This window comes from Guptibacillus hwajinpoensis (assembly GCF_001039475.1).
Classification (GTDB): Bacteria; Bacillota; Bacilli; order Bacillales; family Guptibacillaceae; genus Guptibacillus; species Guptibacillus hwajinpoensis.
In genome coordinates this window covers 1-57,671 of record NZ_LELK01000009.1, presented here as the reverse complement: position 1 = coordinate 57,671, position 57,671 = coordinate 1, and the positions used below count along the sequence as shown (strand labels likewise).

Here is a 57,671-nt window from a genome sequence, read left to right as displayed (position 1 = left end):
AAGTATGAAAGATCATTATAATTGGGGGTAAGACTGAAAGGGGATTTGCTTCGTGTTAACTAAAATCAAGCAGCATAAAACGGAATCCGCCGTTATTTTTCTAGCATTTATTCTGCCTTTTATAACCATGGTTGTGATTGGGGCATTCTCTATTTATTTATCGTACAATGGTTAATTGATACTGTAAGGAAAGGTGGACAAGCTATTATGGATATCGGTTCAATCCTTGTTTTTATGTCGACTTTGCTCTTTTTTGTGGTGTTTGGCTTATTTGGATTCTTTCTTTATATGATGAAAAGAAAAGAACGGCTAAATGAACAAAATGAGCAGGGAGAGCTAAAACGAGATGAGAAATAAGAATACACGTCTTCTTATCCTCTTACTTGTACTAAGTGCGGTGTGGGGAATTATTTACTGGGTATGGGCGTTTAATGGATAAGGTGCCTTTTCGTGACATCGAAAAGGCTTTTTCTAATGAGAATGAAGGCTAACTACAAAGGAGATCATTCAATGGGACATCATCATGAGCATAATCATTCCGTTAAAAATATTCGTACAGCCTTCTTTTTAAATTTCGGATTCACAATCATAGAAATTATTGGAGGATTATTGACGAACAGTATGGCGATTCTATCTGATGCGCTTCATGATCTTGGGGATTCTCTATCACTGGGGATTTCTTGGTATTTGCAGAAGAAATCGGATCGAAAAGGGGAAGATAACAATTTTACGTTTGGGTATAAACGCTTTTCTTTACTAGGGGCGCTGATCAATAGCATTATTCTAATAGTTGGATCGCTATTTATCCTAACCCAGGCGGTCCCGCGTCTACTGAATCCTCAACCAATTGAAGCAGGTGGAATGTTAATACTTGCTATTCTTGGTATTGCCGTGAATGGAATGGCGGTACTTAGGCTTCAAAGGGGAAAATCGATGAACGAAAAAGTTGTCACATGGCATCTACTAGAAGATGTCCTTGGATGGGTTGCAGTTCTCGTTGTGAGTATCGTATTACTGTTTAAAGATATACCAATTCTCGACCCCATTTTATCCATCATGATTACAGTGTACGTACTGTATAATGTAATTCGTAATCTAAAGAAAACACTCAGGATTTTTCTAGAAGCTGTACCAGATGATATTGATTTCAAAGAAGTGAAGACGAAGATAGCATCTCTTTCGGGTATCAGATCAACTCACCATACACACCTATGGTCACTCGATGGTGAACAAAATGCGCTAAGTACTCATATTGTTGTGGAGAACTCACTATCTAGAACAGAGGTTATTTCAATTAAACAACAAATCCAAGAATTTGTAGAAGAACTTAACTTACAACATTTAACCATACAAGTAGACTACGAAGATGAAACATGTTGCATGGATGATCAAGCTGAAAAGTAACTTCATGAGGAGGAAATATGGACTATATTAAAGACATTCGAGGTTTAGTTGGTAGTCGCCCTCTAATTTTACCTGGTGTTGCGATTCTTCTATTTGATGAAAATAATCAACAGCTTCTGCTGCAAATGCGAACCGATAATAAACTTTGGGGTCTAACCGGTGGTTTTATGGAGCCAGGAGAAGCATTTGAAGAAACGGCCATTCGAGAAACATATGAAGAGCTCGGAGTCTCAATAAATAACCTTTCATTCAAAGAAATTCTTTCAGGTGAGAAGCTCTACTATCAATACCCAAATGGCGATGAGGTATATAGTGTAATTGCTGTATACTCAGCGAATTGTGAGAATAGGGACTTTAATCTCGATGACGAAGAAGTTTCTAAAGTGCAGTTTTTTAATTTAGATGAGCTTCCTAAGAACATTAACCCTAATCATAAGACAGTATTACAGGCTTTAGGTTATTTACATCACGATTAGTAGGATTCATTTATTGACAGGAATTCTGAATTTGGATAATATACTACTAAGGTTATGTGTTTAAACTTTTGAACAGAATAGGAGCTTTCTGATATGAATCAGGAAAGTGGGCATCATGAAGCAATTCAACTTTTTCGTAAGAGTACACCTATCTTTCAAGCGCTCGGCGATACGTATCGACAGGATATTATTATGGTATTAAGCGAGCATGATAGCTTAAGTGTCAATGAAATTACAGAGCGGTCGACTTTGTCTCGTCCTGCAATTTCCCATCACTTAAAGATCTTACGAGAAGTTGGTTTGGTTTCTGTTGAGAAAAAAGGTACAACAAGGTTCTACTCTCTTCAATTAGAAGATGGTGTAACGACCTTAAAGAAACTGTTAGACAAAGTAGAAGAAACCTGCTTCTAGGTCTTGATCGTTACGAAAACAGTTCGTCGTATGCAAGACGAGAAATAGAGCAGGGCCTGAATCATTTTGGTTCAGGCTTTTATCGTTCAAGAAATGCTCATATCCATTCAGGGATTCATATGGTAACTTTTGTACTTTTAAGATATGGTAAATGGAGAACATTATTATTTATCCAGTGGAGGTTACTGTAATGAAGAAACGCTTACTATTACTAACCGGATTATTGAGTGTGCTTGTTATTATAGCAGCATGTGGAAAAGATGTGCCGGATGATCTTGATTGGCAGGTAGAAGATTTTACATACACTGATCATACAGGTAGCGAATTTGGGATGAGTGATTTGGAAGGAGACGTTTGGGTCGCGGACTTTATTTTCACCAACTGTGAAACGGTTTGTCCACCTATGACAGCGAATATGTCTCAGCTACAGGATAAGCTTAAGAACGAAGATGTCAATGTAGAGTTTGTCTCTTTTTCAGTTGATCCTGAACGCGATACACCAGAGGAATTAGTAACTTTCTCAGAAAAGTTCAATGCTGATCTTTCTAATTGGCATTTTCTAACTGGTTATAGTGGAGATGAAATTCAGGAGTTTGCTGATAACAGTTTTCAAACACTTGCATTACCCGATCCTAACTCGGATCAGTTTACACATGGGACATCTTTCTACCTTGTTAATAAAGATGGGGTTGTAGTAAAAAAATATTCTGGTGACACTAACGTTCCTTATGAAGAAATCGTTAACGATGTGAAAGCACTACAGTAGAGAGATCAGCCCTATAAGAAGGGCTGATTTTTCTGTTAAGTAGACTGAAAAGGAAAATCGTTAGATTCTCTGTTAAATTGACAAAAAAGAACAGGATTTCTATAATAATCTTTGGAAAGCGATAACAAAATGTTGGTTTATCCTACTAATATGGGGTTAGTTGCTCCAATGGCAGGGGATATTGCTATCGTAGAAAAAGGTAATGGCTCACTAGGAGCTTACCTGCTTTTTCGATGTGTCCTTATAGACCAGAGAGAAGGAGAGAAGATCATGGCAGAAAAGCGTCAAATTACAGTAGCGACCGGAGACGGAATTGGTCCAGAAATTATGGAAGCTACATTGCATATTTTAGAACAGGCCGGTGCTAAAATCGAGCCGGAATTTATCGATGTAGGGGAGAAAGTGTACCTAACAGGGAACTCCACGGGTATTCCTCAGGAAGCGTGGGATTCACTCCGTCGCACAAAAGTACTTTTGAAAGCACCCATTACAACACCACAAGGGGGCGGCTACAAGAGCTTGAACGTAACGATTCGTACTGCAATGGGTCTTTATGCAAACGTTCGTCCATGCGTATCCTATCATCCGGTTATTGAGAATAAACATCCAGATATGGATCTTGTCATTGTTCGAGAGAATGAGGAAGATCTTTATTCCGGAATTGAGCACCAGCAAACGCCTGACGTGGTTCAGAGTTTGAAACTTATTTCTCGCCCAGGATCTGAGCGTATTATTCGTCACGCTTTTGAGTATGCGAGACAGAACAATCGTAAGAAAGTATCATGTCTTGTTAAAGACAACATAATGAAATTAAGTGATGGCCTTTTCCACCAGGTCTTTAAAGAAATTGCTGCCGAATATCCTGACATTGAATCCAATAGTTATATCGTTGATATTGGAATGGCGAGAATTGCTGATTCTCCAGAAGAATTCGATGTAATCGTTACATTGAATTTGTATGGCGATATCGCGTCGGATATTGCAGCACAAATTGCAGGAAGTGTTGGGCTAGCTGGATCTGCTAATATTGGCGATGAAATTGCGATGTTTGAAGCGATTCACGGAAGTGCTCCTGATATAGCAGGTAAAGGAATTGCGAACCCATCAGGACTTTTACATGGTGCAATTATGATGCTTGTACATATTGGCCAGCCTGAAGCAGCAGAGAAAATTCATAATGCCTGGTTGAAAACAATTGAAGACGGTATGTTGACAGGTGATATGGCGAAGGGGAAAGAAGCTGTTGGAACGAAAGAGTTCGCTCATGCGGTCGTTGAGAGACTTGGACAATCCCCTTCAACTCTTGAACCAGTCACATATAGTAAGGAACCAATGGAGGAAGCTGAGAAAAATATTCGTCCGAATTACATTCCAGAGCGTGAACTTGATGGCACAGATGTGTTTCTATTCAACAACACGTTAACAATTGATGAAATCGCAGAGAAGCTAGAGCGAGCAGCAGGAAGCAATCATGAATTCGTCATGATGACGAACCGTGGTGTGAAAGTATATCCGAACGGTTTCTCAGAAACGTTTCTATCTGATCACTGGCGCTGTCGTTTCCAACCAGTTGAAGGTGTGAAAGAAACACAAACTGAGATTAGAGAATTATTAACACGTATCGAATCTGAAGATCTAGACTGGATAAAAATCGAGAATTTGTATCGTTTTGACGGTAAGATCGCCTACTCATTAGCACAAGGACAATAAAGCAGTTAGCACGCCAATTGTGGCGTGCTTTTTTTGTTGTTTTTTTATAACTCAGTCAGTCTAACAGGATAAATTGGGGAATCTTGCAAACACTACAAAAAGAATTTCAGATTGTGTGGTGAAAGGCTTTGTTTCGATGGTTTAAGAAAACTCAATCTCCAGATAAATTGAAAAACTTACCGGAATTAATCAAGAACTTGAAAGATTCTGGTGATTTTTTGCACTTTGAGAGTAAACAACATGGTAGTTCTTTCTTTCTTTATTATTTTAAAACGCTTGTTCATGAAACGCCTCTCAATGAACATATTTTGCGATATCTTTCTCGGGAGCCTTTAACTAGTCTAAAAGAGGTTAAAGATAAAATTCCAATTACAGGAATCATTATTACAGAAGATTTGAAAACCATATGTGAAAAAGTAATGACTGGCTATGTTATTGTTCGATTGCATGACAACTCAGTTGAATGTGCTTTAATACCTTGTCAGGTGAAGAAAGCACGCTCTGTTTCACAACCTGAAGTTGAATTTACTGTTGTAGGTTCAAAAGAGGCTTTTGTAGAATCCTTGGATACAAATATCCACCTCGTCAGAAAGCGATTGCCGGTACATGAGTTAAAAGCATTTGAATTAACGCTCGGTAAGCTAACAAATACCAAGGTTGTTGTGATGTATTTAGATGGCGTTGCGAACGAAGAAAATGTAAATACTGTAAAACAGCGTCTCAAAGATATCCACGTTGATCAAGTTGTGGATAGTTCTGTTATTATGCAGCTTATTTCAGATAATCGTAATTCTCCTTTTCCACAACTTGTCGATACCGAACGACCAGATCGAGTAGTATCCGTTCTATGCGAGGGGAAAGTCGTTATCCTATCAGATGGCTCTCCACAAGCTTTAATTGGTCCTACAACGCTTGTCGAATTCTTTTCTGCTTTTGAAGATTATTTTGTCAATTGGATTGTAGCGTCAACGTCAAGGCTGATTCGTCTTTTCGCTGTTCTCTTTTCTATTCTTGTTACGCCAATTTATGTTGCAACCTTAACTTACCATTATGAGCTCATTCCAAGCGATTTGCTTAGTACATTGGTCAGCTCAAGACAGCGAATTCCTCTCCCACCTATACTAGAAGCTATTTTTCTAGAGCTATCAATTGAATTATTAAGAGAAGCGGGAGCGCGTCTTCCTACAAAGGTAGGTCAAACCATTGGTATTGTTGGAGGTATTGTAATTGGGACGGCATCAGTAGAGGCGGGACTTACAAGTAACGTTCTTCTTATTATTGTGGCGCTTTCCGCATTAGCATCCTTTACAACTCCTGTTTATCGAATGAGTAATACAATACGACTTACACGATTCCCTTTTCTCATATTCGCTCATTTATGGGGTCTGCTTGGGATTACCATTTGTTTTAGCTTTCTTATTGTTCATTTACTTAAATTAAAATCGCTTGGTCGCCCGTTTCTTGAGCCAATCTATCCATTAAGAGTACAAGATCTAAAAGACGCGATTATAAGGTTACCCCTAAGTTTTCAGAGCACAAGGCCAATTCAGTTACAAACAGAAGATACAAGAAGGTTTAATAGAAGAACTCAGAAAGAGAAGAACGATTTCCATGAATAATGAGTGAAAGGAGATGCTCTACATTGTCAGGACCGGTTGTGAAAGATCAATATAAAGTATCTCCATTCTTAGTTTTTTATCTAGTTCACTCTGTTCAAGTAGGTGTCGGTGTAATGGGATTTCAGCGGATCAGCGCAAGTACAGCTGGAAATGATGCTTGGATCTCTGTTTTTGGAGCTGGTCTCAGTTTACATATTATCATTTTTCTCATATATAAAATTCTTAACAAAGAAAAAGGAGATATCATATCCCTACACAAGAACCTTTTTGGTAAGTGGATCGGGGGATTACTAAGCTGGATCGTCATCGTTTATTTTGTTGCAATGAGTATTACCGTGCTTAGAACGTATATCGAGGTTATTCAAGTGTGGATGTTTCCAGATTTAAACAAGTGGCTTTTTGGAGGAGTGTTTCTACTTCTAACTTATTATTGTTTGTCAGGTGGGTTTCGCGTAGTTGCAGGTATATCGTTCTTTGGCGTGGTTCTACCTTTTTATCTAGTTTTGACAATGCTTTTTCCAGTATTTTATGGCCATTTTCAAGACCTCCTTCCTATTTTCAACCACTCTGTTAAAGAAATATACGAAGGAGTAAAAGGAGCATCCCTTTCTTTTTTAGGATTTACTACGCTCTTTTTATACTATCCATTTATTAAAGAACCGGAAAAATCTCATCGCTGGGCACAGGGGGGGCATTTATTAACAACCATTATGTATACAGTTCTCATGATTGTAACGATTGCCTATTTTAGTACAGCTCAACTAGAAAAAACGATTTGGGCGACGTTAACTACTTGGAAAATTGCTGAGATGCCATTTGTGCAACGGTTTGAATACATTGGGATTGCTTCCTGGGCATTGGTTATTCTTCCTAATCTCTGTATTACCGTATGGGCAGGAGGAAGAGGGATAAGGAGGCTATTGAAGGTCAGTCAAAAGTCCGTAACCATCCCGTTGTTATTTCTCATTTTAGTATTGAGTAGTCTTTTTGCGAAACGTGAAAACATTGATCTATTAAACGAATACACAAGCAAGGTGGGTTTCTATTTTGTGTATATATATGTCCCTCTTCTATTTGTTATACAGTACGTCAAAAGTAAAGTGGTGAAAGCGAAATGAGGCGTTCATTCAATTTGTTTCTTATTATCCTTTTACTAACTGGATGTGTACAGCAGAGTATTCTTGATGATATCCAAATGGTTACCATAATCGGATATGATCTACCGGATGAAGATAAAGAAGATGGTCTTATCAAAGGAATAGCTGTAGCACCGCAATATCTTGCGGATGGGAAAATTGAAAATAATGTGTTTGTTGAGACCGCTAAGCTAAGTAAGGAAATAAGAAGTCAGTACAATTCTAAATCCCCAAAACCGATTGTAAGCGGAAAGCTTGAAGTCGCAATGTTCAGTCGAGAAATTGCCGAAACAGAGGGTGTCACTGGATTGGTTGATACACTACACAGAGATCCTTCTATTGGCTCAAGGGTGTTTCTTGGCATTGCAAATGGAGACACAGAAGAATTACTTAGTACAAATTACGGTAATGTGGACACGGGTACCTATTTTCAAGATATTCTAAAACACAATAGCAAGCATGGGATGTTACCAGAAACAAATCTTCATAGCTTTCTTTACTCGTATTACTCAGAAGGAAGTGATCCATTTCTTCCAATACTTGATCGAGATGGTGATAAGGTTAAAATCACAGGCATTGGATTATTAGATGGAGGTAAAATGGTTAGTGAATTAGATGCTGATAACTTATTTACATTTAAGATACTACAAGAAAAGTTTAGCAGTAACGATTCGTTTTCTGTAAACCTTGATCAAGATAAATATGCAGCGATTTACAATATTGCTTCAAAGCGAAAAATTGAGTATAACAGTCGTGAAGCGAACAAAATTAAAATAAGGGGGAGTATCTTAGGTGTCATCAAAGAGTACTCAGGTAAAGCTTTAACACCTGAGGCACTCAAAGAAATTGAGGAAACAATGGAAAAAGATATTGAAAAGCGAGGCACTAAGATGATTCAGTCTTTTCAGGAGTTGGGAATAGATCCTATAAGCCTTGGTAACGCGGTGCGCAGTAAAACCAGAGGCGAGTTTGACAGAAAAAAATGGATTGATGAATACAAGAATATGGACATTTCCTTTGATATGAATGTGAAAATAACAGAATCAGGTATTATTGAATAAATTAATGAAAGGCATCCATGTTGGATGCCTTTCAACATTATTTAATTTCAATATGATGTTCAAGCGTCTTTGTTAGTGAAACAAACTCTTCGACGACAACAGTTAATCGTTCTTTCGCCTTATCATCAATCATGTACCCTTTGTCATCGAAGCATGTTGGATCTGCGCAGAATTGATCGGGAAGAACTAGAGCGTAAAGTCCACGCATAACGGTTCTCATATTATTCAACGCATTAATTCCACCTTTTCCGCCGCCTCCAACAGATGCTAAGACAGTAGGTTTATGCTTAAAGTGACTACCACCTAAGAAATCAAGAGCATTCTTGAGAGCACCGCTCATCCCGTTATGGTATTCAGGTGAACAGATTACGAAAGCATCTGCCTTTGTAGCATGATTTACTAAGCGCTGCACTTCTGGATGGTTAAGATCTTCTTTTCTGCCTTTAAAAAGCGGAAGATCATGAAATCCAGCATCAAATGTCAGCACCTCAATTCCTTTTTCGTCTAATTGATCTGTAATCGTATTCGTTAAATTCCGAGTCATTGATTTCTCTCTAGGACTCCCATTCATTACTAGTACTTTCACAATGAAACTCCTCTCTAACCATTTATTATTTTGAATTAAGATTCTGATAATCTATTACTAGTATATGTGAAATCTGTACATACTAAATCGTCTGAAGGTACGAATATAATCTCATACTTTAGTCTTATGCTTCTTCACCAAACCAGTGCTCTTTAGTTGCTAGTAGTGCTGCTTGAGTTCGATCATGGACATCCAACTTGGAGAGTATACTACTTACATGCGTTTTAACGGTTTTTTCTGTTATATAAAGAGTAGAAGCAATTTCTTTATTGCTTTTGCCAAGAGTGATTTCTCTTAATACATCTCTCTCCCTCTTTGTAAGTGTTTCGAAACGAGGCTCCTTTTCATCCTTTTTAGTTTCTGTCATATGTGACATTAACTGATCAGTAGCCAGTGGATGAAGGTGTCTCTTGCCACTGTATGCGGCACGAATGGTATAAATAAGTTCGTCAGGGTCGATGTCTTTCAATTGATACCCTTCTGCACCTGCTCTTATAGCAGGGAGGACGTGATCTTGATCAGAAAAGCTAGTTAAAATAATGATTTTCATACCTGGGTATTTCTGTTTCAGTTGTTTAGTTGCTTCAATTCCGTCCATTTCTGGCATAATTAAATCCATTAAAACAACATCTGGTTGTAGCTGTTTTGCGAGTGTCACGGCTTCTAACCCAGTTGATGCTTCTCCAACGATTTCAATATCCGGTTGTGATTGCAAAAATAACCTTAATCCTTTTCGAACCAAAAGGTGGTCGTCTGCGAGAAGAAGTTTCATTCTCATCTTGTCTCCTCTTTATATTAGTCTGTGTTCGTAGACGTTGTTGGTATAAGTTTAAAAGTATTCTTTTTTGAAAAACCACTCTTAGCTGATTGGAGCGGAAGGAGGCTCACCGCCCGCCCCGCGGAAAGCGAGCATCCTGGAGCGGAAATACACCACAAAAGAGAGCCTTCTATTTATAATGGAAGAACAACTTTAATTTTCGTGCCTTTATTTACGTCACTCTTGATAGACAAACTGCCTCCAAGCACATCTGCTCGTTCTCTCATCCCTTTTAATCCAAGTGTGTAATCACCAAGCGTTCCATGGTTAAACCCTCGACCTTTGTCTTCAATAGTTAGTGATGCATTTTGATCATCAATATTTAGGAAGAGACTCACTTCTTTCACACGTGCGTGCTTTTGAACGTTGTTAAGAGATTCCTGTCCAATGCGAAAGAGTGCTTCTTCAATCGGTCCTGGTAGCATCTTCAGTCCAGTGATGTGACAGGTCGGCTTGAGATCTAGCCCCATTGCATATGTTTCCAGAGATGTCATGATTCCTGCTTCTATACCTACTGGACGAAGTTGCCAGATTAACGTTTTCATATCACGCATAGCTTCCTGGGACATTTGCTGAATATCCTTAAGGGCATCTCGCAAGATTGGATTGTTCTCCTGCAAGTCACGTGCTCCTCTTGCTGTCATTGAAAGAGAGAAAAGTTTTTGACTCACAGAGTCATGTAAATCTCTCGCTAATCTATTTCGTTCTTCTGAGATCATTAATTCCTGTCTCTTTTCGTTAATTCTAGAATGTTCAATAGCAAGAGCAGTGTGATCAGCGATGGCTTTTAACACGTCCCCATCGCTCTGATCAAAGTCTGTTTTCTTATCGCTTAAAGCAAAGAGAATACCTACATGGTTATTTCGGATAGACACATTTCTAGCAATAATAACCTGAGATTGTTTGAAGAAAGATAATTGATTTCTTTTTAAAAGTATAGGCTTCTCAAATTGAATAGCATCGATCAATTCTGTGAAATCCTCACTTCCAAACAACTGCTCAACTTTTTGTAAACGACCTTCTGAATAAAAAGAGTGAAGAAAGATCTGATTCTCTTCTTCCGTGCAATACCCCACAATCGGCCATTCAAAGGAAATAGCCGTTCGTTCTACTATACCGTTGATGATGTCCACACCTTGTTCGCGCTTCCACAATTCTCTTGTTAATGTTTCAAGCTTTGCATATTGCTCAGCTCGTTTCTGCTCGTTTTGAAACAACTTTGTACGCTTAATGGCTGTACCAATTTGGTATGCAACCGATTCAAGTAATGTTAATTCTTCTTCATTGAAGTTCTCTTTACCAGGAGATCCTACATTTAATAGTCCAAAAGTTTCGCCTGCTGCCGTTAATGGAACGGTTGCATGGTGAGTAAGGCCTTCTGTATCCCCGAGGTCGTTCTTTACTGCGTCTTCAAGTCGTTTGCATTCGATAATATTAAAAGCTTGATGTAATTTGCCATCCCAGTACTTATTTAAACACCAGCATGTACCCGTACACATCGGACTCTTATTGTTCATAGAAAGAGCTTGTGGTAGTCGGATGTCTGCGGTACAAGTGAAATCATACTTCCCGTCAGATAGAAAGATCCACCCGGTTTGAAGTCCTATTACATCTAGAAGTTCTTCAAGAACGGATTGGAGCATAGGCTGTAAATCGCTTGAACGGTTTAATGTTTCTGCGATGGTTTTTAAAGTCAATAACTCACGTTCATGTTGCTGATCGTCCACATACCATTCCCCCAATATTCAAACAAATCAACCGAATTCATTATACTATAAACACGGTTGTACTCTAAATGCCTATTAATACATGTAGAAATGAAGTGAATTTCATTTTGTTACTGGATAATGTATGTATTGTAAAAATTGTATCGATATGAATACGTTTTCAATTATTCTGTTATTCTAATCTTGTAACTGGGTACATCACTATTAATTCAAACTTTGAGGAGGAAGAGATGATGTACAGTAAAATCGTAGTGGCATATGATCGTTCGGAAGATAGTGAGAAGGCGCTTCAACAAGCTGTTAAGCTGGCAGAATTAAACCATGCTTCGATTCATTTGGTGCACGTCTCAAAGGAGTCAAATAAATTTACGACTCAGCCTGAAACTCGAATTCCTTATGGAACAGGAAGTATTGGTAATGAAGGTCATGCGGGTGTTCCGTCTCCTGTTCAAGAATCAGGAAGTGACGGTGTTCTCATTGAAAAGAGTAAGGGCGAAGCATTATTAAGAGAAGTGAAAGAAACTCTGTATCATATGGGTGTAAATGTTCAGTCAGAGGTGAGGGTGGGAGATCCAGCTAAAGAGATTGTTGACCATGCTGTAATGACAGAAGCTGATTTAATTGTAATTGGGAGTAGGGGTCTGAGTGGTATGAAAAAATGGATGCTGGGTAGTGTTAGTCAGAAAGTAGCGCAGCAGTCTCCTTGTCCTGTCTTAATTGTGAAATAGTATCAAAAGCCCGGTGTGTTAATACCCGGGCTTTTTTGATGCACAAATGCTTATATTACCAACAGAGTTTGACCGTTACTTCACTACAGTTATCCTCGTTTCCAGCTGTAAGGTCAATTCGAATCGCATCAGGAGTGAAAGCGGTATGAAAGGATGATGTCACGCCAGCACTCCTGATAAGCATTTCCAAATGCGAATGATCATTTTTCTGAGCTGCATCTTTTAACTCATGCGCAAAGTTAGTGTCTCTTTGAACTTTCTCAAGAAGTATCTGTGCTTCGTTCATGAGTTGACAAGAGGTATGGGCAGACCTTTGAAAGCGAGTTACTTCTACAGGTGGATAACGTAAAAACGGATAGACGTGAGGGTAAGGATAATAGGGAACCCAATTAAGCCTGTATTGTTCGTTATACATCTTTGATCCTCCCCAAAACATGATACTATTACCGTATGGATTTCGCTTTGAAAAGTGTATACAAAAGGATGATTTGAGAAATCCAATTCAAACAGGTTACAATAGTATGGAAGCCGTTTTTTGAAGGGGTAGGGCCATTTGAAGAAGTATATTATTTTTACCATTAGCTTAATTTGTTTTTATTTTATTGTTAATTTGCTTATGAGTGCTCTCGTAAATACAGCATTTCAGTCTGGATGGTTGGGAGCATGGAGCAAAGGACAACAGTTGACCGAAAGCTTAACCTTTGGTCTTCTATACAATCCTATTGATTTAATCAGTTTAGTAATCTCATTTGTTGTAAGTATATTTGTTACATCCAAAGTCAAAGTCTCTTAAACCATGTCTAATACATGGTTTTTTTATTTGGCTCTTTTCTAAAAGATTGTTGCTTTTGAAACAATTATTGAAAAAACCACACTTAGTGATTGGAGCGGAAGGAGGCTCACCGCCCGCCCCGTGGAAAGCGAGCATCCTGGAGCGGAAATTAACCCACTCATATTCAACAATGTATATGAAAAGAATCTTTCTAAAAGATTATTGCTTTTGAAATAATTATTGAAAAACCACACTTCTTATTGGAGCGGAAATCACCCCCCCCACTTAAAGCGAAAATGAAGAGCCTTTTGTTTAAACATTTTGATCTGGCAATCCTTTACTCATTAATTGAAAGAATAGTATGATAAGTTTGCGTGGAATATATGTAAAGGAGAATGGGATGAAAGATACTAAACGTAAGAAAATAGGTATGAAGCTTATACCTGTTCTACTTCTGTTCGGGGCGTTTCTTGTTTATCTTAATTGGAGTCAAAATAGTGAACCAACCTTTGAGATTAATAAGGAGTTCAACGAAGTACAAAGTGAAACTAAAGTATTCGAACAAATCTCGCAAGAACTTACTGGCTCATTTATGCCTATAGAATATCAACTTTTTCAAGATGTGGATCTAGAGAAAGTATTAGTGAAAGAAAGACGGACACTAGAAATAGAAAAGGTATGGATGCAGGATCATTACCTTCACATGATTTACAGTGTAGATTTGCTTCCAGAGGATCAGAACGAAAAGGATATACCACAACTTACTTTTAATGAACTTTCTCTGCATTCTAAAGAGAACTCTATCTCAATGAACGTTAACAAATTATCGAATAGGGGACCGAATACGATTCCGCAAAGTTATGTGTATAAGCACAAACTATACAGAGGAATTGCGATTAACATGGTAGACTCTGAAGAAGCATATGACGAATTTCAACAAGTATACGAATGGAACAACGTTGATTACATAACGCTAGTGAATCCTGAAATGGTTCGAGACTCTGGAAGAGGAGAGGCACTGGATTCTATTTCTTTCGACACATCGTTCAACCCACAATTTGATCAGACGCTTGAAGCATTCGAACTAAATAAGACAACGAATTTGGACAATGGCCTTCAAGTAAAGTGGAAGGATTTGGTGTTTAGAATGCATCATCTTAACCTTTCATTTCAGCTTGAGAAAACAGATGAAAACTTGCAAGGTATAACACTTGATACAGTTTCAAATGGAAAGGTGATGAGCGAAGGATATTATCCAGTAATGAAGAAGGACAATCATTACGAAGTGAGTTTACCTACATTCGAGAGTACTCCTGACACCTTTCAAGTTCAGGTGCGTGCATTAGATTTCATCGATCGTAATGAACCACTCTCCTATACAATTAATAGTGAAATGATTAACAGGGGACTTGCGTTGTCCAAAGGAGATAAGCTAGATGTGTTGGAAGAGCTAGGAACAAGAAATGGAATGACCGTATCATATGCTGGTTTATCCAATGCATTACCTGGCTATGAAGTAGATGAAGGACCGAGCGATGTGTTAGGCATAGGCATTCAACTTGAAGACATTCCCGGAGACCGGTTTCAGATGTGGTTTAACATGGTAACTGAAGAGATGCAGAACTTAAAGTACAATAAAACGGAGTCTCAATCAAATTCAGAAGGTTACTATAATGTAGGACCGCTTATTGAAATCAGCAATGAGAATGGGGAGCTAGCAGAATCATATGGCAGTTCATCTGAGACGATGCCAGATAAAGAGATTCAAGAATTCCATGTAAAGAAAGAATTCTTTAAGCGTTCGAGTGAAGTAACAGTGAAGCTGAGTCAGTTTCCTATTCATAAGAAAGTAAGTGGTAGCAAAATGACATTTAATCTTCGATAAGAGGAGGTGATTGTGTTCATGATTATAGAAGAAACAGAGAATTATCCATATGAACTTCTTCTTGAAGCAGATCCGTCTATTCATAAGATTAGAGAATATGTTCAAAAAGGAAAATGCTTTATAGCAGTCGATCAAGAAGTGGTGGGTGTCTATATCTTAGTGACACACACCTCTAATAAAGCAGAAATAATGAACATTGCTGTCAAAGAGGAGGAAAGAGGAAGGGGACTAGGAAAACAGCTTATTCAAGATGCTTTACAGCGTGCAAAAGAGATGGGTGTGACTTCAGTAGAAATCGGCACAGGTAATTCGAGCATAGCTCAACTTGCTTTATATCAAAAATGTGGCTTTAGAATATGCGGTATTGTCCAAGGTTTCTTTGACGATTATCCTGAGCCAATTGTGGAGGACGGCATTCGCTGCCGAGATATGATTCGTCTATCTTATCAAGTTAGCTAATGTGGAGGCTGCCGGTTTATACTCGGCAGTTTTTTTAGTCTAAATCAGCAATCTAAGAGAGTGATACAATAGAAGATAGAACTACTAAAGGAGTGGCTGAGGTGAACCCCGGTGAACTTACAAAAAAAAGCAGAATGCTAGAAACGATAATTGATAATGCTTACGAATGGCTAGTTGTCGTTAACAAAGATGGCATGATTGATTATATGAATAAAACATATTGTGAATTTCTTGAGGTTGATCGTGAAACGGTAGTAGGAAGACATGTGACAGATGTAATAGAGAATACCCGTATGCATATCGTTGCTAGAAGTGGAAACATGGAGCTTGCTGATTTACAGTACATTCGCGGCAATTATATGATTGCAAACCGAGTTCCCATTTACCAAGACGACGAAATAATAGGAGCAGTAGGGACTGTTATTTTTCGTGATACTGAACAATGGAAACAGATGAATACGCATATCAAGGTTCTTCTATCTGAATTAGAATATTATCGAAGTGGATCCTCAAAGGAAAATGGTGCTAGCTATTCACTTTATGACATTGTGGGAACCTCTGAGCCGATAAGAAGTCTTAAAGAAAAGGTAAAGCAAGTTGCGAGCGGAAACGTCTCCGTTCTTATTCGTGGAGAAAGCGGAACTGGCAAAGAGTTATTTGCCCATAGCATTCATCAGCTTAGTGAACGTAGCAATCGTCCATTTATCAAGGTGAATTGCGGGGCCATACCTGATCAGTTACTTGAGTCTGAGCTGTTTGGATATGAAGAAGGAGCTTTTACTGGAGCAAAAAAAGGTGGGAAACTCGGGAAGTTTGAGCTAGCGGATAAAGGTACGATATTTCTTGATGAAATTGGTGATATGCCAGCAAATATGCAGGTGAAACTCTTACGTGTATTACAGGATCGAGAGGTAGAGCGAGTCGGTAGCCTGCGAACTAAAAAAGTGGACGTAAGAATTATTGCTGCAACCAATCGTCCTTTAGAGGCAATGGTAGAAGAACGGAGATTCCGAGAAGATCTATTCTATCGCATCAATGTAATTCAATTATTTATTCCTGCATTAAGGGAGCGGGTGCAAGATGTGAAGCCATTAGCAGAATCATTCGTTAGAAAGATTTCTGCGAAGGCTGGCAAGCGTGTCATTGGTATTGAAGATAATGCAATGCAATTACTTCTTCAACACAATTGGCCAGGAAATGCCCGTGAACTTGAAAATGCTCTTGAAGCATCTGTTCATTTAACCCGAACAGAAACAGTTGATGTTGCTTCTCTTCCTGATTACTTAAAGGAGAACGAAGGACTTGTTACAGGTAATCGTAAGCTTAAGGATATAGTAGAAAAAGCAGAATGTGAAGCGATACGTAAAACCCTTATCCAATGTGAGAATGATAAACTTGCTGCTGCAAAAATTCTTGGTATTGGAAAAACAAGCTTATACGATAAAATCAATAAGTATGATTTGGTTTAGATTTTTCCAGAAAACCGGAATTCATTCCGTTTTTCTGGAATTTTTGTTTTTATAGGTTAATGAATTGAGAAGTTACTTGTGACTTTCGTATATATAATGCGTTTATTCCGGAAAATCGGAATTCGATAATGGTTTTTTTTATCGCAGGTTAAGTAAACGCTTACATTTTAGTGAACTTTCACTAATTGGCATGGAACTTGCATCATATGTAAGAGAAGACGAAAAGGAGTTGTGAATATGAAAAGACAATTTATGAATGGATATGATGCGGTAAAAGATATCGCAGACGGATCAACCATAATGGTTGGTGGATTTGGATTAGTTGGGATACCGGAACAAATGATTCTAGGCTTAGTTGAGTCAGGCGTTAAAGGACTAACAGTAATATCTAATAATTGTGGTGTGGATGATTGGGGACTTGGTCTTCTACTTAAAAATCATCAAATAACTAAAATGATTGGATCTTACGTTGGAGAAAATAAAGAGTTTGAGCGTCAGGTACTATCAGGCGAACTTGAGGTGGAATTAACGCCACAAGGAACCCTTGCTGAACGAATTCGTGCAGGTGGTGCGGGCATACCAGCATTTTATACGCCAGCAGGAGTTGGCACACCGGTGGCTGAGGGTAAAGAGACAAGAGTATTTGATGGAAAGGAATATGTGTTAGAAAAAGGGTTGAAAGCAGACTATAGCCTCATCAGAGCGCTGAAAGCAGATGAAATGGGGAACTTGATTTACAACAAAACGGCACGTAATTTTAATCCAATGATTGCTGCAGCTGGTAAGGTTACTTTAGTAGAAGTCGAGCAAATAGTACCGACTGGCATGATCGAACCAGACCAAATACATACGCCTGGTATTTATGTACAGGGACTACTTGAAGCAGTACAAGAAAAACGTATCGAACGAAGAACCGTTCGTGAGGGATAGGGGAGATATAGAATGAAAGGAATTAAAAGCAACGTAAGAGAACGAATCGCTAGAAGAGCTGAACAAGAAATTGAGAGCGGTTACTATGTCAATCTCGGTATTGGAATGCCCACTCTAGTAGCGAATTATATTTCTGAAGATAAAGTTGTGGTGCTTCAATCAGAGAATGGGTTACTTGGCATTGGTGAATATCCAGCTGAAGATGAAGTTGAACCTGATCTTATTAATGCAGGTAAAGAAACGGTAACAGCAATAAAAGGAGCTTCTTACTTTAATAGCGCCGAATCGTTCGGAATGATTCGCGGAGGGCATATTGACCTTGCCATCCTTGGAGGAATGGAAGTTTCTAGCCAAGGAGATCTCGCGAATTGGATGATCCCCGGTAAGATGATTAAAGGTATGGGGGGAGCGATGGATCTAGTACATGGAGCCCAAAAAATTACGGTGATTATGGATCACGTTAACAAGGATGGGGCTCCAAAGATTGTTAACGGGTGTTCGCTACCATTAACTGGAAAAGGCGTCGTTAATCGTATTATTACTGATCGTGCTGTGCTAGATGTAACAAATGAAGGCTTAGTTGTTAGAGAAATAGCAAATGGATTTACGTTAGAAGAGGTTAAGAATTCAACAGAACCAGACATAATTGTTTCAGCATCAATTCGCTATGATGCGTATTAATAAGGGGGAAAAGTCATGTTAAGTATGATTGGTTTAATTGGCGGACTACTACTTCTCATCTATCTCACGATGAAGGGTATGAATCTACTTGTAGCAGGACCGCTATGCGCAATTGTGGTAGCTTTACTAAGTGGATTACCACTTTTTCCACAGCTTGTAGAAGAGGGAATGCCGAACTATGTTGGTAACTATATGGGAGGATTTTCAGGATTTGTTGCAGCATGGTTTCCAATGTTCCTACTCGGTGCTATTTTTGGAAAGGTAATGGAGGATAGTGGTGCAGCTGACAGCGTTTCGAAATGGGTTGTGGAGAAGCTTGGATTAAAGCAAGCCGTTCTCGCGATCGTCCTTGCCTGTGCGATCTTAACTTACGGCGGTGTTAGTCTCTTTGTTGTTGCCTTTTCGGTATATCCAATGGCAGTGAGTTTATTTAAACAAGCAGATCTACCACGAAGGTTTATTCCAGCAACGCTTGCATTTGGTTCTGTTACGTTCACTATGACATCTGCAGGCTCACCTGAGATTCAAAACTGGATTCCGATCGAATATTTAAATACGAGTCCATATGCAGGTTGGGAAGTGAGCTTAATTGTTGCACTATTCATGGCTTTGTTCGGCTACTGGTGGCTGAAACGAATGATTACAAAAGCGGTTGCTAAAGGAGAACGGTTTGAAGGACGAAAGGAAGATCCAGAAATTGAAAATCGTCCACTGCCACATCCTTTGCTTGGTCTTGTACCACTTGTGATTGTCTTAATTATTTCATTTATTTTCCACGATGACTTAAAGCAATCTGCGCTTATTATCGCATTGCTAGGCGGTATACTATCGACGTATTTATTAAACCGGAAATACTTTGCGAACTTTGGCCGTGCTGTTTCGGATGGCACACTCGGTGCATTAATTGCAATTGGTAATACGGCTGCAGTTGTTGGCTTTGGTGGCGTTGCTAAAGCAGTTCCTGCATTTGAAACAGCTGTTAATTTCATGACAGGTATCCCAGGAAGCCCATTAATTGGAGGGGCAATTGCTGTAAGTGTGATTGCAGGATTAACAGGATCTGCATCAGGTGGTCAGGTCATTGCTTTACCAATTCTTGCACCTCATTATATTGATGCAGGTGTGAATGCAGAGGCATTGCATCGAACGATTGCGATTTCTTCTGGTGCACTCGACTCTCTACCTCATAATGGTTATGTAGTTACAACGATCCGAGCTATTTGTGGAGAAACGCATCAAGATGCATATGGAGCAGTAGGAGCATTAACCGTCATAGTTCCTCTAATAGGACTTGCTCTAGCTATTGTATTATTCAGTCTTGGACTCGGAATCTAATAGAATGGAGGTTGAAGAATTTTGTTAGTTGAGAATAAGGTAGTTGTGATTACTGGGGCAGCAAGTGGAATCGGTAAAGAGCTAGCCGCTGTTTTTGCGGAAAATGGGGCTCAGGTTATTCTAAGCGACTTAGATGAAGATAAAGTAAAGCAGGCTGCATACGAAATGAATGAAAAAGGTGCAGATACGATTGGTATCCGCTGTGATGTTACAAGCGAAAAAGAAGTGGAAGAGTTAGTCAATCAAACACTCAATCACTACAATCGAATCGACGTATTCATTAATAATGCAGGGCTTCAACATGTTTCAGAAATTGAATTTTTTCCAATAGAGAAATTCGAGCTGCTAACAAAGGTAATGCTGGTTGCTCCTTTCATAGCAACCAAACTAGTATTTCCAGTTATGAAAAAACAAAAGTTTGGTAGGATCATAAACATGGCATCAATCAACGGGCTTGTTGGCTTTTCTGGTAAAGCAGCTTACAACAGTGCGAAGCATGGTGTCATTGGATTAACAAAAGTAGCAGCACTAGAAGGAGCAGAGCATGGTATAACTGTGAATGCAGTATGCCCTGGATATGTTGATACGCCACTCGTACGTGGGCAACTTGAAGACCTTGCATCAACGAGAGATGTTCCACTTGAAAAGGTACTAGAAGAAGTGATTTATCCACTTGTACCACAAAAAAGGTTACTGTCAGTTCAAGAAATAGCAGATTATACGATGTTTTTAGCGAGTGATAAAGCTAAAGGTGTAACTGGTCAGGCAGTTGTAATTGATGGAGGGTATACAGCACAATAAACTTGTAAACGCTTTCCTTTTATTTGTAAAATAGAGAGGAATGGAGGGAGAAACATGAAAGATGTATTTATTCTAGAAGGTGCCAGAACACCATTTGGAACGTTCGGAGGCTCTCTAAAAGATGTTAGTCCAACTGATTTAGGTATTGTGGCAAGTAAGGAAGCTTTAAGAAAGAGTGGCGTCGAGGCTTCCGAGATTGACCTTTCTGTAATAGGAAATGTTATTCATTCTACTTCAAATGCATCGTATCTCGCTAGGCATATAGCGCTTGGAGCAGGTGTACCAATCGAAAGTCCAGCACTGACCGTTAATCGTCTATGTGGATCTGGTATGCAGTCAGTTATTTCGGCTGCTCAGTCCATTATGATGGATGAAGGGAAAACGGCACTTGCAGGTGGTGCTGACAACATGAGTTTATCTCCTTATGCTCTTAGAGGCAGTCGCTTTGGGGCGAAAACTGGAGCACCTAAAATCGACGATATGCTAATGGCAACTTTAACGGATGAATACACAGGGTTTGGAATGGGGATAACGGGAGAAAATCTAGCTGAGCAATATAGTATTTCTCGTGAGGATCAAGATCAATTTGCATTTGAGAGTCAGCAAAGAGCAGCGCGTGCAAGAGAGCAGGGTCTTTTTGCTGAGGAGATTGCATCAGTAGAAGTAACTAGCTCTAAAGGTGTGAACCACATTTTAGTAGATGAACATATTCGTGAAGGAACAACAGTAGAGAAGCTTGCCTCATTGAAACCTGCATTTCGGAAAAATGGTACAGTAACGGGTGGAAATGCAAGTGGTATTAACGATGGAGCAGCAGCCGTCGTGTTAGCAGGAGAAGACTATTTATCATCCAATAATCGTGCACCGCTAGCGCGAATCGTCTCATGGGGGATAGCTGGTGTAGATCCTTCTATAATGGGGATTGGACCGGTTCCTGCTATCAAGAAGGCATTGCATAATGCGAATCTCACTATTCAAGAAATGGACCTTATTGAAGTAAACGAAGCGTTTGCCGCCCAGTATTTAGCAGTAGAAAAAAGCGCTTGAACTGGATCGATCAAAAGTGAATGTGAATGGTGGTGCGATTGCGCTCGGGCACCCAGTAGGTGCAAGTGGCACAAGAGTACTATACACCTTAATTAAAGAATTAAAGCGACGAAATGGAAAGTATGGAGTAGCCTCACTTTGTATTGGTGGGGGACAAGGAATTGCCATTGTTGTTGAAGTAATGTAATTAGTCAGAAAACATTTGCAATTAATATAGGCTTTAGTATAATAGACTTATCAAGTATCGGAAAGGGGTTGTGCATTATGGTAAATTTCAATAATCGTTTATTGCTAATTGCATATTGTGCACAGTCCGATCGGGGTCATTATTAGAAGTGATTTTCTTCTGATTAACAAGTATAAAACCATGGACTGTGCACTCCTGTCCATGGTTTTATTACATTTCTAGCATGTTAATACATGCGAACTGTATTGAAAAGCCGGCTGTTTAGTACGGCTCTTTTTTATACAGTAAATGACTTATTAATCAGGAGGCATACAATTGAATTTACTTCATTTAGGTTGGAACTCATTTCTTGACGAGGCGTATCAAGAAATGAAAAAAGAAGGTCTTGAGCCGGCAAGAGTTAAACAAGAACATAGAGGTTCTTATGAGGTGTCATCAGAACAGATGACATACATGGCAGCGCTCTCTGGTAAATTTAGATTTGAATCAGATTCACGAGAGGATTTACCAGCAGTGGGAGACTGGGTTCTGATCGCACCACAGGAGAATCAGCGAGCAGTTATTCATTATGTACTACCTAGAAAAAGCAAGTTTTCACGAAAAGCAGCTGGTAATACAACAGAGGAACAAATTATAGCTACGAACATTGACACCGTCTTCCTTGTTAATGCATTGAATCAAGATTTTAATATTGGTCGAATTGAACGTTATCTTGTTATGGCGTGGGAGAGTGGAGCTAATCCCGTAATTGTTCTTAGTAAAGCAGATCTAGCTAAGAGCATAGAAGAGAAAGTTGAGGCACTAGAAGGGATTGCAATAGGTGTTCCAATACATGTAGTGAGTTCAGCTACAGATACGGGAATTAATGAACTTACATCATATCTATCGATTGGTACAACTACTGCTCTACTCGGTTCTTCTGGCGCAGGGAAATCGACGCTTATTAATAAATTGTACGGAACTGACGTTCAGACCGTTCAGGATATTAGAGAAGGAGATGGGAAAGGAAGACACACGACAACGAGTAGGGAGCTCATTGTACTTGAAAGTGGAGGTGTCTTAATTGATACTCCTGGAATGAGGGAACTACAGTTATGGGAAGCGAGTGATATGTCGCACAGCTTTCACGATATTGAAAGCCTAGCAGAAGGATGTCACTTCCGAGACTGCAAGCATAATGGAGAGCCTGGTTGCGCTGTTGAAGAAGCGATACAAGTTGGAGAACTCGAGCTGAGGCGCTTTCGTAACTACCAGAAATTCCAACGTGAACTCTCTTTTCTTGAAAGACAAACAAATAAGAAAGCCCAATTAGAAGAAAAGAAAAAATGGAAGAAGCTAGCAGGGGATCGTACAAGGCAGAATCGTCGATAGGCTTGTTAATTAGGGAAGGAGTCGATTTGATGACAGATGAACGCTCTGTATTAAATGAATATGCTTCTTTAACGGACTGGCTACAAGAAATAGCAATGAAGATGAGCGAGGAAGTCTTTTTTAGCTCAATTAAGCCTGGAAAATGGTCACCTGCTGAGATTATTTCTCATATCAGGGCATGGGATGACTATCTTTTGCAAGAAAGAATCTCATATCTTAGTAGTGGTGCATCGTTAACCGGACTTGCTTCGACAGTAGAGGAAGTAAACAGAAGTGCTGCAGCACATGCTCATTCCGGCTTTTCAAAAGATGAGATTATTAATGAAACAGTTAAAGAAAGACAGAAGGTCGTTGAGCACCTTAAACCATTGGGTAGAAAGCAATGGACTGATACGTTTTACATCGATAAATTCCCTCTATGCCTTACAAGCTATATTAAAGGTTTGATTGAGCATGATGAACATCATAAACTCCAAATTGAAGTATTTATGAGTGAACATGGTCTTTTGCTATCTCTCAACTAACGATCCATTGATTAAAGTACGATCGAAGTGTTGAAGGATGGATAATGTGAGCATTTCGAGGAAAGGCTATACGGTGGAGGTGAGAAGAATGGCTAAACATAAGGCAAACCCTACCACAAATAGCCTGGCTTCATCTCAGCCTGAAGGTCAGGGAACTGGGATTGAAATGGGATTACCAAAGGATTCGGCAAGAAAAAAGAAAAAGAAATAAACAATGAAGGCACCGTCTGACGGTGCCTTTTTCAATTCATTGAAATATTAGTAAATCTCTGCATATTGCATGATGTGCAATCGATTCAGCACTGCAATGAGACGACTGGTTCCTTCCAGTAGCGCCTCTTTTCTAACATAGGAAAGAGGTAATTTCATTCTGACAGCATGATCATGTCCATATATAAGTAATAAAATTTTGGCTTCTAAAAGAGAATCAAAAACTTCGTGCTGATTAAGGGCAGGTGTGAAATCAAACCAGATAGCAGTAGGATCATCTTGATCGAGTATCGTTATATGATCTTGGAGTGTACTAAGTTTGTGTAACACTTCTTGTTTGCGGTTAATTAGTTCTCTACTCACTTTTTCGAAATGATCATTCATTTCGTCCGAGTTCAAAATATTTTCTACTAATTCAAGAAGAATAGGTGGAGGATTCAAACTTAACTGTATTTGAAGGTCATGTACACGTTCTATGACATTTTCTGGCCCTAATATCCAGCCGATACTTATACCTGGTGAGATCCCAGTCATATGACCGATTTGAAGAACCATTTTGCGATCTTGGCCAAGTTCATAATAAGATCTTAGTTTCTCTCTCGAAGGTTGCATGAAAAATTGTGCATCATGTAGTTCCAGTATAGGGATGTTCCATTTCTCACACTGAGACAGGAGTTTTTTTCTTTTCTGAATGGTAGATGTCGTATAGGTTGAATGATCGTAAAGAGAACTTGTAACAACTAGCTGTATGTTTTCTTTCTCAATGAGCTGGTTAGTAAGAGGTCGTTCCGATGAAAACCAGTTTATTTTAATTCCTGAAGCAAGCAACATGTTAAGGTTAGAATAATTGACAGGTTCTTCAACTGCGATTGTATCTCCTGGATTGAGAAAGCATTTGACCGCAATAAGTAAAGCGTGCTCAAGACTTGAAGTAATCACCATATTATCAGGTGTTACTTCCCCATCCAGTAAGTAGCAAAGTGATTGAGCTACCCTTGAAGCAATAGGAGGGTAACTCTCGGATCGAGTTGCAAATGGGATTAAATCAGATGCTGTTCTCGCCAAGCATAAATCAGGTGCTACTGATCCTGAAAGGAAATTAATAAATGATGGTTCATTCATATAATTTGTTACTTTACTAAAAATAGAAGAATCCTCTACTAGATGATGATTTCTAAGTTTACTCCAGGTGATGGAGTGATCGGGAAGAAGGTCTGCTGCCTCTTTGCTAACGCGAGTTCCACTCCCTTGTTTAGAAGTTATCAGACCATTGGCACGAAGTTCTGCGTATGCGGTCGTCACTGTACTACGATTTACGCCGAGCTTTAGTGCAAGATCACGTTCAGTAGGTAGCGATGTACCGATTTGTAGGGAACCATTTATAATAGAAGTTTCATAGTAATCAACGATTTGTTTGTACAACGGTTTGTTGCTTTCTAGATTCAGTATAAATCTCGCCATTGTCCATCACCTCACTCCCTATTATAGACAAATATTTTGAAAATTGTATAAATTATTTTAAAAAAAACGCGCTCGCTTTTCTTTTGAAAATACAGGTTTTAAGCCATTTGGAGGTTGTTTTTGTAGAATTAACCAAATTGGATGGGTTATTTTAATCGAATTGGATGGTTACAGAAACTTTTCTGAAATTTACAATAAGTTTAATCATTCAGAATATTGTCGTTTATGAAGACTGGGTGAAACTGTGGAATACTACGGTAGAGTGACATGACCTCCCTGTTATAGAGCTCGCAATCCCGCAGTTAGCACACCATTTTCATATTCGACAGTGAAAGGTCAACTTGTAATTGACCCGAATGGTACAAACAAATAGGGGGTAACACAATGAAGAACAAGTTTTCACTACTGCTTTCAGTCATCTTGTTGTTAAGCCTTTTCCTTGCTGCGTGTTCAGGTAACTCGAGCACATCAAGTAACACAAACAGTGAAGGAGAAGCGTCAAGCGGATCAGATGGGGATAGTTCAGAGGAGTCAGTAGAGCAGATTTTAAATTTAACGGATTCACAAGATATTCCGACTATGGATACAACTCAGGCGACAGATCAGGTAGCATTTAACGTTATTAACCAAGTATTTGAAGGACTTTACAGACTAGATAAAGATAATAAGCCAGTACTTGGTATGGCAGCTGAAGAGCCAGAAGTAGAAGAAAAAGACGGTGAAACAGTTTACACGTTTAAACTTCGCGATGATGCTAACTGGTCAGATGGAACGCCAGTTACTGCAGAAGACTTCGTCTATTCTTGGCATAAGATTATTCACCCAGATACAATGGGCGGTTACGCTTCTATGATGGGTGCTGCTGGAATCAAGAACGGAAATGAAATCGTTACTGAAGGAGATCCACTTTACGGTAAAGTGGAAGAGCTAGGCGTTAAAGCCGTTGACGATAAGACGTTAGAAATCGTTGTCACTCAACAAGTTCCTTATTTCTTTGATCTTCTTACATTTGCTTCTTTCTATCCACAACCTCAGAAATTTGCTGAAGAGCAAGGTGAGAACTACGCTCTAGAAACTGACACTATGCTTTACAACGGTCCATTTACACTAGCTGAATGGAACCATGGTGAAGGTTGGAAACTAGCAAAGAACGATGGCTATTGGGATGCTGATACTGTTCAGCTTAAAGAAGCGAACTACAAAATTGTTAAAGACGAAGCAACACGTGTGAATCTTTATGAAACTGGAAAGATTGACCGCGCTGGTCTTAGTGCAGACTTCGTTGATCAGTTTAAAGACAGAGATGATTTCTCTACCGTTCTTGATACATCTATTTTCTTCCTACGTTTAAACCAAAAGAACGAAGCATTAGCGAATAATGATATTCGTAAAGCATTGTTCCTTGCTTATGACCGTGAAGGGCTTGTAAATGTATTGCTTAACAATGGATCAGTAGCTGCTCGCTACCTTGTTCCTAAAGATTTCCTAACATATGAAGGAGAAGATTTCCGCGCAGCATCTCCAGAAGGATATCTAGCTGATAAAACAGCAGAGGATGCTACTGAATATTGGAATAAAGGTCTTGAAGCGCTTGGTACTGACAGTGTAGAACTTGAATTCCTTACAACTGATAGTGACCTTGCTTCAAAAATCGCAGAATATGCGAAAGACCAATTTGAATCTAAGCTTGATGGGCTTAAAGTTACAATCAATAAGCAACCGTGGAAGCAATTCCTAGAGCTTGAGGATGCTGGGGACTTCGATATCTCAACTGGTGGTTGGGGACCAGACTATCCAGATCCGATGACATATGTATACATGTTTGAAACTGGTGGAGCATACAACCGTATGGACTACTCAAACGAAAAGTATGATCAGTTAGTTACTGATGCTAAAACTGAATCAGATGAGCAGAAGCGTTGGGAAATGATGCAAGAAGCAGAGCGTCTTCTAATTGAAGAAGATACTGCGATCGTTCCTACTTATCAGGCAGGAAGAGCCATTCTTATGCAGGACTACGTGAAGAACTATTACGTTCATAAGTTTGGAGCTGATTCTTCTCTTAAATGGGTAACCATTGAGAAGTAATTTGAGAAAAGCGTGAACCACTCGGTTCACGCTTTTTTTCTATAAGCTATGTCAATGAACAGTGTTGATTTTGGCTCATTTACGCCCTTGGGTGACCTTTAAGCAGAACTGAAAGGCGAGTGAAACTGAGGTTTCACTCAAATGAGCCAAAAATCGAGAAATCAACAATATGAGCTAACAAGCCTTTCTATTCATATCAAATAAACTAGAAATTTGGGAGTTTACGATAGTTTGTTTGCTGTTCGTAGACATAAGCGAGTTTAATGAGTTGTGGTTCACTCAATCCTTTTCCAGTAAACGTAATGCCAAATGGTTTGTTATTTGAGGTAGTACCCGCTGGGACGGTTAGTGAAGGATATCCTGCTTTGGCAGGTAGAGTTGAACCATAGCAGCCAGCAAATAGTAAAGCATCCAAACGCTCAGATTCCATGATGTGATCAAGACCTTTTTCTTTTGCGTATTTCAAATCGAAAAGCCTGCTTTCTAAATAGTTCGGATGTGTTAATTGCCCACTCGTTTGATTTGCTTCTATTAATAAAGACTGACCGTAACGCAAGGCTGTATCTTTATTAGAATCGTTATAAGCAATGATTGATTCAAGTGATGTCATTGTCGAGTGTGTTTCTTTAGCAAGGTAGCTATTGATGCCGGATTTGAATTCATGAAGCAGGACCTGGTAGTCATTCTCGAGATCTTCCTGACGTGCGCATATTTCTTCAATCTCCACAATAGTACATCCAGCTTTTTGAAGTTCATCAAGGGCTCGATTCATTTGCTTTTGTTCTTCTGGGTGCATAGCATTATAATAGTCATTCTTAACGACTCCTACCCTAAATTCTTCAAATAAAGTTTGGAGAAGGTATGGGGTGTAATTGTGGTAAGAAGGAACATGGTGGGTAGATGGATCCTCTACATCACCCCCGGAAATAACACCTAGAATAATAGCAGCATCTGTAACGTTGCGAGTAATAGGGCCCGCTATATCCTGTGACTGTGATATGGGAATGATCCCTTTTCTGCTCACCGTTCCAATCGTAGGTTTTAATCCAACGACAGCATTTGAACTTGCCGGACTTAGAATGGATCCGTTCGTTTCAGTACCGATTGCAGCTGTAGCGAAGTGGCATGCAACTGCTACAGCAGAGCCAGAACTTGATCCTCCTACGTCTAGAGTGCCTGGTCCATAAGGATTTAGTACCTGACCTCCCCTTGAACTATAACCATTTGGCATTGAGTCACTCATGAAATTCGCCCATTCTGTCATGTTCGTTTTACCGAGGATTACTGCTCCAGCCTCACGAAGCTTCTTTACGAGAGAAGCGTCTTCTTTACCATAGGAGTTGCTTAGGGCAATAGAGCCAGCACTTGTGTGCATATTATCTCCAGTATTGATGTTGTCTTTTAATAGTATTGGTATGCCATGAAGAAGACTTCTTGATCCGATTTGTTTTCGTTCACGATCAAGGCCTTCTGCAATAAATAGAGCATCTGGATTTACTTCTAGTACAGCATTAAGTTCAGAATTGTGTTTTAAGATTTGCTCAAGGTAGAACCGAACAAGCTGGTGGGTTGTTAGCTCCCCTTTAAACATGGCGTGTTGCAGATCTATGATTGTCGATTGTTCTAGCCACTCTATTGCTAACATAATCGAAACCTCCTATACCAATTTTCTAACTAATTCTACAAAATATGTCATTTCTCCTTTGTTGCGAATTAACATATCTTCTATTCTAAAGCCAAGGCTTTTTCTAAAAGATTGCTGCTTTTGAAACAAATATTGAAAAATACCAGACTTAGTGATTAGAGCATCCTGGAGCGGAAATAATCGCAATAGCAAAAATGTCTACGATATGAGCTAAAGTCAATTAATGAGAGGTGCCGGTGTTAATAGAAGAATATAAATAAAAAAAGCCAGAATCATAAAGATGATTTTGGCTTTTAATTGATGACTATATAGTTCTGGCTTGCCTAACAAACCAAGGTTTTAATTTCACAAAGAAGGCAATAAAGATTCCTGCTACAATTGCACCTTTAACTAGGTTGAATGGTGTGATACCAGTTAATACAAGTGCCTGTCGGGCTGAAGCTGACATTTCTTCAAATCCCATAAACCAAGTGTAGGCAGGAAGAATAATCAAATAGTTCAACAATCCCATCATTGTTGCCATAAGAATCGTTCCGAATGTAAGTCCCAGTGTTAAACCTTTCTGGGTTTGGTTAAACTTACGGAAAATTAGAGCTGTTGGTACGATGAAGAATACACCTGCGATGAAGTTAGCAAGCTGACCGATAGGGACGCCTGTGAAACTTCCTTGAATACCGAAGTGGATAAAATTCTTAATCGCTTCTACAAGAATTCCTGCTACTGGACCATACAAGATGGCCACAAAGAGTGCTGGTATTTCACTGAAGTCAATTTGAAGAAAAACAGGAAACCCAGGTAGTGGAAAATCGAGTAGCATCAGTAAGTATGAAATACTACTGAACATAGCAACTACAATCATGCGTTGCGTTTTAGACACACTTTTCATTTTGACATTGCTCCCTTTTTTTCGAACCACCGAAAAAGGAGATGTGGCCCCAGTGCACACAAAAAACCATGAGTATGGGGCTCATGGTTACGGCATGGGGAAATAAGCAAGCACTTTCCAGAAAAATGAAAGCAACTTACTACTCCACCATCTTCTCCCATCCAGACTATACTGTCGGCTCTGGAATCACACCAGATCCTGCCCAAAAAACAGGCTCGCGGGCTTGAGGAATTGCATATCCTTCACCGCCGGTCGGGAATTACACCCTGCCCCGAAGATAGTTCGCTATAATGTTTACAAGTTCATTATACAGCGGTGGAAGAGATATCTCAATAAAAACATCTTGAAATCAAGCTATTTTATGATAACGCTTTCTTATTGGTGAATAAAAAACCTTCTGCTCTTTGAGCAGAAGGTTTTTAGGTAAAGCGCTTACCCTATCCTAAATGAGTAGCAAAACTCCCTCTGATGGAAGGTTCACTTATTTCTTTTCTGCAAGCCACGTTGCGACTAACTCTGCTTCTTTACCCTCAATTAAACCTGCTGGCATTCCGCCACCTTTTCCATTCTTGATAATATCAAGAATTTCATCTTTGGAGTAAGTGCCACCAACTGCTTCAAGTGCAGGTCCTGCACCACCACCAAGGTTTTCTCCGTGGCATGAAGCACAATTCTGTGCAAAAATTTGCTCAGCTTCTCCTCCAGCAGAGTCACCGCCTTCTTCAGATTGCTCGCTGTGACTACCTTCGCCACCTCCAGCATGTTCTTCGGTTGTGGAAAGCCAGTATGTAAAACCTACAACCAAGACAAGGAACAAAATTGTTGCACTTATATATGCGGATGATTTACCCATTCTGTTCACCTCCTGTATCCTCACCTTAATCATACTTTTCACACATCTAATTATCAAATATATTTTGGTTCTACTTATTTGAATATGAAAACTATCTATGTTTGCTAGTAAAAAAATCTTCTAATTCCATCATCTTTTTCATAGAAATAGATTAAGAATGAACGGAATGGTGGGAGGGAAATAGGGATGAAAAGCAACACAATTAAATTGTTTAGTGATAGAAACGGCAGTCAAATTAGAACCTTTTCTTTTTTTACGATTATTGGTCTAATTGTATTATTTATACTTGCTGGAATCATTTCATCATCAGAAACAAAATATCGGCTCTCTTCTTCTATGATTCATAACTGGATCACGAGCTTTTCTACAGAAGCAATAATATATGGAATGGGAACTGAAAATCATTACCTAACTCAAGTATTACCTGAAGAAAGTGAGCCTCCTGCTTTTTCACTAGTTGCGTTTCAATTTATTACGAGCATTAAGCCAGGAGATGTTAGAAGTTTAGTGGGTGGAGAGCTACCAGGCTTTGCTTTATACGATGCCAAAATTCACGTTGCTGGAGAAGGCACAAACTTCACAAATTTGCCTGTAGAATCAGTTCCGTCACTTAACGAGTTATTAAAAGAACGTGAAATATCTTCTGATAAACTTCAAATTCAAGATTCTAAAGACCAAGTAACTCCTCCCCTTCATACTACAGACGGTCGAAAAGTGGCATTTATCTATCATTCCCACAGCTACGAATCCTATCTTCCTTTACTTGGGTTAGAAGGAGAGAAGAATGCAAATAAAGCTAACGATGGAAAAACAAATATAACATTAATAGGAAAAATGCTCGGGGAAGAATTAGAGAATAGAGGAATTGGAACGCAGGTAGATGATTCAAATATAGGAGCTCTCCTAAATGAAAAAGGATGGGAACATGGAAAAGCGTACGATGTTTCAAGGACAATCGTTCAATCTGCCATGGGTGGAAGTGATGGGTTAGATTTGTTAATTGATATTCATCGGGATTCATTAAGAGCGAAAGATACAACAGTGACTATTAATAACAAAGAATACGCTCGTACTGTCTTTGTTATAGGAGAAGAAAATCCTAATTATGAAAAAAACCTTGCATTAGCGAAGGATTTACATGAGGCGTTAAAGGAGGAATATCCTGGACTAAGTAGAGGGGTTATTGGAAAGAAAGGACAGGGGGTAGATGGGATTTACAACCAGGATTTATCTCCAAGTGCAATATTAATTGAAATGGGTGGAGTCGATAACAACCTAGAGCAATTGAGCAGAACGGTTAAAGCTTTTGCGGACGTCATTAGCGAACATTATTGGAGTACTGAAAAAGTGAATAATTAACAAGTTGTATAACATGAATACTAAAACGCATGTCCACAGGACATGCGCTTTAGGCTGTCTGTTTATGAAGGGTTAACAAGCCTGTCGCAATTCCAACAGCAAAAATAGTTACAGCTGAATACAATGTAGCGTTCAAACCAATGGTCTTTGAGCCGATAATAATAACAAAGCCATCAATAAGAAAAATAATCATCCCAACGTTTAACGAGAGTACACGTGAGATAAATTGTGCAAGAAGATCTGTTCCACCTGTACTTGTATCAAATTTAAGCATTAATCCTATACCTGAACCAACAAAAAGTCCACCGAGAATGGCGCTTGGTAGGATGGAGAGGGAAAAGGTGTGGCGTAGTGGTGATAGAACATCAATAAAAAAGGAAGATAATAATAATCCATGGAGGCTATTGTAGAAATAGGGACGGAAATAAACAAATGCAATAATGTATAGTGGGATACTTAAGCAGATAATAGTTAGTCCTGTTTGATAACCCCAGATGTATTTAATAATTAAACCAATTCCAATCATTCCACCATCTATTAACTGATTCGGAACAAGAAAACCGTTGATGCCAAATCCAACCAAAATACTTCCGAAGAAAACGGCTGCCATTTTCTTATACATAGATGCTCACCTGCTTGTTCATGGTTGTTCCATGTTTATGTAAGAAATGGAGCTTTCATAACGCATTCATCATTATTACTCAAGCGTTTAGCTCGACAGATAGCGTTTGGTAGCAGAAGGCCCGGTGATTAAATGAGTTCCATACTTTCTTTATACAACATTGGATATTTATATACATTATCCGCATTTATACTAGCCCTGATTTCTTTTTATGGAGGAATCACGGTTGTGGTTAATACAAAGAATGACTCTAATGGTGCAAATCAATGGATTATCTTAAAATCAATTATGATGGGGGTTTCTTTTTATTTGATAAATTTACTAGTAAATTTATCAGTTTCCCCATTTACTAGCTTCAAAATATATCTTCTTCACGCTATTATTTTGATTACGTTAAGTTCATTTAATAGCTATATGATCTTTAAGAACATCTTACAAAAGGGATTGAGGCATCGTTCTCACTTAAAGATTGGATTGGGTTTAGCCACAGGAATTCTAGTTGCTTTTTCGACTGGCAATCTTGTTTACTTTAGTCACGTAATTTCATTCAATCCACTGCACCTGTTGTTAGCAGTTATTGTAATTATAGGGTTTACCATGTGTCTTATTCGCTTTTTACATTTAATTAATCTAGAAGACCATTTAACTGATGATAAAGGATTGCAGCTTGCAGGAGCTTTTGCGGCAGGAACCGCTTTTATATGTCTACCCTACTTATTGTTCTATGGAATGATTGATCAAACGACATTTACAAATTCAAGTGACAAATTTGATCCTTATCTCGTTGCTCTTGCTTTTTTCCTCATTTGCATAGGAGGACTAATTTATATTCCTGATCGACTGGGGTTAATAAGACAATTGGAGCAGTCTAATCGACTTGCTAAGAATGAGCAACAGTTTCAATCGTTATTTCATCATAATCCTGATGCTGTGTTCTCAATTAATACTGAGGGGAAATTTATAAGCGTTAACTATATTGCCTCAGAATACACTGGTTACTCGATTTCAGAATTGAAAAAGATGACCTTTGATCAGGTTATATCATCTAGTGATGTTGAACTTGCTAGAGGAATGTTTCATAGATCTTTACAAGGAGAAGTTCATCAATTCGAGGTGAAAATTCAAACAAAAAAGGCGGATCATAAAGATCTCTATATCTCAACGGTACCGATAATGATTGGTGGTAAGATTGTTGGCGTATATGGTATTGCAAAAGATATAACTGAGAACAACCGAGCAGAGAAGATGATTCATTACTTAGCTTACCATGATGAGCTTACTGGTTTACCAAATCGCCGCTATTTCAATGAGAAGCTTACAGGACTTCTCAAACAAGATGAACCAGAACCATTTGCAGTATTGCTCCTAGATTTTGATCGATTTAAGCGTATTAATGATTTATTTGGGCATGAGTTCGGTGACCGGGTGCTTCAAGCCATTGGGGAGCGCATTAAACAGGTTCTTAATGACGGATTTGTGGTTGCTAGATTAGGGGGAGATGAATTTACAATTCTCGTAACTGAAGAAGAAGAGCGTGTTGCTGGACTAGCAAAACAGGTGCTTGAGTCATTTCATCAACCATTATTAATCGATAATCAAGAATGTCTCCTAACAGCTAGCATAGGTATTTCTATTTACCCTCAACATGGAAGTGACGCAGCTGAGTTATTAAAGCATGCAGACATGGCAATGTATGATGTAAAGGATAAGACGACTAATAATTTTGCTTTCTATATAGAAGATATGAGTAACCAGACCCTTCATAAGATTATACTTGAGAACGATCTTCGGAGAGCCGTCGATGAAAATGAGCTAGTTGTTTATTACCAACCAAAAATTAACACTCTTCTAGGTAAGGTAATTGGGTTTGAAGCGCTTGTAAGGTGGCAACATCCGAACATTGGATTAATTCCACCAGATGAATTTATTAAAGCAGCGGAAGAAACAGGGTTAATTATTCCGATCGAAAAGTGGGTAATGAAACAGGCGTGTGAGCAGTTAAAGCAGTGGCACCTTCTTTATGAGCATGAGTTAACGATGGCTGTGAACTTATCGCAACGACATTTCAATCAAGAAGATATTGTTTGTACAATTCATACAATTCTAGAAGAAGTGGGACTTGAACCGAAATCACTTGAAATCGAAATTACTGAAAGCATGGCTATGTTTAACGAGGAAGAAACAATTGAGAAGTTATATAAATTAAGGGAGTTAGGACTTGAAATTAGCATGGATGATTTCGGAACGGGGTATAGCTCACTAAACTATATGAATAAACTTCCTATCAATCGATTGAAGATTGACCGCTTATTTATTAAAGATATTACGAATAGTTCGTGTGATCTTGCGGTAGTCACAACAATTATTTCAATGGCGAGGCATCTTGAACTAGATATTATAGCTGAAGGGGTAGAAACGGAAGAACAGTTGTCTGTCTTGAAAGAACTTGAATGTTATGAAGTTCAAGGCTATTTATATAGTAAGCCAAAACCTGCTATAGAAATTGAGGAATTTATGAAAGCATATGTCGTTTAATCAAGGGTATTCATTTTGTCAGATTCTTTTAAGAAAATCTTTTCAAAACAACAATCTTTTAGAAAAGAGCCTCATTTGGGAAACATTCATTGCATTATACTTGAAAAGCTTTAAAGAGTAAAAGAAATATAATAGTACTAAGATTGCGCTTAAAAACAATACATGCAAATAAGGCAGGCCAATGGCCTGCCTTATTTGCATGTATTCACCTAATTTTGTAATTATTTTACAAACAAAAAAATCTCGTAGATAAAGTATATCACTATAAACCTCATATTGTTATTGGGAAATGGTCTGCTCAAAACCCCATTATACTCCTGTGTATTCTACTATATTTCCCAATACAAACATATGAAATTATGTGATAATCTACTAATGTACTAAAAATTCTAATAATTCCGAATTGGGGGAAATGAAAATGAAAAAGGGAATCGCCGTTGTTCTTGCGACTGGTCTTGCATTTGGTTCAGCTCTACCTGCTGGTGCTGCTACTTCTACTGATTTAAATCCTGAACAAAAACAGGCATTAGAGAAAATGGAAGTTGTGAAGCAAAATTGGGAGAATGAGCGCAAGGTGCCATCTTTCCTTTCTGGAAAACTATCGGAAAAGAATGTTAAAACAGAAAAAGCAGTTAAATCTTACTTAAAATCAAATGAAAGCCTATTTAAAGTAAAAGGGAAAAATCTAAAACTAGTTAACGAATCGACGGATGACCTTGGTATGACACATTATGAGTATGTTCAAACGGTTAAAGGTGTTGCGATCGACGGAGCGAGATTCATCGTACATACTGATGAAAGTGGCGAAGTTGTAGCGGTTAATGGTGACCTTCATCCTGATGCAGAAAAGAATTTCAAAGGTAGTTCTAAAGCAAAATTATCAGAAGAGAAGGCAGTTAAAAAAGCTTGGAAGTCGATCGATGTAAAACCCAAAAATGTTGTAGATGACAATCCTAGCTTTGTAAGAAAATCTGAAGCAACGGATATGACAGAGAAAAGTGAAAAAGTAGTTTATGAAAAAGATGGAAACTATTACATGACATATAAAGTCCAGCTTCAGTTCATCGATCCATATCCTGCGAACTGGCAAATTTATGTAGACGCACGAGATGGATCGATCGTAGATTCCTATAATGCCGTAACAGAAGGAGCAACAACTGGTTATGGATATGGGGTGCTAGATGATTACAAGTCACTTAATACGTACTACGCTAATGGCACGTACTATCTATATGACACAACGAAGTCAATGAGTGGCGTCATTGAAACAAGAACAGCCAATTACGGTTCTTCTCTTCCTGGAAACTATTCAGTAGACAGCAATAATGCGTTTACTTCGACATCGCAGGGTGCAGATGTGGATGCACACTATTATGCTGGTACAGTATATGATTACTATTACAACACGCACGGTCGAAACAGCTACGACAACAATGGTGCGACAATCCGTTCAACAGTTCACTATGGATCAAATTACAATAATGCGTTCTGGAACGGTGCACAGATGGTTTATGGCGATGGTGACGGCTCAACTTTCGATCCACTATCTGGTGCACAGGATGTCGTTGCGCACGAAATTACGCATGCTGTAATTGAAAGAACGGCTGGACTTCGCTACCAGGATCAATCAGGAGCACTGAATGAATCAATGGCAGATGTGTTTGGCTATTTCGTTGAGCCTGAGGACTTCCTTCTCGGTGAAGATGTTTATACGCCTAATAAGTCTGGAGATGCTCTCCGAAGCTTATCGAATCCAGATGCTTATGGACAGCCTTCTCATATGAACGACTATTATTATACGTCTTCTGACAACGGTGGTGTTCACACGAACAGTGGAATTCCGAATAAAGCAGCGTATTTAACAATCCAAAGCATTGGCAAAACAAAAGCTGAGAAAATTTATTACCGCGCATTGAGCATTTATTTAACACCAACAAGCAACTTTAGTGCAGCTCGTTCAGCACTGTTGCAGGCAACTTCCGACCTTTATGGTACAGGTTCAACATACAATTCAGTTGCAAGTGCTTGGAGTCAAGTAGGCGTAAATTAAATCAATTAATAGGGAAGAGCTCTCAAATGAGAGCTCTTTTTTTCTTTAGATATATTCTTAGAAGTTGTTGCAAACGGGGGATGAACTTCTGCTCCAATTAAAGTTGGAGTTTAAATATTTAAACTAAACCTCTTTCATAAAGGCTCTTTTCTAAAAGATTGTTGCTTTTGAAATAATTATTGAATAAAAAAACACACTTCGCTAATTGGAGCGGAAGGATGCTCGACTCCTGCGGGACTAGCGGGACAGGTGAGACCCCACAGGAGCGTAAGCGACGAGGAGGCTCACCGCCCGCCCCGCGGAAAGCGAGTATCCTGGAGCGGAAATTCACCTACTATAGCAACAATGTCTACGAAAAGAGCCTTTTCTTTTTATCCCGAGATTTTCCATTCTTATGACATTTTGGTTATACTATTAGAACAATAACTAATCGGAGGCGGATTATGGAACATTTAGATATGCATCACATATTCGAACTGGGATTAATTCTGACGATGATAGCAGCGGGTATCACAGCAATCGCTAAGAAGCTTAAACAGCCATATCCGATTGCACTTGTAATTATTGGAACGCTAATTGGACTTTTGAATATCCCAGTTCTCGAACCACTTAAGATGTTTATAACGGAAGGAGATATTTTTAATTTCGTGATCTTAACCATTTTCCTTCCAGCATTATTAGGTGAGGCTGCTTTAAAGCTCCCGTTCTCTCATCTCAATGAGAACAAGAAACCAATTATCGCTCTTGCATTTGGAGGGACGTTTCTTTCCTTTATAGTGATCGGGTTTTCTACCCATTTTTTGCTCGGTCTATCAATACCAGTAGCGTTTGTATTTGCTGCCTTAATGAGTGCAACAGATCCTGTTAGTGTTCTTTCGATCTTTAAAAGTATGGGAGTGAATCACAAGCTTTCTACAGTCATTGAAGGCGAGAGTTTATTCAATGATGGACTTGCTGTTGTCCTTTTCAAAATATCCGCTTTTTCTCTTCTTACCTATATAGATATGGGAATAGGTGGGCTAACTAGTGGTTCATTCGAGTTTATTAAAGTTGTTATCGGAGGTTTGCTTGTTGGTGGTGGACTTGGATATGGAATTTCCATTCTGACTAAGTATTTTGATGACTATCCACTTGAAATTATTTTCAGTATCTTATTGTTCTATGGATCATACATAATTGCAGAAAGTATTCATGTATCCGGCGTAATCGCTGTTGTTGTAGGGGCGTTAACGTTTGGTAACTTTGGCTCAAGAGTTGGTATGAGCCCAACGACGAGGTTGAATATTAATAATTTCTGGGATGTTGCAGCGCTTCTTGCAAACTCGATTGTATTCTTAATGGTTGGATTAGAAATTACTAGGATTAATTTCTCAGATCAATGGGGCACAATAGGTCTTGCTCTACTTATTGTCTTAATCGGTAGAACGATAGCTGTTTATGGTAGTACTTTACCAATTAAAGGTTTGTCGTGGTCTTGGAGACATGTTCTGAACTGGGGTGGGTTAAAAGGATCTTTATCCATTGCGCTAGCTTTAAGTCTTCCTGGAGATTTTGCTGGAAGAGATACGGTTCTTATTCTCACATTCAGCATTGTTCTCTTCTCGCTTGTCGTACAGGGATTAACGATTAAACCGCTAATTAGTTACTTTGGATTAAGGGCAAAGCATAGCGGTTCAAAAGAGTACGAAGACATTGTGGCTAACTTACACCGACATGAAGCAGGTATTGCTGAAATTAGAAAACTGAAAACCCAGTTATTTGTTCCAGAACCAGTGTATTCTGAAATGCTAACCAGTTATCAAAGTGAAATTGATAAGAGCCATACTGAACTTGATCGGCTGCTTGAGGAAAATCCTGCCCTCAAAACGAGTCAATTAATTACGCTTAAAAAGCATTCGCTTTATGCACAATACGATAAAATAACGAAGCTTGAGCAGGGAGAAATCATTTCAGGTGAAGTGGCAGGAAAGTATAGAGAGATACTAAACAATGGTCTTGCTGATCTTGAAGAAACAGATATTGTTAAAGATTCAAAAAGAACTGACTAAGTTGCTACGATTTGTGGCAGCTTTTTCTTATGAACTGCATATCCTATTAAAGAAAGGGACAAAGTAACACAAAAATGAATATTCCGTTTATTTACGAATGTTAGGGGTATGGTTTACAGTAAGTAAAGCATTAAGGTATAGTGATAAAAGTCATTTTCATACTACAAAGAAAATAACTCACAAGGAGGATTTTTGAGGAAAATGCCTTACCTTCAGACCGATCGTCTGACCATTATTCCTTTTTCCTTTGACTTAATCAAAGCGATGGCCAATAAGAAAGAACTAGAAAAGCTTCTAAATGTTGATGTTCCAGAAGAATTCGAAAATGTTCAATTTGAGGAATTTCTTCCTTTTCATTTAAACGATTCATCTGTTTCAAGAGTGAGTCAATCATGGGAAGGTGTTCTTATTCACACAAGTGATGAAAAAGTGATTGGTACGATGGGATTTAAGAATGTCGAATCGTCAGCTAATTTAGAAGTCGGATACCAACTTATACCAGCATATCGAAATAAGGGGTACGCTGTTGAAATGGCCAATGCGCTTGTCAATTGGGCGTTTCCAGAGAGAAAAACAGACAAAGTAGATCACATTGAAGTAAATGAAATCATGAAGCGATTGGGGTTATCTAGACTTACAGTAGAACCCTATTTCGTAAAAGATCGAATAGATGAAGAAAAGCTTAAAAAAGAAAATGAATATATGTAAAATCCTGCAAATCTTGCAGGGTTTTTCTTTTGGATACCCTCTTTCAACTCGTCTCTTTTCTAAAGGTTCTTTTCTAAAAGATTGTTGCTTTTGAAAGAATTTCTTATATAAAAAGCCACACTTAGCTAATTGGAGCGGAAGGATGCTCGACTCCTGCGGGACTAGCGGGACAGGTGAGACCCCACAGGAGCGTGAGCGACGAGGAGGCTTACCGCCCGCCCCGCGGAAAGCGAGCATCCTGGAGCGGAAATTAACCCACGCTTATAGCAACAAAGTATACGAAAAGAGCCTCCAACTTTGAGGATTTTTGTCGAAAAAATTATGCTATAATAAGCATTGTTTTGTACAATTTACAACTAATACACAAGATGTAAGGTGATCTAATGAAAATGGTTCCTCGCACAAAAATTGATGTAAAAGAAGAAAAAAAAGCTAACACATTATTCTTTGTCTTATTCTATTTAACATTTATATTATTTGATACATACAGATTTGGTATTAGACCTATTCTAAATCCAGATTCAGAACCGGTTATATTTAGTAGTTTAACTATGATGATCACGTATATCGTCATTTATATTGTAACAGCAGCTTTGTTTCCTTTATCAATCTATCTTTCAAAAAAACAGAAGCCTTTTGTCGTGAAGTATTTATTTTTCTTTGTGTTCCTAGCGGGTGCACTCACAACTGAAATGGTAGAATACTTTGGAACAAACAACGTTTATGCAAGTGGAAGTCCAGTAGAATTGGTTTTTGTCTTATTTTCACCAATTTTTGTAGATCGAATGTATTATTTTGTGATTGTCATAGGGTTAGTATGTAAGTATGCTCTTATGGGGATTTTCACTTTTTCCCCTGAAGTCGCCTTTCCTATTATGCTATTGTTGTTATTCTCGGTAGTCACATTCATCATTCTAAATCGTTTCATAAGTTATCTTAAGGCAGTTGAGAAATCCTACGAACATTCTTCTCACAATGAAAAGCTAGCATTTATTGGACGAATTGCGACTGGTGTTACTCACGAAATTAAGAATCCTCTTACTTCATTGAAAGGGTTCGTTCAGCTACAGGAAGATGAACAAAAGTATAACCAAAAGCACTCAAAGATTATGTTACAAGAGTTAGATCGACTAACTATTATTGTGAATGACCTGATGATTCTCGGTAAGCCGCAGGCAATAAACCTTAAATCAATTGACCTATATGAGTGTGTGAGATACGTAGTTGATCTGTTTCAGCAAGAGGCTGAAAATAAGCAAATAACAATTTATACGCATTTTGAAGAGCAAGGACAAGTGTTGGGAGACGCTGGCAGAATTAAGCAAGTGTTGCTTAATATACTTAAGAATGCAATTGAAGCGATGCCTAGCGGAGGAGAAGTTAGAATTAAGTTAGTAAAAGATCAAGAATGGACGACTGTTCAAATAATTGATAGAGGGATTGGGATCCCTGAGAAGGATATACCTAATCTTGAAAAAGCCTTCTACTCTACTAAAGAGAATGGGACAGGTCTTGGGCTAATGGTTAGTTATAAAATTATCGAAGAGCATAGAGGCAAGATTCGAATTGATAGTGAAGTAGGCGTGGGGACCACCTTTTCACTTTGTTTTCCCACTCCCAATTAATAAGGTGAAATAACGTAGAACTATCAAATAATATCTAACAATATCAAAACTCTCACATATTTGTGTTATGACCCACATCTCTCGTTACAATAGATTTATAAACAAATCAAAGGGGAGAAAGGGTGACCAGATAATGGGTTACTATGATGATAATAATATGAAAACAAATAGGCAGTCGAAAAGAGGGAGGAGCTGGTTCCTTCCGAGCACATTTGGCGCAGTGGTAGGGGCATCAGTAATGCTTGTCGCAGGCCCTTTTGTTACAAATATAGAGCGACCTTCTTCAAATGAAGCAGCAGTAACAACGACAGCAAATAAAGATGCAACAGCATCAAATGTTTCGTATAACGTATCATCTGACATCACTTCTGCTGTCGAAAAAGCACAGGATGCAGTCGTTAGTATTACAAGCTATCAAGGTGGTTTTTCCCTTGAGGATCCTGGTAATCAGTCAGGTCAGGCCGCTTCTTCAGGTTCAGGTGTCATATACAAACAAGAGAACGGCAAAGCCTATGTTGTCACCAACAACCATGTCGTTGAAGGGGCATCCTCAGTGGAAGTAACGTTAAGCAATGAGAAGAAAACGGAAGCTCAAGTACTTGGGACAGATCCATTAATGGATCTAGCTGTTCTTGAAATTGATGATGAGAATGTCGAGAAAGTCGTTGAGTTTGGGTCTTCAGATCAATTGAAAACAGGTGAGCCTGCTATTGCAGTCGGTAATCCGCTAGGTTTTCTAGAAGGATCGGTTACACAGGGAATCATCAGTAATCCGAACCGCTCTATTCCAGTAGATCTTGATCAGAATGGACAACCGGATTATGAAGCAGATGTGATACAGACAGATGCTTCGATTAACCCAGGAAACAGCGGTGGTGCTTTAATTAATATTAAAGGGCAATTAATTGGCATTAACTCCTCAAAAATTGCAGAAGCTTCTGTAGAAGGTATTGGATTTGCCATTCCTATCGATGATGCACAGCCAATTATTAAGCAGCTTGAAGAAACAGGTGAAGTGAAACGACCTGTAATGGGAGTGACACCTGCTTCACTTGCGGAAGTACCTACGCAATATTGGACAGGAACGTTGAATCTTCCTAAAGACGTAGAAGCAGGAGTTGTACTCATGGCCATCTCTCCTAATTCACCTGCTTCAGATGCAGGGTTAGAAGAAAGAGATGTTATTGTGAAATTAGATGATAATGAGATCAACACTTCTGCTGAGCTAAGGAAGTATCTGTATTCTAGTAAACAGGTAGGCGATGAAATGAAAGTATCATTCTATCGTGATGGCAAGCTTCAAACCGTTACCATGACACTAGCTAACCAAAATGGTATATAAGTAATTGAAAACCGTCATAATTGGCGGTTTTTTTGTTTGCACTAAATCTCTTTTTGCACATTCAATTTCTTAACTGGCAGGAATTGGAGTGTTTTTGTCCAATTATAGTCTTAAACGAATGTGATACGGAAGGAGTACGCTCATGAGTATCTATTTCATTACCGGTTTTCCGGGATTTCTTGCTATCCATCTTGTTGAAGAATTAAGAAAGCAGAATCCGTCTGCTTTCTTCTACCTACTTGTCCAAAAGGATCAATTAGAAAAAGCGCAACTGGTGAAAGAGGATCTAGAGCTATTCAATGCTCAATTAGTTGAGGGTGATATTACAATGAGGGGCTTAGGCATTGATCCAGTTAACAGAGAGGTAATCAATGAAACTGTCACACATGTTTTTCATCTTGCTGCTATTTATGATCTTGCTGTCTCTCTAGACATAGCCTGGCGTACAAATGTGGAAGGAACAAGTCATGTGGTTGAGCTTTGTGAAGACTTAGCAAATCTCAAACGTTTTATTTACTTTAGCACAGCTTTTGTCTCTGGCTATCGAGAAGAAACGATATTTGAGCACGAACTAGGCAAAGATCAAACGTTCAAAAACCACTATGAACATACAAAATATGAAGCGGAAGTCATCGTATCAAACTCTTCGCTTCCGAAAACGATTGTGAGACCGGGCATTGTAATTGGAAATTCAAAGACGGGGCAGACTTCTAAATTCGATGGACCTTATTTCATATTACGTTTTCTCGATCAAGTTCAAAGATTGCCAATCCCATTCATCGGAAAAGGCGACGCTTTTGTTAACCTTGTACCCGTTGATTTTGTTATTTCTGCGACAACATATCTTGCACATTGTGATGAAGCTGTAAACCAAACGTTTCATTTAACAGATCCGGCTCCATATCCTGCTAAAAAGTTATATGAGATGTTTTGCGAGCTTCTTCTTCATAAGAAACCTTCCTGGGTACTGCCTAAATTTATTGTTCAGAATGCCTTATCAGTAAAAGCACTTCGTAAGCGCCTTGATGTAGTTAAAGAAACCATTGATTATTTTGAATGCAATGCTCATTATGATAGTACTCGCACAACCGAATTGCTCTCAAGGGAAGGAATTAATTGTCCTGATTTGAAGGATTATATTGAGGAAATTGTTCACTTCTACGTTCACAACCGAATTGATCATGAGAAAAAACAACCAATTCAATAGACAAGCCTCTGGAACTAAGTTTCCAGAGGCTTGTCTATGTTTAATGGCTTTTGCTCTTGATCCTGATTCGTAAGTCTAGTTAGCAAATAGAAGAGTGGTGTATCTAATAACGCGAGTGCCATCTTGATAACAAATTGTGATAAGATCATAACCCATATATTTGGTACAGTACCAATAAATGCAATGGTGATAAATATCGTTGTGTCGATCAACTGAGAGCCAAAAGTACTGGCATTGTTCCTAAGCCATTTGTGACGCTCTGCAGTTCGTTGTTTAATCTTTGAGAAGATGTATACATCCACATGCTGTGATACAAGATAAGCAACAAGACTTGCGAGAACAAAACGATAGTTCTGCCCAAGAAGTATTTCGTACGCTGCCTGGGTATCGTAGGCAAATGGAGCAACTGGTAGAAGCATACCTAGGAAGATCATGATGCTTGCAAAGATTTGAGCTGCAAATCCATAACGAATCGTTCGAGTAGCTTCTTCTTTTCCGTAACGCTCATGAATGATATCCGTAAAAAGAAACGAAAAGGCGTACATAACGACTGCAGCTGGAATGACGAAATTTCCGATCATTACCACTTTGCCTGCAAGTACATTTGCAATCACGATTGAAGTGGCAAATAGTACATTGAACAGAATAAGACTACGGTCGATGAGTTCACTATTCATATTAAGAGTTAGGCTTCTCTCGCACAGCGGTAGTTTTTAGTTCAATACCACCACGAGCAGATTGATACACGGTAATGGTTACTTTCAGTGGATCTATGGCGTACACCACATCATCAGCAATACGAGCTGCGAGCGTTTCACAGAAGCTACCTTCGTCGCGATAAGACCACAGATAGAACTTTAGTGATTTGGATTCAATACATTTCTCGTCAGGGACGTAAGAAATTTCAACACGTCCGAAATCAGGCTGTCCTGTTTTCGGGCAAACCGCTGTGAATTCAAGTGCGTTGAACGTGATTTCCTGTACGTTAGGTGCATCAAATGCTTCATTCTTAATTACTTCTCTTGCCTGTTCTACACTTTCTGGTCGAGGCATCGGGCCAGATGATGGTAGCCAAGCTTTATCCATACTAGTCAATTTAAATTCCTCCTTTAGTTTTGATGAAGCAGGAAGGTTACGAACTGCTGTCATACAACGCTGTCTATTATAACAGAGGCGCATTAGTATGCGAAGAAGGAAGTTCATGTCAAATTTCATCCAAGGTCCGATTGGTTCAATTAACCATTAGAGGAGAAAAGACTTCCTCTAATGGAAGTTTCACTTTTTTAGTTTAGTATTCACCACAAAGGGAAAGAAAAAACTAGCTAAGTAAACCAAGATAATAATATAGGAGGAATAGTCATGCAAACAACAACTACAGTTAACGAAGAGAAGAATGGTAAGCTTGTAAAAGGTATTCTTGTTGGTGCAATTGTTGGTGGAGCAGTTGCAATGCTTGATTCCACAACACGTAATAAAGTGCGTTCAACTGCTGGCAACGTAAAGAGTTCATCGCAAGGATTCTATACACGTGTTAAAGAGAACCCAAGTGAAGTAAAAGATGATTGGATGGATCGTATTCAATCAGCATCCACAGTACTTAAAGAAGCGATGAATGATGCACAGTCTCTTTACGAGAAAGTGAACGATGAAGTAGTAGATCAAGTCAATCAAGTGAAAGAAGACTCAACTGAAGTTCTTTCAACTGCAAAAGAAGCAGGAGAAGATTTGAAGGATATCGGAAGTAAGGTTAAGGACGCGGGACAGGAAGTATCTGGCGATGAAGGATATGAGCCAACAAATGTACCAGGAAGTGAAACTAGAACGCCAGGAAGTACTTCAGCAAATCCTAATACAACGTTGTAATTAAAATAATAAAATGTGAAAAAGGCTTCCGCTCTAATTGGGCGGAAGCCTTTTTTGGATGTCATCACTAATGTTTCAATTAAGAAATATACGATGCACCAATGATAATTAGAAGAATAAATAGAACTACAATTAACGCAAAACCTTGACCATATCCGTATCCACTCATGATAAATCCTCCCGTCAATGTCCGTTGCTTCCTTACTAACCTATGTTGATGAGACCCATTGCGGAAGTAGGCATACGCACATTTTGGGTGGGCAGAGTTAGAACGATTGAATAGAAGAGGCTGGAAAATCAGAGAATATGGCATCGCAACCAAGCTTTTGCGCTTTCAGAATCTCTTTCCGGTCATTGACTGTATATGCTCGAACTGGAATTCCTCGTTTCTGAGTGTGTGCCATTAAAAACTCGTCTATCGCTTGCCATTCAATATGAAGGCCATGTGCTCCGACACTCTTTAAATAGTTCCAAGGTTCAACTAACTTTTCCATAAGCAGGATAGCCGTTTCAATATGTGAATCTTTTTGTGCAATGTTTTTGACACTATAGTGATTGAAAGATGAAATAATACAGCGATCTTTCAGTTGATAATGGTTGAGGAGGGAGAGTACTTTGTCTTCAATACCATCATAAGAAACGTAACCAGTCTTGAGTTCAATGTTAAGAGATAGCGATGTAGAAGCTATCCATTCAAGTACCTCTTCAAGTGAGGGGATAGTTGTTCCTTGAAAACGACTAGAGAAAAAATGCCCTGCATCAAGTCGAATTAACTCATCATAAAGGTAGTCCTTAACCCATCCAACTCCGTTGGTTGTTCGATCAACGCGTTCATCATGGATAACGACTGGAACACCATCTTTCGTTAATTGAACATCCAGTTCAATACCGTTTGCTCCTGCTTTATGAGCAGCTTGAAAAGAAATTAACGTATTCTCAGGATGTGTTCCCGATGACCCACGATGTCCAAAGATTGTTAAAGAAGATGTCATACTTCACCTCTTTCGATTATTTCAATAATAGTTTCTTTTACAATTCGATGATGTAGGTGTTCTTCCTTTGGTTGATTACGTTTTAATTTAAAAAATTAGCATTTATACTGAAATTCCGCATAGATGTTTCTATAAATAAGGGAGGGAGGATCTTTCTAATGAAATGGAACGCCTTACCCTTTGCACATTCACATCATTTTAAAGGTCGAATTGAGATCCGTAATAACCATAACCATTCACTACTTTTGGGGTTTTCTTTTCCGGTGAATGGCAGTGCATATGATCAGCATGTGCACCAAATTGAAGGGTTAACGATTGAGGAAGACGGACACCAACATAGATTTAGTGTTCAATCAGGACCACCAATTCCACTGTATTCAGGAGAACACTTCCACAATTTTAATGGAGAGACTTTTTCTGCAGATAATCATAAACACTTTTTCTCCGGAAGAACAGGTTCGCCATTAGGGAATTATCCTATTGATTGGTAAAAGGGCGATACTAGTGCTTCGCCCTTTTTGTTATATTTTAATGCTTCGTTTAGTCTGGTAGAACATGAATGCAAGGGCTCCTTGAGTTTCTAGGGATATCAATTGTACATATCTGGGCGGCGATCTTCGAAAATCGGAATGCGACTTCTGATTGCCGTGATCTCGTCTTCGTCAATGGAACCTACTAAAATTGTTTCATCGGTACCTGCTTCAGAGATGACCTTGCCCCATGGATCAATAATTAAGGAGTGACCACCAAACGCATTATCAGGATCTGAACCTACACGATTACAGGCTATCACATAACACTGGTTCTCAATGGCGCGGCTAATAAGTAGCGCTCGCCAGTGGTCTGTTCGCTGTTCCGGCCATTCCGCAGGTACAAATAATACCTGAGCACCTTCAATGGCATGAAGGCGAAGCCACTCTGGAAAGCGAATATCATAACAGATGAACCCTGCGCAAGGGAGGTTTTCTAGTGTGAAATGGCTTTTTGTGTTTCCGGAAACAAGATACTTTTCCTCGTTCATTAGACGGAAAAGATGTGCCTTGCTATATTCGTGAACAAGCTGCCCTTCTCGGTTGAATACAAGCATGGTGTTTGTAACTTCATTGTGTTGCTGTTTCGCAACTGAGCCTCCTACAATGTTGACATTATGTTTTTTAGCGAGGTTTCCTAGAAAAATGATTGACTTTCTAGCGTCTGTATCGCCAATTTCATCTAGTCTAGATAAGTCATATCCCGTTGACCACAATTCTGGCAAAACAATGATATCTGGTTCACTAGATACAGCTTCAGATACTAGTTGTTTCACTTTTTCAAAATTCTTCTCAGGACTTCCAAATGCAATATCAAATTGCAACAGGGCAAGTTTTTTCATTCAATTGTCCTCCTTGAACTTTTAGAAAATTCACTTTACATGATTGTGTATCCAAGATAACATAAACTACTAGAATTTCACGAATATTTTAACAGGATGTGACGACATATGAAACAGTTTCAACCTTCAGATGCAATCAAGCGTTTACCGGAACAATTTTTTGCTAAGCTTGCAGGGAAAGTGAACCGCTATGTAGAGGCAGGATACGACATTATTAATCTAGGTCAAGGAAATCCTGATCAACCTACACCGCGGCATGTAATCGACGCCTTACAGGCTGCTGCGGAAAAGCCTGCCTATCACAAATACCCGCCTTTTCGAGGGCAGCCTTTCTTGAAAAAAGCCGCATCTGAATTTTATAAGCGCGAGTTTGGAGTCGATCTTGATCCAGAAACAGAAGTAGCAGTCTTGTTTGGCGGGAAGGCTGGGCTTGTTGAAGTTAGTCAGTGCTTATTGAACAAAGGAGATGTAGCTTTAGTTCCAGATCCAGGCTATCCGGATTACTGGTCTGGTGTTGCGATGGCTGAAGCAGACATGCATATGATGCCGCTACTTGAACAAAATGATTTTCTACCTGACTATGAAGCTATTCCAGAAGAATTACTTTCAAAAGCCAAGCTAATGTTCTTGAATTATCCGAATAACCCTACTGCTGCTCAAGCGACCGAAGCTTTCTTCAATGAGACAGTATCATTCGCCAATGATCAAGATTTATGTGTTGTACATGATTTTGCTTATGGAGCGATTGGATTTGATGGAGAACGCCCGAGAAGCTTTCTTGAAACGAAGGGAGCAAAAGAAGTAGGAATTGAAATTTATACGCTTTCGAAGACGTACAATATGGCAGGTTGGCGCGTTGGTTTCGCTGTTGGGAACCCATCTGTCGTTGAAAGTATTAACATTCTGCAGGATCATTTCTATGTTAGTCTATTTAGTGCGGTCCAAGAGGCTGCTGCAGAAGCGTTACTCGGATCTCAAGAGTGTGTCGACGAACTGCGTGCTACATATGAGTCAAGACGAAATGTTCTTATCAACGGATTACATGACATTGGATGGGATGTAACTTCACCATCAGGATCTTTCTTTGCGTGGTTAAAGGTACCTGATCGCTTTACTTCAGAACAATTCGCTGACTTCCTATTAGATAACGTACAAATTGTAGTCGCGCCAGGTAATGGATTTGGAGAACATGGTGAAGGATACGTAAGAGTCGGATTACTAACATCTGAAGATCGACTAAAGGAAGCCGTTGAACGAATCAAATCGCTCAATCTTTTTTAAAGGAAAACTCATAAATAGAAATGAAAAGCCGTGATATTCACGGCTTTTGCTGTTGTGTTAGGCATCTATTTATTCGTAAGCAGTAAATTCAAATCATCCCAGCCAAATGCTGTTTCCTTTAATGTTTTTCCTCCAATTGTAACCTCTTCCTCTGCAATATGAGCTGGCAGAAAATGTTCGTAAAAGTGTGCGGCAGGGTTCCCATTCAACACCCATACAAGCATAGACTGAAACCCTTCTTCTAATAAATGTTCGGCAATTTGACCGATTAACTGTTTCCCTCCTCCTTGCCGCTGAGCTTCTTCCAACAAGTAAATGGCATAAAGTTCACTATCGTAATGGTAGTTCTTGTTTCTATTTTTACCACCGTTTGCGAAACCAACAATCTTGTTCTCATCATTCACGATGACAAAGATGGTATTTCCTTCTTCTAAGGACTTTCTCCACCTAGCTTCACGGATTTGAACATCAAGTGAAGCTAAATAATCATCAGGAATAAGACTTTGGTATGTCGTTCTCCAGCTGTTTACATGAACAGTTGCAATTTCGGAAGAATCTTTCGTTACAGCTTTTCTTATTTCCATCTTATACCTCCCGATGCGTTAGTATCTTAACAAACTCATTTCGAGGTAGAGGGAATGATTCCTTCTAGTCGAATAGGTTAATTATGGACAAACGAAAGGATGATCGCATGGAAAAGTTTAATATTATGGTTTATGGAGAAAAGGTACATGGTGTCAAATGGGGAGACAAAACGAATCCCAATGTGCTTTGTCTCCATGGATTGACAAACAATGCTTTAGGATTTAATGAAATGGCTGAAAACCTTAAAGAAGATTTTCACGTCATCTCTATTGATCTACCAGGGCATGGGAATACGACCGGTTTTAAAGATGAACAGTCTTATTTTTTTGACTCAATGTGTACATGGCTTCATACCATCATCTCGAGCGTAAGTAATTCGCCATTGTATATCATAGGTCATTCGTGGGGTGCTGCTATAGCGCTGCACTACTGTAGTCGGTATCCACAAATGGTAAATGGAATCGTCATGCTCGATGGAGGTTATGTTCAACCTTCAGATGATCCATCCACCAAACTTGAAGAATTATTAGAAGGCATGTCCGAATGGGTAAATGAAAACCAGTTTAGATCAATAAAAGAATATGAAGATAAGAAAAGAGAAGAAATCGGAAGGTGGAGCAGTGAAATCGAGCAAATGGTTCATGCCGACATGTGTATTGAAAGTAATCACGTTAGCATGAAGGCGAGTGAAGATACAGTACGAGCAATTATGAAAGCGTTATATTTACAGCCGTTTCGTGAAGTACTAAGGGATGTTGACGCACCCGTTTATCTTTTAAGAGCAACACAGCCACCTGAAGCAGAAGCCATAAGAAATGAAGGAGCAGATTTATTAAGAGCTAAGTTAAAAGGTGATTGTCGGATTAGCCCAATACCTGAGACTGGTCACGTGCTCCACTGGCAAAAGCCTGTTGAAGTTAATCAAGAAGTCAAGAGTTGGTTAATTGCTCAGAATTCGCATCAATTAAATGTACACAACCCCCGTTAAAGGGGGTTAGTGTGATGGTGTTTTGGGGAGAGTAATTGAAACTCTTGTACCTTCTCCAGGCTTACTTTTGATTTCTAAATGGCCACTATGTTGATCAATTATTCGTTTACATACGGGAAGTCCGAGTCCGGTTCCATTCTTCTTTGTCGTAAAAAAAGGCGTTCCAAGATTCTTAAGTTCAGCTTCGGATATTCCTGCTCCATTATCAATAATGTGAACAATTAATTTATCCTCTAATGCTTTTCCTTCAATCGTAATTTCTCCATTCTCATTTTCCTTTGATATGGCTTCCATAGCGTTTTTAATTAAGTTAATGAAAACCTGTTTTAACTGATTGCGTTCACCATAAACGTGAGATCGTAGCGAGAAATAGTCTCTCTTTAAAATAATGGATTCCATGTTCGCCTCGCCACAAAGAAGTTCAATAACCTCATCTAATAGCTGATCAATTCTTTCATAAGTAAAATGAGATTTAGTAGGTTTCGCTAGAATAAGGAACTCATCAACAATCTGTTCGATTCGATGAAATTCAGAATCCATCACTTGAATGTACCGATCAACTTCTTTATTTGTATTTTTATAATCGATCAGTTTTAAGAAGCCTTTTAATGAAGTAAGTGGATTTCGTAACTCATGTGCAATTCCAGCTGCGAGCTGGCCAACGACTGATAATTTCTCGGATTGAACAATCTGTTCTTCATTTAATCGTTTTTGAGTAATATCTCTCGCTGTTCCTATAAGTTTTGATACAGAACCATCTACTACTATGGGAACTAGCGTAATGTCGAACACTCTGTATCCTTGTTTAGGTAAGTTGTATCCTTCTTCAAATTGAATGGGTTGTTTGGAGAAAATAGCTTCTTGAAATCGTCTTATCGCCTGTAAACCTTGATCGCCTCCAAGAAATTCTTCTACTCTTTTACCTGAAAGGTCATCTTTAGAGGTATTGTAATTCGATAAATAAGCTTCGTTCACAGCTTCAATTTCAAAATGGTGACGATCAACAACGTGAATTTGAAAAATGAAGTCTGAAAGATGATGAAATATCAGCTCGATTTCTGAAATAGCTAAATCATTTCCGTTTTCCATAGAAATCCTCCATTATTTGCTTTTGGGATAGCACTAAATTGGATATTTCTACAGGATATTCATATTCACTCTTAAAAATGTTATGAATTTAGAAAACAGTGTAGTTATGTGTAGAAAGATACACTTCAGTATGAATGGAAGACATTGCTATTGCATTGGCTATGCTATAGAGTTATTGAGAACACGATTTGGAAAGAGAGAGGTGCTCTTTAGGTGAATAAAAGGGATTCAATTTTTTATCTTAGTTTATTTTTGTTCTTTTTTCATGCTTCAAACACAATCATTATTAGCTACATGCCTGTCTATTTTCAACATTCTGGTATGTCAGAATCCAAAATAGGATCCATTCTTGCTATCGGTCCATTAGCAGCTATTCTCGCTCAGCCATTCTGGGGCTACATAAGTGACAAAAATGGAACGATAAAAAAGGTACTACTAGTTACGTTAATTGGAGTATTTATTGTTAGTGTCTTTCTCCTCACAAGTCAAACTTATGCATTTATCTTAATATCAGCTGCTATTTTCTATGTTTTTATGTCTCCTACAGGAGCACTTGGTGATAGCCTTGCGGTTAAAACAGCTGCTCAGTTTAATAAGAACTTCGGTAGTATTCGTACATGGGGATCAATTGGGTTTGCTTCTTCTACACTTCTTGTCGGTCAGTTTTTCTCATTTGCTGGAATTGAATTCATCCTTCTTCCTTTTTTGTTTATGATTACAATTGCCTTTTTAACTGCTGCGAAAATATCAGATGTAAAGACGGTTAATAAACCTGTGACTATTCTGGATGCAATAAGGATAGGTAAGAATCCAAGATTTCTTTTTTTTCTTGTTTCTATTATGTTTTTGACAATTCCTCATAGGGCAAACGATAGTTTTATCGGAATCTATATGACTGAACTCGGAGGCAAAGAGTCTCAAATTGGGATAGCGTGGTTTGTCGCTGTCGCAAGTGAAGCTGTTATTTTTGCAACAAGTCATTATTGGTTTAGAAAATATAATGAAGTAGTGTTTATTTTCATAGCAGGTTTGATCTATGCAATAAGATGGATCATTCTTGCTTATGTTACAGGACCAGTAGGAGCGATCCTTATGCAGGTTCTTCATGGTGTTACATTTGGCGTGTTTTATGTTTCAGCCTTTCAATATGTGACTAAATTGGTTCCGATCAATTTGCAAGCGACGGGCCATTTACTTTTTATCTCTGTTTTTTTCGGCTTATCAGGAATCTTGGGATCATTGTTCGGAGGTATTATCTTCGAAGAAGATTCTGGTTCTGCTTTATATAGCTTAATGGGGTACATGTCTCTAGTTGGTTGTGGTGTTCTACTTGTTTACATGTTTTTCGATAGAAAAATGACTAGATCAAAAACGAGCTATGCTTAGGATGGGGAACCCCATCCTTTTTACATTTGATGTCAATTATTTCTTACCCAAGTTTTCATTATTTGAAACTGTCTTAAACGGACTCTTAAAAAGATGAAGAGATGGTTAAACTAATTATGAAAAACAATTGTCCAGAGAAAAAACGAGTCCTATGATTATCTAGGAAATGGTGAGAAAAAGATGGCAAACTATATTCCATACCTATTGTTAACAGTAATTAGTATTGGTGTCCTCTTATGGATTTTTATTAGCACAAAAGATTTGTCTTATTTAGTGTATTACTTTTTAATTGCTGGCCTGGCTTATGTATTTGAATATATCATTTTAATTCTAATGAACAGCTATACGTACAAACCTCATCTTGTTTCAATTGGCGTTTATGACAGTATTCTAGGAGATTTGTCTTCACAAGCCTTTTCAGTTCCTGCTGCAGCTATCCTAGTAACTGTTTATCAAGTCCGACTGAAGGGCGTACTTCCACTTGTTATTCTTTTTATGGGAATAGAGAAACTGTTTCTATATCTAAACATCTATGATCACAATTGGTGGCGTACGTATTATACTGGAATCTTTCTATTCCTAACATTCTTTCTGAGTAAATGGTTTTATAGGATGATTATTAAGGTTACACTTCTTCGATTTGTGGCGCTTTTCTTTTCGTTGATTTTCTTTCTTTCTAACGGGCTGTTTCTATTGTTTTTAGTTATGCCTGAGGTTCATTTTGAAGTAGGATGGTTTGAGAACAGCTACAGAGATAATATCGCATTTTCTACACTATTGATTATAGGTGAATCTTTGTTACTTACCCTTGCTCTTTACATTAGAAGATACAGCGTAATAGGAATATTGTTTTTGTTTACTCTTGTTCACTACTACTTCGTTCAGGTTAGTGTGTTTCATGTATCGAATGAGTACGTATATCTAATTCTTATAGGATTAACAGTATCTTCGTATTTCTTTATTTTATGGGGAAATGACATTTGGATAAAAAAACAAATGAAAATGTAATATAATGTAAAGAGGCTGAATGCTACCGATGGAGAACATGGTTTAGTGATGAAACATTAGGAGGCTGAACCATGATCAGTATTTTCAAGGGAAATGAAGAGCGTTATTTAGGATGGCATCAACTAAATCCAGAGGGATATGTTTTTAATCATTTTAAAGGTTCAGATCCAGGATATAACAAAATTCATACAGCAGACTGTCGGACGCTATGGCGGGAGAAAGATCATGGAGCTAGAACGAAAGTGGAGAAAATATGTTCAGACAATCTTGAAGAACTATTGAATATGAGTGATGTTATTAGGAAGAACAAAGGGTATTCGCTTTGTAAGATATGTATGAAAGAAGAACAAATAAAGCGTTTGAGATCAATTGCTACCTTTCTATACCGTTAAAGTTGTGAATAATGAGAAGTTTTATACGTGGGTGAAGGGGTTGTGAATGAACATGAATTCGATTCAAATTAAAGGGAAATTATATGATGACGAAACAAGGTGCGAACATTATCATAGTTATCTAGATATAGTTGCGATTAAGTTCTACTGTTGTAATGAATACTATCCTTGTATTACATGTCATAAAGAAACCGCAGGTCATGAAGTTCACGTATGGCCAGATGACAAGTTTAATGAGAAAGCAGTAGCATGCGGAAAATGCAAAACGGAAATGACCATCCATGACTATCTTTCATCTGATTCGCAATGCCCCTATTGTAAAGCGAAATTTAACGAAGGTTGTAAGCTTCATCGACACTTGTATTTTCAAGCAGAAAACAACTAAATAATGTTCTTTACTTATTCTGATACTTCGATGTATTATTATTTCAATTATTAGAGAGTAGTGAGGGACAAACTCATGAAAAACACAGCGCACCTGTGTTTTTATTTTGTTATTCTTTTTTCAAAATCCTACATTCAATAATCAAGTGTATCTTTAGAGGAAGAAGGGCTCAAAAGTGAAAGCTGGCAAAGCGCTATTTAATCCACCTCGTGCTTTACTTATTCTATTCCTTATTGTTAGTACGCTTGGGACAATGTTGTTAAAGCTCCCACAAGCTACAACTACTTCTGTAACGTGGTTGGATTCTTGGTTTACAGCCATATCTGCTATTACAGTAACCGGACTTGTGGTTGTGGATACTGGTTCAACGTACACGATGTTTGGCGAAATCGTTATTTTGTTCCTCATCCAAGTCGGTGGCCTTGGTATCATGTCTTTTGCCATAATCATTTTTATTCTAATCGGAAAGAAGATCGGGGTTTCAGAAAGGTTATTGATTTCACAGTCACTGAACCAAAAAGGATTGGGAGGAGTCATTAAACTGGTAAGGAACCTTTTTATCTTCTCTCTATTAATTGAAGTTATTGGAGCAGTTATTCTTTCGGTCAGATGGATGCCGGTTTACGGAGTAGGGAACGGAATATACGCCGCTATCTTTCATTCCATATCTGCATACAATAACGCCGGTTTCTCTATATGGGCTGATAGCTTATCAGCATATGTAAGCGATCCGATAGTGAATATAGTAATCACATTGCTATTTATTCTTGGGGGAATTGGTTTCACTGTTTTAATAGATTTAAAAGAAAAGAAACATTTCCGGCATTTAAGCTTACACACCAAGCTAATGGTAGTAGGGACTGTCGTAATAAATCTAATCGCTTTTTTCATAATCCTTACGCTAGAGTGGAATAACCCTGCAACACTAGGTCCGCTTAACGGAGTTGGAAAAGGGTGGGGGGCATTCTTTCAGGCAGTATCGCCGAGAACAGCTGGGTTTAATTCAATTGATATCGGAAGTATGGAAGAAGCCTCATTATTTTTCACAATGTGTTTAATGTTTATAGGAGCAGGGAGCGCTTCAACAGGTGGAGGAATAAAATTAACAACCTTCATGGCTATGCTTTTGTCCGTAAACACTTTTCTAAAAGGAAAAAATGAAATTACAGTCTTTCACAAAACATTAGCGTTTACGGTTGTCATAAAGGCGCTTGCAATAACAGTGATATCCACAGGTGTTGTTTTCTTAGGAGTTTTTATTCTTGAACTCACTCAAGAATCGTCGTTCATGGTTAATCTTTATGAAGTTGTGTCTGCATTTGGAACTGTTGGACTATCAATGGGGTTAACTACTCACCTTAACGGTATAGGAAAAGTTACGCTGATTATTATTATGATGGTAGGTAAATTAGGTCCATTAACACTTGCCTTCATCTTCGCTTCAAAGAGGACTCCTAAAATTAGATATCCTAGTGAAGAAGTTCTAACTGGATGATTTAAAACGACCTTTACAATATGTAAAGGTCGTTTTAAATTATTTTAAGATAATGGTTGACGATACTTCGTGTGGGTGGTAAGATGAATCTTGTCACTTCGAAACAACATATTGCTTGCGAAAATAACTTATAAAAGTTATTGACAAAATAACGTGTTGTTGGTAAGATAATAGTTGTCACTCGGCGAAATAAACCGAGGTTGATAGAATGAAAGACAATCGATCTTTGAAAACTGAACGAAACGCCATGTAAGTAGTTGTTTCTACGGAAACAAAACATTGTTTTAAAAGCTA

The 57,671-nt window shown here is 38.6% G+C and carries 55 protein-coding genes, 1 pseudogene and 1 riboswitch; of the genes and pseudogenes, 40 read left to right on the top strand and 16 right to left on the bottom strand.

Annotated features, from left to right (window positions below):
• Positions 1–52: 52 nt before the first annotated feature.
• The 10 genes from AB986_RS22880 to AB986_RS18515 all read left to right on the top strand — a co-directional run bounded on the left by AB986_RS22880 (position 53) and on the right by AB986_RS18515 (position 8,583).
• Positions 53–175 carry a hypothetical protein gene (locus AB986_RS22880; protein WP_269082713.1) on the top strand — a complete coding sequence of 41 codons (123 nt, stop codon included), beginning with the start codon at positions 53–55 and terminating at the stop codon, positions 173–175.
• A gap of 32 nt (positions 176–207) precedes the next feature.
• A complete protein-coding gene (locus AB986_RS22495; RefSeq protein WP_161797407.1) occupies positions 208–357 on the top strand; it encodes a hypothetical protein in 150 nt (49 codons plus the stop codon).
• Positions 358–510: 153 nt separating this feature from the next.
• Positions 511–1,404 (top strand): cation diffusion facilitator family transporter, encoded by an 894-nt coding sequence (locus AB986_RS18550; RefSeq protein ID WP_048313113.1) that lies wholly within the window; start codon positions 511–513, stop codon positions 1,402–1,404.
• A gap of 17 nt (positions 1,405–1,421) precedes the next feature.
• Positions 1,422–1,880, top strand: coding sequence for an NUDIX hydrolase (locus AB986_RS18545; protein WP_048313112.1), 459 nt, complete (start codon positions 1,422–1,424; stop codon positions 1,878–1,880).
• A gap of 93 nt (positions 1,881–1,973) precedes the next feature.
• Positions 1,974–2,291 carry an ArsR/SmtB family transcription factor gene (locus AB986_RS18540; protein WP_048313111.1) on the top strand — a complete coding sequence of 106 codons (318 nt, stop codon included), beginning with the start codon at positions 1,974–1,976 and terminating at the stop codon, positions 2,289–2,291.
• A gap of 190 nt (positions 2,292–2,481) precedes the next feature.
• A complete protein-coding gene (locus tag AB986_RS18535) occupies positions 2,482–3,057 on the top strand; it encodes an SCO family protein (protein ID WP_048313110.1) in 576 nt (191 codons plus the stop codon).
• A 270-nt stretch (positions 3,058–3,327) separates the two neighbouring features.
• Positions 3,328–4,767 carry an NADP-dependent isocitrate dehydrogenase gene (locus tag AB986_RS18530; RefSeq protein WP_048313258.1) on the top strand — a complete coding sequence of 480 codons (1,440 nt, stop codon included), beginning with the start codon at positions 3,328–3,330 and terminating at the stop codon, positions 4,765–4,767.
• A gap of 128 nt (positions 4,768–4,895) precedes the next feature.
• Positions 4,896–6,386 (top strand): spore germination protein, encoded by a 1,491-nt coding sequence (locus AB986_RS18525; RefSeq protein ID WP_048313109.1) that lies wholly within the window; start codon positions 4,896–4,898, stop codon positions 6,384–6,386.
• 23 nt (positions 6,387–6,409) lie between these two features.
• Entirely contained in the window at positions 6,410–7,504 is a 1,095-nt protein-coding gene (locus AB986_RS18520) for a GerAB/ArcD/ProY family transporter (protein WP_236690416.1), read from the top strand.
• On the top strand, positions 7,501–8,583 hold the full coding sequence (locus tag AB986_RS18515) for a Ger(x)C family spore germination protein (RefSeq protein ID WP_048313107.1): 1,083 nt from the start codon (positions 7,501–7,503) through the stop codon (positions 8,581–8,583). Before AB986_RS18520 ends, AB986_RS18515 begins: the two co-directional genes overlap by 4 nt.
• A 37-nt stretch (positions 8,584–8,620) precedes the next feature.
• Here the strand turns inward: AB986_RS18515 and AB986_RS18510 are convergent, their stop codons facing one another.
• The 3 genes from AB986_RS18510 to AB986_RS18500 form a co-directional block, all read right to left on the bottom strand.
• Entirely contained in the window at positions 8,621–9,169 is a 549-nt protein-coding gene (locus tag AB986_RS18510; RefSeq protein ID WP_048313106.1) for an NADPH-dependent FMN reductase, read from the bottom strand.
• Positions 9,170–9,293: 124 nt separating this feature from the next.
• Complete coding sequence (locus tag AB986_RS18505) at positions 9,294–9,947, bottom strand: response regulator transcription factor (protein WP_048313105.1); 654 nt, start codon at positions 9,945–9,947, stop codon at positions 9,294–9,296.
• Between the two features lie 173 nt (positions 9,948–10,120).
• Positions 10,121–11,713 carry a GAF domain-containing sensor histidine kinase gene (locus tag AB986_RS18500; protein WP_048313104.1) on the bottom strand — a complete coding sequence of 531 codons (1,593 nt, stop codon included), beginning with the start codon at positions 11,711–11,713 and terminating at the stop codon, positions 10,121–10,123.
• A gap of 230 nt (positions 11,714–11,943) precedes the next feature.
• On the opposite strand from AB986_RS18500, the gene AB986_RS18495 reads away from it, so the two are divergent.
• A complete protein-coding gene (locus tag AB986_RS18495) occupies positions 11,944–12,441 on the top strand; it encodes a universal stress protein (RefSeq protein WP_084006651.1) in 498 nt (165 codons plus the stop codon).
• Between the two features lie 55 nt (positions 12,442–12,496).
• Here the strand turns inward: AB986_RS18495 and AB986_RS21280 are convergent, their stop codons facing one another.
• Entirely contained in the window at positions 12,497–12,856 is a 360-nt protein-coding gene (locus AB986_RS21280) for a YuzC family spore coat inner layer protein (RefSeq protein ID WP_053216255.1), read from the bottom strand.
• A gap of 757 nt (positions 12,857–13,613) precedes the next feature.
• On the opposite strand from AB986_RS21280, the gene AB986_RS18480 reads away from it, so the two are divergent.
• From AB986_RS18480 to AB986_RS22135, 11 genes and pseudogenes are all read left to right on the top strand, one after another.
• The gene (locus AB986_RS18480; RefSeq protein ID WP_048313101.1) at positions 13,614–15,098 is read left to right on the top strand and encodes a hypothetical protein; all 1,485 of its coding nucleotides are present in this window, start codon (positions 13,614–13,616) and stop codon (positions 15,096–15,098) included.
• Positions 15,099–15,116: 18 nt separating this feature from the next.
• On the top strand, positions 15,117–15,557 hold the full coding sequence (locus AB986_RS18475; RefSeq protein WP_048313100.1) for a GNAT family N-acetyltransferase: 441 nt from the start codon (positions 15,117–15,119) through the stop codon (positions 15,555–15,557).
• A 134-nt stretch (positions 15,558–15,691) separates the two neighbouring features.
• Positions 15,692–17,026 carry a sigma-54 interaction domain-containing protein gene (locus tag AB986_RS18470; protein ID WP_048313256.1) on the top strand — a complete coding sequence of 445 codons (1,335 nt, stop codon included), beginning with the start codon at positions 15,692–15,694 and terminating at the stop codon, positions 17,024–17,026.
• Positions 17,027–17,263: 237 nt separating this feature from the next.
• Positions 17,264–17,956: a CoA transferase subunit A gene (locus AB986_RS18465; RefSeq protein WP_048313099.1), complete on the top strand. Its 693-nt coding sequence runs from the start codon at positions 17,264–17,266 to the stop codon at positions 17,954–17,956.
• Between the two features lie 12 nt (positions 17,957–17,968).
• A complete protein-coding gene (locus AB986_RS18460; RefSeq protein ID WP_048313098.1) occupies positions 17,969–18,637 on the top strand; it encodes a 3-oxoacid CoA-transferase subunit B in 669 nt (222 codons plus the stop codon).
• A gap of 15 nt (positions 18,638–18,652) precedes the next feature.
• Positions 18,653–19,972 carry a GntP family permease gene (locus tag AB986_RS18455; RefSeq protein WP_048313097.1) on the top strand — a complete coding sequence of 440 codons (1,320 nt, stop codon included), beginning with the start codon at positions 18,653–18,655 and terminating at the stop codon, positions 19,970–19,972.
• A 21-nt stretch (positions 19,973–19,993) separates the two neighbouring features.
• Positions 19,994–20,773 (top strand): 3-hydroxybutyrate dehydrogenase, encoded by a 780-nt coding sequence (locus AB986_RS18450; RefSeq protein ID WP_048313096.1) that lies wholly within the window; start codon positions 19,994–19,996, stop codon positions 20,771–20,773.
• Between the two features lie 54 nt (positions 20,774–20,827).
• Positions 20,828–22,007, top strand: a pseudogene (locus AB986_RS18445) (thiolase family protein).
• Positions 22,008–22,322: 315 nt separating this feature from the next.
• On the top strand, positions 22,323–23,378 hold the full coding sequence (rsgA, locus tag AB986_RS18440; protein ID WP_048313095.1) for a ribosome small subunit-dependent GTPase A: 1,056 nt from the start codon (positions 22,323–22,325) through the stop codon (positions 23,376–23,378).
• 29 nt (positions 23,379–23,407) lie between these two features.
• Complete coding sequence (locus AB986_RS18435) at positions 23,408–23,902, top strand: DinB family protein (RefSeq protein WP_048313094.1); 495 nt, start codon at positions 23,408–23,410, stop codon at positions 23,900–23,902.
• Positions 23,903–23,990: 88 nt separating this feature from the next.
• Positions 23,991–24,113: a YuzL family protein gene (locus AB986_RS22135; protein WP_136948263.1), complete on the top strand. Its 123-nt coding sequence runs from the start codon at positions 23,991–23,993 to the stop codon at positions 24,111–24,113.
• Positions 24,114–24,160: 47 nt separating this feature from the next.
• On the opposite strand, the gene AB986_RS18430 is transcribed toward AB986_RS22135, so the two are convergent.
• Positions 24,161–25,573: an aminotransferase-like domain-containing protein gene (locus AB986_RS18430; RefSeq protein WP_048313093.1), complete on the bottom strand. Its 1,413-nt coding sequence runs from the start codon at positions 25,571–25,573 to the stop codon at positions 24,161–24,163.
• A gap of 384 nt (positions 25,574–25,957) precedes the next feature.
• On the opposite strand from AB986_RS18430, the gene AB986_RS18425 reads away from it, so the two are divergent.
• Complete coding sequence (locus AB986_RS18425) at positions 25,958–27,661, top strand: peptide ABC transporter substrate-binding protein (protein WP_048313092.1); 1,704 nt, start codon at positions 25,958–25,960, stop codon at positions 27,659–27,661.
• 205 nt (positions 27,662–27,866) lie between these two features.
• Here the strand turns inward: AB986_RS18425 and AB986_RS18420 are convergent, their stop codons facing one another.
• From AB986_RS18420 to AB986_RS18410, 3 genes are all read right to left on the bottom strand, one after another.
• Complete coding sequence (locus tag AB986_RS18420; protein WP_048313091.1) at positions 27,867–29,306, bottom strand: amidase family protein; 1,440 nt, start codon at positions 29,304–29,306, stop codon at positions 27,867–27,869.
• 304 nt (positions 29,307–29,610) lie between these two features.
• Positions 29,611–30,192 carry an ECF transporter S component gene (locus tag AB986_RS18415; RefSeq protein ID WP_048313090.1) on the bottom strand — a complete coding sequence of 194 codons (582 nt, stop codon included), beginning with the start codon at positions 30,190–30,192 and terminating at the stop codon, positions 29,611–29,613.
• A 145-nt stretch (positions 30,193–30,337) separates the two neighbouring features.
• Positions 30,338–30,475: riboswitch (FMN riboswitch) on the bottom strand.
• Between the two features lie 198 nt (positions 30,476–30,673).
• Positions 30,674–31,045 carry a c-type cytochrome gene (locus AB986_RS18410; RefSeq protein WP_084006649.1) on the bottom strand — a complete coding sequence of 124 codons (372 nt, stop codon included), beginning with the start codon at positions 31,043–31,045 and terminating at the stop codon, positions 30,674–30,676.
• Between the two features lie 186 nt (positions 31,046–31,231).
• On the opposite strand from AB986_RS18410, the gene spoIIP reads away from it, so the two are divergent.
• Positions 31,232–32,404, top strand: a complete 1,173-nt coding sequence (spoIIP, locus tag AB986_RS18405) for a stage II sporulation protein P (protein ID WP_053216254.1) — start codon at positions 31,232–31,234, stop codon at positions 32,402–32,404.
• A 49-nt stretch (positions 32,405–32,453) separates the two neighbouring features.
• On the opposite strand, the gene AB986_RS18400 is transcribed toward spoIIP, so the two are convergent.
• Positions 32,454–33,026 carry a YitT family protein gene (locus AB986_RS18400; RefSeq protein WP_048313089.1) on the bottom strand — a complete coding sequence of 191 codons (573 nt, stop codon included), beginning with the start codon at positions 33,024–33,026 and terminating at the stop codon, positions 32,454–32,456.
• A 228-nt stretch (positions 33,027–33,254) separates the two neighbouring features.
• On the opposite strand from AB986_RS18400, the gene AB986_RS18395 reads away from it, so the two are divergent.
• From AB986_RS18395 to AB986_RS18365, 7 genes are all read left to right on the top strand, one after another.
• A complete protein-coding gene (locus AB986_RS18395) occupies positions 33,255–35,561 on the top strand; it encodes a putative bifunctional diguanylate cyclase/phosphodiesterase (RefSeq protein WP_053216253.1) in 2,307 nt (768 codons plus the stop codon).
• A gap of 418 nt (positions 35,562–35,979) precedes the next feature.
• Positions 35,980–37,611, top strand: a complete 1,632-nt coding sequence (locus AB986_RS18390; protein ID WP_048313088.1) for a M4 family metallopeptidase — start codon at positions 35,980–35,982, stop codon at positions 37,609–37,611.
• Between the two features lie 443 nt (positions 37,612–38,054).
• On the top strand, positions 38,055–39,659 hold the full coding sequence (locus AB986_RS18385) for a cation:proton antiporter (protein ID WP_048313087.1): 1,605 nt from the start codon (positions 38,055–38,057) through the stop codon (positions 39,657–39,659).
• A 201-nt stretch (positions 39,660–39,860) separates the two neighbouring features.
• Entirely contained in the window at positions 39,861–40,367 is a 507-nt protein-coding gene (locus AB986_RS18380; RefSeq protein WP_048313086.1) for a GNAT family N-acetyltransferase, read from the top strand.
• A gap of 383 nt (positions 40,368–40,750) precedes the next feature.
• Positions 40,751–41,992, top strand: a complete 1,242-nt coding sequence (locus AB986_RS18375; RefSeq protein ID WP_084006646.1) for an ATP-binding protein — start codon at positions 40,751–40,753, stop codon at positions 41,990–41,992.
• 133 nt (positions 41,993–42,125) lie between these two features.
• On the top strand, positions 42,126–43,334 hold the full coding sequence (locus AB986_RS18370) for a S1C family serine protease (RefSeq protein WP_048313084.1): 1,209 nt from the start codon (positions 42,126–42,128) through the stop codon (positions 43,332–43,334).
• A 142-nt stretch (positions 43,335–43,476) separates the two neighbouring features.
• Entirely contained in the window at positions 43,477–44,541 is a 1,065-nt protein-coding gene (locus tag AB986_RS18365) for an SDR family oxidoreductase (RefSeq protein ID WP_048313083.1), read from the top strand.
• Between the two features lie 14 nt (positions 44,542–44,555).
• Here the strand turns inward: AB986_RS18365 and AB986_RS18360 are convergent, their stop codons facing one another.
• Both AB986_RS18360 and queF read right to left on the bottom strand, forming a co-directional pair.
• Positions 44,556–45,218: a queuosine precursor transporter gene (locus AB986_RS18360; RefSeq protein ID WP_048313082.1), complete on the bottom strand. Its 663-nt coding sequence runs from the start codon at positions 45,216–45,218 to the stop codon at positions 44,556–44,558.
• A gap of 1 nt (position 45,219) precedes the next feature.
• A complete protein-coding gene (queF, locus tag AB986_RS18355; protein ID WP_048313252.1) occupies positions 45,220–45,627 on the bottom strand; it encodes a preQ(1) synthase in 408 nt (135 codons plus the stop codon).
• Between the two features lie 273 nt (positions 45,628–45,900).
• On the opposite strand from queF, the gene AB986_RS18350 reads away from it, so the two are divergent.
• Complete coding sequence (locus tag AB986_RS18350; RefSeq protein ID WP_048313081.1) at positions 45,901–46,404, top strand: YtxH domain-containing protein; 504 nt, start codon at positions 45,901–45,903, stop codon at positions 46,402–46,404.
• Positions 46,405–46,483: 79 nt separating this feature from the next.
• Here the strand turns inward: AB986_RS18350 and AB986_RS21905 are convergent, their stop codons facing one another.
• Together AB986_RS21905 and AB986_RS18345 are read right to left on the bottom strand one after the other, a co-directional pair.
• Positions 46,484–46,573: a YjcZ family sporulation protein gene (locus AB986_RS21905; protein ID WP_084006645.1), complete on the bottom strand. Its 90-nt coding sequence runs from the start codon at positions 46,571–46,573 to the stop codon at positions 46,484–46,486.
• A gap of 97 nt (positions 46,574–46,670) precedes the next feature.
• Positions 46,671–47,396, bottom strand: coding sequence for a glycerophosphodiester phosphodiesterase (locus AB986_RS18345; protein WP_048313080.1), 726 nt, complete (start codon positions 47,394–47,396; stop codon positions 46,671–46,673).
• A 158-nt stretch (positions 47,397–47,554) separates the two neighbouring features.
• Between AB986_RS18345 and AB986_RS18340 the strand changes: the two genes are divergently transcribed.
• On the top strand, positions 47,555–47,887 hold the full coding sequence (locus AB986_RS18340) for a YmaF family protein (protein ID WP_053216252.1): 333 nt from the start codon (positions 47,555–47,557) through the stop codon (positions 47,885–47,887).
• 98 nt (positions 47,888–47,985) lie between these two features.
• On the opposite strand, the gene AB986_RS18335 is transcribed toward AB986_RS18340, so the two are convergent.
• Positions 47,986–48,768, bottom strand: a complete 783-nt coding sequence (locus AB986_RS18335; protein WP_048313079.1) for a carbon-nitrogen family hydrolase — start codon at positions 48,766–48,768, stop codon at positions 47,986–47,988.
• A 108-nt stretch (positions 48,769–48,876) separates the two neighbouring features.
• On the opposite strand from AB986_RS18335, the gene AB986_RS18330 reads away from it, so the two are divergent.
• Positions 48,877–50,049: a pyridoxal phosphate-dependent aminotransferase gene (locus AB986_RS18330; RefSeq protein WP_048313078.1), complete on the top strand. Its 1,173-nt coding sequence runs from the start codon at positions 48,877–48,879 to the stop codon at positions 50,047–50,049.
• 65 nt (positions 50,050–50,114) lie between these two features.
• Here AB986_RS18330 and AB986_RS18325 read toward each other — a convergent pair whose 3' ends face one another.
• Positions 50,115–50,633: a GNAT family N-acetyltransferase gene (locus AB986_RS18325; RefSeq protein WP_048313077.1), complete on the bottom strand. Its 519-nt coding sequence runs from the start codon at positions 50,631–50,633 to the stop codon at positions 50,115–50,117.
• A 107-nt stretch (positions 50,634–50,740) separates the two neighbouring features.
• Between AB986_RS18325 and AB986_RS18320 the strand changes: the two genes are divergently transcribed.
• The gene (locus AB986_RS18320; RefSeq protein WP_048313076.1) at positions 50,741–51,622 is read left to right on the top strand and encodes an alpha/beta fold hydrolase; all 882 of its coding nucleotides are present in this window, start codon (positions 50,741–50,743) and stop codon (positions 51,620–51,622) included.
• A gap of 6 nt (positions 51,623–51,628) precedes the next feature.
• On the opposite strand, the gene AB986_RS18315 is transcribed toward AB986_RS18320, so the two are convergent.
• On the bottom strand, positions 51,629–52,711 hold the full coding sequence (locus tag AB986_RS18315; RefSeq protein WP_053216251.1) for an ATP-binding protein: 1,083 nt from the start codon (positions 52,709–52,711) through the stop codon (positions 51,629–51,631).
• A 213-nt stretch (positions 52,712–52,924) separates the two neighbouring features.
• Between AB986_RS18315 and AB986_RS18310 the strand changes: the two genes are divergently transcribed.
• The 5 genes from AB986_RS18310 (at position 52,925) to AB986_RS18290 (ending at position 57,377) form a co-directional block, all read left to right on the top strand.
• Complete coding sequence (locus tag AB986_RS18310) at positions 52,925–54,097, top strand: MFS transporter (protein WP_048313075.1); 1,173 nt, start codon at positions 52,925–52,927, stop codon at positions 54,095–54,097.
• 180 nt (positions 54,098–54,277) lie between these two features.
• Positions 54,278–55,105 carry a hypothetical protein gene (locus tag AB986_RS18305; protein WP_048313074.1) on the top strand — a complete coding sequence of 276 codons (828 nt, stop codon included), beginning with the start codon at positions 54,278–54,280 and terminating at the stop codon, positions 55,103–55,105.
• 71 nt (positions 55,106–55,176) lie between these two features.
• Positions 55,177–55,497: a hypothetical protein gene (locus tag AB986_RS18300; RefSeq protein ID WP_048313073.1), complete on the top strand. Its 321-nt coding sequence runs from the start codon at positions 55,177–55,179 to the stop codon at positions 55,495–55,497.
• Positions 55,498–55,543: 46 nt separating this feature from the next.
• Positions 55,544–55,882 carry a CHY zinc finger protein gene (locus tag AB986_RS18295; RefSeq protein ID WP_048313072.1) on the top strand — a complete coding sequence of 113 codons (339 nt, stop codon included), beginning with the start codon at positions 55,544–55,546 and terminating at the stop codon, positions 55,880–55,882.
• Between the two features lie 175 nt (positions 55,883–56,057).
• Positions 56,058–57,377 (top strand): TrkH family potassium uptake protein, encoded by a 1,320-nt coding sequence (locus AB986_RS18290; protein WP_048313071.1) that lies wholly within the window; start codon positions 56,058–56,060, stop codon positions 57,375–57,377.
• Positions 57,378–57,671: the final 294 nt, after the last annotated feature.

What these genes read in the sequence shown, in the direction of transcription:
- AB986_RS22495 (WP_161797407.1), top strand. Translation starts at nt 208, where the DNA reads ATGGATATCGGTTCAATCCTTGTTTTTATGTCGACTTTGCTCTTTTTT.
- AB986_RS18550 (WP_048313113.1), top strand. Translation starts at nt 511, where the DNA reads ATGGGACATCATCATGAGCATAATCATTCCGTTAAAAATATTCGTACA.
- AB986_RS18545 (WP_048313112.1), top strand. Translation starts at nt 1,422, where the DNA reads ATGGACTATATTAAAGACATTCGAGGTTTAGTTGGTAGTCGCCCTCTA.
- AB986_RS18540 (WP_048313111.1), top strand. Translation starts at nt 1,974, where the DNA reads ATGAATCAGGAAAGTGGGCATCATGAAGCAATTCAACTTTTTCGTAAG.
- AB986_RS18535 (WP_048313110.1), top strand. Translation starts at nt 2,482, where the DNA reads ATGAAGAAACGCTTACTATTACTAACCGGATTATTGAGTGTGCTTGTT.
- AB986_RS18530 (WP_048313258.1), top strand. Translation starts at nt 3,328, where the DNA reads ATGGCAGAAAAGCGTCAAATTACAGTAGCGACCGGAGACGGAATTGGT.
- AB986_RS18515 (WP_048313107.1), top strand. Translation starts at nt 7,501, where the DNA reads ATGAGGCGTTCATTCAATTTGTTTCTTATTATCCTTTTACTAACTGGA.
- AB986_RS18505 (WP_048313105.1), bottom strand. Translation starts at nt 9,947, where the DNA reads ATGAGAATGAAACTTCTTCTCGCAGACGACCACCTTTTGGTTCGAAAA.
- AB986_RS18495 (WP_084006651.1), top strand. Translation starts at nt 11,944, where the DNA reads ATGATGTACAGTAAAATCGTAGTGGCATATGATCGTTCGGAAGATAGT.
- AB986_RS21280 (WP_053216255.1), bottom strand. Translation starts at nt 12,856, where the DNA reads ATGTATAACGAACAATACAGGCTTAATTGGGTTCCCTATTATCCTTAC.
- AB986_RS18480 (WP_048313101.1), top strand. Translation starts at nt 13,614, where the DNA reads ATGAAAGATACTAAACGTAAGAAAATAGGTATGAAGCTTATACCTGTT.
- AB986_RS18475 (WP_048313100.1), top strand. Translation starts at nt 15,117, where the DNA reads ATGATTATAGAAGAAACAGAGAATTATCCATATGAACTTCTTCTTGAA.
- AB986_RS18470 (WP_048313256.1), top strand. Translation starts at nt 15,692, where the DNA reads ATGCTAGAAACGATAATTGATAATGCTTACGAATGGCTAGTTGTCGTT.
- AB986_RS18465 (WP_048313099.1), top strand. Translation starts at nt 17,264, where the DNA reads ATGAAAAGACAATTTATGAATGGATATGATGCGGTAAAAGATATCGCA.
- AB986_RS18460 (WP_048313098.1), top strand. Translation starts at nt 17,969, where the DNA reads ATGAAAGGAATTAAAAGCAACGTAAGAGAACGAATCGCTAGAAGAGCT.
- AB986_RS18455 (WP_048313097.1), top strand. Translation starts at nt 18,653, where the DNA reads ATGTTAAGTATGATTGGTTTAATTGGCGGACTACTACTTCTCATCTAT.
- AB986_RS18435 (WP_048313094.1), top strand. Translation starts at nt 23,408, where the DNA reads ATGACAGATGAACGCTCTGTATTAAATGAATATGCTTCTTTAACGGAC.
- AB986_RS22135 (WP_136948263.1), top strand. Translation starts at nt 23,991, where the DNA reads ATGGCTAAACATAAGGCAAACCCTACCACAAATAGCCTGGCTTCATCT.
- AB986_RS18430 (WP_048313093.1), bottom strand. Translation starts at nt 25,573, where the DNA reads ATGGCGAGATTTATACTGAATCTAGAAAGCAACAAACCGTTGTACAAA.
- AB986_RS18425 (WP_048313092.1), top strand. Translation starts at nt 25,958, where the DNA reads ATGAAGAACAAGTTTTCACTACTGCTTTCAGTCATCTTGTTGTTAAGC.
- AB986_RS18420 (WP_048313091.1), bottom strand. Translation starts at nt 29,306, where the DNA reads ATGTTAGCAATAGAGTGGCTAGAACAATCGACAATCATAGATCTGCAA.
- AB986_RS18415 (WP_048313090.1), bottom strand. Translation starts at nt 30,192, where the DNA reads ATGAAAAGTGTGTCTAAAACGCAACGCATGATTGTAGTTGCTATGTTC.
- AB986_RS18410 (WP_084006649.1), bottom strand. Translation starts at nt 31,045, where the DNA reads ATGGGTAAATCATCCGCATATATAAGTGCAACAATTTTGTTCCTTGTC.
- spoIIP (WP_053216254.1), top strand. Translation starts at nt 31,232, where the DNA reads ATGAAAAGCAACACAATTAAATTGTTTAGTGATAGAAACGGCAGTCAA.
- AB986_RS18400 (WP_048313089.1), bottom strand. Translation starts at nt 33,026, where the DNA reads ATGTATAAGAAAATGGCAGCCGTTTTCTTCGGAAGTATTTTGGTTGGA.
- AB986_RS18390 (WP_048313088.1), top strand. Translation starts at nt 35,980, where the DNA reads ATGAAAAAGGGAATCGCCGTTGTTCTTGCGACTGGTCTTGCATTTGGT.
- AB986_RS18385 (WP_048313087.1), top strand. Translation starts at nt 38,055, where the DNA reads ATGGAACATTTAGATATGCATCACATATTCGAACTGGGATTAATTCTG.
- AB986_RS18380 (WP_048313086.1), top strand. Translation starts at nt 39,861, where the DNA reads ATGCCTTACCTTCAGACCGATCGTCTGACCATTATTCCTTTTTCCTTT.
- AB986_RS18375 (WP_084006646.1), top strand. Translation starts at nt 40,751, where the DNA reads ATGAAAATGGTTCCTCGCACAAAAATTGATGTAAAAGAAGAAAAAAAA.
- AB986_RS18370 (WP_048313084.1), top strand. Translation starts at nt 42,126, where the DNA reads ATGGGTTACTATGATGATAATAATATGAAAACAAATAGGCAGTCGAAA.
- AB986_RS18365 (WP_048313083.1), top strand. Translation starts at nt 43,477, where the DNA reads ATGAGTATCTATTTCATTACCGGTTTTCCGGGATTTCTTGCTATCCAT.
- AB986_RS18360 (WP_048313082.1), bottom strand. Translation starts at nt 45,218, where the DNA reads ATGAATAGTGAACTCATCGACCGTAGTCTTATTCTGTTCAATGTACTA.
- queF (WP_048313252.1), bottom strand. Translation starts at nt 45,627, where the DNA reads ATGGATAAAGCTTGGCTACCATCATCTGGCCCGATGCCTCGACCAGAA.
- AB986_RS18350 (WP_048313081.1), top strand. Translation starts at nt 45,901, where the DNA reads ATGCAAACAACAACTACAGTTAACGAAGAGAAGAATGGTAAGCTTGTA.
- AB986_RS21905 (WP_084006645.1), bottom strand. Translation starts at nt 46,573, where the DNA reads ATGAGTGGATACGGATATGGTCAAGGTTTTGCGTTAATTGTAGTTCTA.
- AB986_RS18345 (WP_048313080.1), bottom strand. Translation starts at nt 47,396, where the DNA reads ATGACATCTTCTTTAACAATCTTTGGACATCGTGGGTCATCGGGAACA.
- AB986_RS18340 (WP_053216252.1), top strand. Translation starts at nt 47,555, where the DNA reads ATGAAATGGAACGCCTTACCCTTTGCACATTCACATCATTTTAAAGGT.
- AB986_RS18335 (WP_048313079.1), bottom strand. Translation starts at nt 48,768, where the DNA reads ATGAAAAAACTTGCCCTGTTGCAATTTGATATTGCATTTGGAAGTCCT.
- AB986_RS18330 (WP_048313078.1), top strand. Translation starts at nt 48,877, where the DNA reads ATGAAACAGTTTCAACCTTCAGATGCAATCAAGCGTTTACCGGAACAA.
- AB986_RS18325 (WP_048313077.1), bottom strand. Translation starts at nt 50,633, where the DNA reads ATGGAAATAAGAAAAGCTGTAACGAAAGATTCTTCCGAAATTGCAACT.
- AB986_RS18320 (WP_048313076.1), top strand. Translation starts at nt 50,741, where the DNA reads ATGGAAAAGTTTAATATTATGGTTTATGGAGAAAAGGTACATGGTGTC.
- AB986_RS18315 (WP_053216251.1), bottom strand. Translation starts at nt 52,711, where the DNA reads ATGGAAAACGGAAATGATTTAGCTATTTCAGAAATCGAGCTGATATTT.
- AB986_RS18305 (WP_048313074.1), top strand. Translation starts at nt 54,278, where the DNA reads ATGGCAAACTATATTCCATACCTATTGTTAACAGTAATTAGTATTGGT.
- AB986_RS18300 (WP_048313073.1), top strand. Translation starts at nt 55,177, where the DNA reads ATGATCAGTATTTTCAAGGGAAATGAAGAGCGTTATTTAGGATGGCAT.
- AB986_RS18295 (WP_048313072.1), top strand. Translation starts at nt 55,544, where the DNA reads ATGAACATGAATTCGATTCAAATTAAAGGGAAATTATATGATGACGAA.